This window comes from Streptomyces sp. NPDC002671, assembly GCF_053592475.1.
Genome location: NZ_JBSFVU010000006.1, coordinates 1 through 55,276, shown reverse-complemented (window position 1 = coordinate 55,276; position 55,276 = coordinate 1). Strand labels below are relative to the sequence as shown.

52 protein-coding genes and 5 pseudogenes (1 of these 57 cut by a window edge) are annotated in these 55,276 nt (G+C 71.9%); 25 read left to right on the top strand and 32 right to left on the bottom strand.

Annotation, left to right across the window (positions count from 1 at the left end):
- Positions 1-35, bottom strand: the start of a protein-coding gene (locus ACWD35_RS10985) for an NAD(P)-dependent oxidoreductase (protein WP_451350870.1). 853 nt of this gene lie to the left of the window's left edge; only the first 35 of its 888 coding nucleotides appear in the window; the start codon lies at positions 33-35; its stop codon lies beyond the left edge, outside the window.
- A complete protein-coding gene (locus ACWD35_RS10980; RefSeq protein WP_451350869.1) occupies positions 32-373 on the bottom strand; it encodes an antibiotic biosynthesis monooxygenase family protein in 342 nt (113 codons plus the stop codon). Before ACWD35_RS10980 ends, ACWD35_RS10985 begins: the two co-directional genes overlap by 4 nt.
- A gap of 267 nt (positions 374-640) precedes the next feature.
- On the opposite strand from ACWD35_RS10980, the gene ACWD35_RS10975 reads away from it, so the two are divergent.
- Positions 641-1,156 carry a MarR family winged helix-turn-helix transcriptional regulator gene (locus ACWD35_RS10975; protein WP_451350868.1) on the top strand — a complete coding sequence of 172 codons (516 nt, stop codon included), beginning with the start codon at positions 641-643 and terminating at the stop codon, positions 1,154-1,156.
- Between the two features lie 214 nt (positions 1,157-1,370).
- Positions 1,371-1,765 (top strand): annotated as a pseudogene (locus tag ACWD35_RS10970) (FAD-dependent oxidoreductase); the annotation flags it as partial.
- A gap of 247 nt (positions 1,766-2,012) precedes the next feature.
- Here the strand turns inward: ACWD35_RS10970 and ACWD35_RS10965 are convergent.
- On the bottom strand, positions 2,013-2,978 hold the full coding sequence (locus tag ACWD35_RS10965; protein WP_451350867.1) for a pirin family protein: 966 nt from the start codon (positions 2,976-2,978) through the stop codon (positions 2,013-2,015).
- Between the two features lie 95 nt (positions 2,979-3,073).
- On the opposite strand from ACWD35_RS10965, the pseudogene ACWD35_RS10960 reads away from it, so the two are divergent.
- Positions 3,074-3,231: pseudogene (locus ACWD35_RS10960) on the top strand (cupin domain-containing protein); the annotation flags it as partial.
- Between the two features lie 25 nt (positions 3,232-3,256).
- On the opposite strand, the gene ACWD35_RS10955 reads toward ACWD35_RS10960, so the two are convergent.
- On the bottom strand, positions 3,257-4,609 hold the full coding sequence (locus tag ACWD35_RS10955; RefSeq protein WP_451350866.1) for a vWA domain-containing protein: 1,353 nt from the start codon (positions 4,607-4,609) through the stop codon (positions 3,257-3,259).
- Positions 4,606-5,472: an AAA family ATPase gene (locus tag ACWD35_RS10950; RefSeq protein ID WP_451350865.1), complete on the bottom strand. Its 867-nt coding sequence runs from the start codon at positions 5,470-5,472 to the stop codon at positions 4,606-4,608. The genes ACWD35_RS10955 and ACWD35_RS10950 overlap by 4 nt, the downstream gene beginning before the upstream one ends.
- A gap of 186 nt (positions 5,473-5,658) precedes the next feature.
- Here ACWD35_RS10950 and ACWD35_RS10945 point away from each other — a divergent pair, with 186 nt between their 5' ends.
- Genes ACWD35_RS10945 through ACWD35_RS10935 form a run of 3 tightly spaced genes read left to right on the top strand, consistent with a single transcriptional unit; the run spans position 5,659 to position 7,945 of the window.
- Positions 5,659-6,339, top strand: a complete 681-nt coding sequence (locus ACWD35_RS10945) for an ABC transporter permease (protein WP_451350864.1) — start codon at positions 5,659-5,661, stop codon at positions 6,337-6,339.
- Positions 6,336-7,007, top strand: a complete 672-nt coding sequence (locus ACWD35_RS10940; RefSeq protein WP_451350863.1) for an ABC transporter permease — start codon at positions 6,336-6,338, stop codon at positions 7,005-7,007. Before ACWD35_RS10945 ends, ACWD35_RS10940 begins: the two co-directional genes overlap by 4 nt.
- A complete protein-coding gene (locus ACWD35_RS10935; protein ID WP_451350862.1) occupies positions 7,004-7,945 on the top strand; it encodes an ABC transporter substrate-binding protein in 942 nt (313 codons plus the stop codon). The genes ACWD35_RS10940 and ACWD35_RS10935 overlap by 4 nt, the downstream gene beginning before the upstream one ends.
- A 54-nt stretch (positions 7,946-7,999) precedes the next feature.
- Here ACWD35_RS10935 and ACWD35_RS10930 read toward each other — a convergent pair whose 3' ends face one another.
- The 4 genes from ACWD35_RS10930 to ACWD35_RS10915 are packed head-to-tail and all read right to left on the bottom strand — an operon-like array spanning position 8,000 to position 12,072.
- Complete coding sequence (locus ACWD35_RS10930) at positions 8,000-9,154, bottom strand: betaine/proline/choline family ABC transporter ATP-binding protein (RefSeq protein ID WP_451350861.1); 1,155 nt, start codon at positions 9,152-9,154, stop codon at positions 8,000-8,002.
- Between the two features lie 37 nt (positions 9,155-9,191).
- Positions 9,192-9,845, bottom strand: coding sequence for a LutC/YkgG family protein (locus ACWD35_RS10925; RefSeq protein ID WP_451350860.1), 654 nt, complete (start codon positions 9,843-9,845; stop codon positions 9,192-9,194).
- Entirely contained in the window at positions 9,842-11,320 is a 1,479-nt protein-coding gene (locus tag ACWD35_RS10920; RefSeq protein WP_451350859.1) for a LutB/LldF family L-lactate oxidation iron-sulfur protein, read from the bottom strand. Before ACWD35_RS10920 ends, ACWD35_RS10925 begins: the two co-directional genes overlap by 4 nt.
- Positions 11,317-12,072 carry a (Fe-S)-binding protein gene (locus ACWD35_RS10915; RefSeq protein ID WP_451350858.1) on the bottom strand — a complete coding sequence of 252 codons (756 nt, stop codon included), beginning with the start codon at positions 12,070-12,072 and terminating at the stop codon, positions 11,317-11,319. The genes ACWD35_RS10920 and ACWD35_RS10915 overlap by 4 nt, the downstream gene beginning before the upstream one ends.
- A gap of 157 nt (positions 12,073-12,229) precedes the next feature.
- Here ACWD35_RS10915 and ACWD35_RS10910 point away from each other — a divergent pair, with 157 nt between their 5' ends.
- On the top strand, positions 12,230-13,531 hold the full coding sequence (locus ACWD35_RS10910) for an alpha/beta fold hydrolase (RefSeq protein WP_451350857.1): 1,302 nt from the start codon (positions 12,230-12,232) through the stop codon (positions 13,529-13,531).
- Positions 13,532-13,653: 122 nt separating this feature from the next.
- Here ACWD35_RS10910 and ACWD35_RS10905 read toward each other — a convergent pair whose 3' ends face one another.
- Positions 13,654-15,183 (bottom strand): cytochrome P450, encoded by a 1,530-nt coding sequence (locus tag ACWD35_RS10905; protein WP_451350856.1) that lies wholly within the window; start codon positions 15,181-15,183, stop codon positions 13,654-13,656.
- 119 nt (positions 15,184-15,302) lie between these two features.
- Here ACWD35_RS10905 and ACWD35_RS10900 point away from each other — a divergent pair, with 119 nt between their 5' ends.
- Together ACWD35_RS10900 and ACWD35_RS10895 are read left to right on the top strand one after the other, a co-directional pair.
- Positions 15,303-15,908: a TetR/AcrR family transcriptional regulator gene (locus ACWD35_RS10900; protein ID WP_451350855.1), complete on the top strand. Its 606-nt coding sequence runs from the start codon at positions 15,303-15,305 to the stop codon at positions 15,906-15,908.
- A gap of 106 nt (positions 15,909-16,014) precedes the next feature.
- A complete protein-coding gene (locus tag ACWD35_RS10895) occupies positions 16,015-16,749 on the top strand; it encodes a DUF2470 domain-containing protein (protein WP_451351093.1) in 735 nt (244 codons plus the stop codon).
- Here ACWD35_RS10895 and ACWD35_RS10890 read toward each other — a convergent pair.
- The 3 genes from ACWD35_RS10890 to ACWD35_RS10880 all read right to left on the bottom strand — a co-directional run bounded on the left by ACWD35_RS10890 (position 16,717) and on the right by ACWD35_RS10880 (position 19,816).
- A complete protein-coding gene (locus ACWD35_RS10890) occupies positions 16,717-17,913 on the bottom strand; it encodes a lactonase family protein (RefSeq protein WP_451350854.1) in 1,197 nt (398 codons plus the stop codon). The two genes, ACWD35_RS10895 and ACWD35_RS10890, sit on opposite strands and share 33 nt — an antisense overlap.
- 37 nt (positions 17,914-17,950) lie before the next feature.
- On the bottom strand, positions 17,951-19,204 hold the full coding sequence (locus ACWD35_RS10885; protein WP_451350853.1) for an FUSC family protein: 1,254 nt from the start codon (positions 19,202-19,204) through the stop codon (positions 17,951-17,953).
- Positions 19,205-19,321: 117 nt separating this feature from the next.
- The gene (locus ACWD35_RS10880) at positions 19,322-19,816 is read right to left on the bottom strand and encodes an FBP domain-containing protein (RefSeq protein WP_451350852.1); all 495 of its coding nucleotides are present in this window, start codon (positions 19,814-19,816) and stop codon (positions 19,322-19,324) included.
- A 173-nt stretch (positions 19,817-19,989) separates the two neighbouring features.
- Here ACWD35_RS10880 and ACWD35_RS10875 point away from each other — a divergent pair, with 173 nt between their 5' ends.
- Positions 19,990-21,282 (top strand): ROK family protein, encoded by a 1,293-nt coding sequence (locus ACWD35_RS10875; RefSeq protein WP_451350851.1) that lies wholly within the window; start codon positions 19,990-19,992, stop codon positions 21,280-21,282.
- A gap of 113 nt (positions 21,283-21,395) precedes the next feature.
- Entirely contained in the window at positions 21,396-22,271 is an 876-nt protein-coding gene (locus ACWD35_RS10870; RefSeq protein WP_451350850.1) for an alpha/beta fold hydrolase, read from the top strand.
- A 30-nt stretch (positions 22,272-22,301) separates the two neighbouring features.
- Here ACWD35_RS10870 and ACWD35_RS10865 read toward each other — a convergent pair whose 3' ends face one another.
- Together ACWD35_RS10865 and ACWD35_RS10860 are read right to left on the bottom strand one after the other, a co-directional pair.
- Complete coding sequence (locus ACWD35_RS10865; protein ID WP_451351092.1) at positions 22,302-24,683, bottom strand: ATP-binding cassette domain-containing protein; 2,382 nt, start codon at positions 24,681-24,683, stop codon at positions 22,302-22,304.
- 157 nt (positions 24,684-24,840) lie between these two features.
- Positions 24,841-25,881, bottom strand: coding sequence for a PHP domain-containing protein (locus tag ACWD35_RS10860; protein ID WP_451351091.1), 1,041 nt, complete (start codon positions 25,879-25,881; stop codon positions 24,841-24,843).
- A gap of 89 nt (positions 25,882-25,970) precedes the next feature.
- Between ACWD35_RS10860 and ACWD35_RS10855 the strand changes: the two genes are divergently transcribed.
- From ACWD35_RS10855 to tuf, 3 genes are all read left to right on the top strand, one after another.
- Positions 25,971-26,216: a hypothetical protein gene (locus ACWD35_RS10855; protein ID WP_451350849.1), complete on the top strand. Its 246-nt coding sequence runs from the start codon at positions 25,971-25,973 to the stop codon at positions 26,214-26,216.
- Between the two features lie 139 nt (positions 26,217-26,355).
- Complete coding sequence (locus ACWD35_RS10850; protein ID WP_451350848.1) at positions 26,356-27,309, top strand: ribose-phosphate diphosphokinase; 954 nt, start codon at positions 26,356-26,358, stop codon at positions 27,307-27,309.
- Between the two features lie 54 nt (positions 27,310-27,363).
- On the top strand, positions 27,364-28,557 hold the full coding sequence (gene tuf / locus ACWD35_RS10845) for an elongation factor Tu (RefSeq protein ID WP_451350847.1): 1,194 nt from the start codon (positions 27,364-27,366) through the stop codon (positions 28,555-28,557).
- 30 nt (positions 28,558-28,587) lie between these two features.
- Here tuf and ACWD35_RS10840 read toward each other — a convergent pair whose 3' ends face one another.
- Together ACWD35_RS10840 and ACWD35_RS10835 are read right to left on the bottom strand one after the other, a co-directional pair.
- Positions 28,588-28,968 (bottom strand): anti-sigma factor antagonist, encoded by a 381-nt coding sequence (locus ACWD35_RS10840; RefSeq protein ID WP_451350846.1) that lies wholly within the window; start codon positions 28,966-28,968, stop codon positions 28,588-28,590.
- A gap of 128 nt (positions 28,969-29,096) precedes the next feature.
- Positions 29,097-29,213, bottom strand: a pseudogene (locus ACWD35_RS10835) (zinc-binding dehydrogenase); the annotation flags it as partial.
- Positions 29,214-29,299: 86 nt separating this feature from the next.
- Here ACWD35_RS10835 and ACWD35_RS10830 point away from each other — a divergent pair.
- The gene (locus ACWD35_RS10830) at positions 29,300-30,145 is read left to right on the top strand and encodes a hypothetical protein (protein ID WP_451350845.1); all 846 of its coding nucleotides are present in this window, start codon (positions 29,300-29,302) and stop codon (positions 30,143-30,145) included.
- A gap of 180 nt (positions 30,146-30,325) precedes the next feature.
- On the opposite strand, the gene ACWD35_RS10825 is transcribed toward ACWD35_RS10830, so the two are convergent.
- Entirely contained in the window at positions 30,326-30,775 is a 450-nt protein-coding gene (locus ACWD35_RS10825) for a nitroreductase family deazaflavin-dependent oxidoreductase (RefSeq protein ID WP_451350844.1), read from the bottom strand.
- Here ACWD35_RS10825 and ACWD35_RS10820 point away from each other — a divergent pair.
- Positions 30,774-30,977: a hypothetical protein gene (locus tag ACWD35_RS10820; RefSeq protein ID WP_451350843.1), complete on the top strand. Its 204-nt coding sequence runs from the start codon at positions 30,774-30,776 to the stop codon at positions 30,975-30,977. The genes ACWD35_RS10825 and ACWD35_RS10820 overlap by 2 nt on opposite strands.
- A gap of 12 nt (positions 30,978-30,989) precedes the next feature.
- Positions 30,990-31,190, top strand: a complete 201-nt coding sequence (locus ACWD35_RS10815; protein ID WP_451350842.1) for a ferredoxin — start codon at positions 30,990-30,992, stop codon at positions 31,188-31,190.
- Between the two features lie 10 nt (positions 31,191-31,200).
- Here ACWD35_RS10815 and ACWD35_RS10810 read toward each other — a convergent pair whose 3' ends face one another.
- Positions 31,201-32,055, bottom strand: coding sequence for an endo alpha-1,4 polygalactosaminidase (locus ACWD35_RS10810; protein WP_451350841.1), 855 nt, complete (start codon positions 32,053-32,055; stop codon positions 31,201-31,203).
- Positions 32,056-32,193: 138 nt separating this feature from the next.
- Between ACWD35_RS10810 and ACWD35_RS10805 the strand changes: the two genes are divergently transcribed.
- Positions 32,194-33,162: an aldo/keto reductase gene (locus tag ACWD35_RS10805; protein ID WP_451351090.1), complete on the top strand. Its 969-nt coding sequence runs from the start codon at positions 32,194-32,196 to the stop codon at positions 33,160-33,162.
- A 156-nt stretch (positions 33,163-33,318) separates the two neighbouring features.
- Here the strand turns inward: ACWD35_RS10805 and ACWD35_RS10800 are convergent, their stop codons facing one another.
- The 3 genes from ACWD35_RS10800 to ACWD35_RS10790 form a co-directional block, all read right to left on the bottom strand.
- Positions 33,319-34,560, bottom strand: coding sequence for a hypothetical protein (locus tag ACWD35_RS10800; RefSeq protein WP_451350840.1), 1,242 nt, complete (start codon positions 34,558-34,560; stop codon positions 33,319-33,321).
- 191 nt (positions 34,561-34,751) lie between these two features.
- Complete coding sequence (locus tag ACWD35_RS10795) at positions 34,752-35,462, bottom strand: DUF4232 domain-containing protein (protein ID WP_451350839.1); 711 nt, start codon at positions 35,460-35,462, stop codon at positions 34,752-34,754.
- A gap of 176 nt (positions 35,463-35,638) precedes the next feature.
- On the bottom strand, positions 35,639-37,027 hold the full coding sequence (locus ACWD35_RS10790; protein WP_451350838.1) for a serine/threonine-protein kinase: 1,389 nt from the start codon (positions 37,025-37,027) through the stop codon (positions 35,639-35,641).
- 47 nt (positions 37,028-37,074) lie between these two features.
- Between ACWD35_RS10790 and ACWD35_RS10785 the strand changes: the two genes are divergently transcribed.
- Positions 37,075-37,623, top strand: coding sequence for an RNA polymerase sigma factor (locus ACWD35_RS10785; RefSeq protein WP_451350837.1), 549 nt, complete (start codon positions 37,075-37,077; stop codon positions 37,621-37,623).
- A 41-nt stretch (positions 37,624-37,664) separates the two neighbouring features.
- Here ACWD35_RS10785 and ACWD35_RS10780 read toward each other — a convergent pair whose 3' ends face one another.
- A complete protein-coding gene (locus ACWD35_RS10780) occupies positions 37,665-40,043 on the bottom strand; it encodes a SpoIIE family protein phosphatase (RefSeq protein WP_451350836.1) in 2,379 nt (792 codons plus the stop codon).
- Positions 40,044-40,325: 282 nt separating this feature from the next.
- Complete coding sequence (locus tag ACWD35_RS10775) at positions 40,326-41,048, bottom strand: 2OG-Fe(II) oxygenase (protein ID WP_451350835.1); 723 nt, start codon at positions 41,046-41,048, stop codon at positions 40,326-40,328.
- A 172-nt stretch (positions 41,049-41,220) separates the two neighbouring features.
- On the opposite strand from ACWD35_RS10775, the gene ACWD35_RS10770 reads away from it, so the two are divergent.
- The 3 genes from ACWD35_RS10770 to ACWD35_RS10760 all read left to right on the top strand — a co-directional run bounded on the left by ACWD35_RS10770 (position 41,221) and on the right by ACWD35_RS10760 (position 43,988).
- Positions 41,221-41,460 carry a hypothetical protein gene (locus ACWD35_RS10770; RefSeq protein WP_451350834.1) on the top strand — a complete coding sequence of 80 codons (240 nt, stop codon included), beginning with the start codon at positions 41,221-41,223 and terminating at the stop codon, positions 41,458-41,460.
- Between the two features lie 3 nt (positions 41,461-41,463).
- A complete protein-coding gene (locus tag ACWD35_RS10765) occupies positions 41,464-41,841 on the top strand; it encodes a toxin Doc (protein ID WP_451350833.1) in 378 nt (125 codons plus the stop codon).
- A gap of 452 nt (positions 41,842-42,293) precedes the next feature.
- Entirely contained in the window at positions 42,294-43,988 is a 1,695-nt protein-coding gene (locus ACWD35_RS10760) for an RICIN domain-containing protein (protein ID WP_451350832.1), read from the top strand.
- Positions 43,989-44,066: 78 nt separating this feature from the next.
- Here the strand turns inward: ACWD35_RS10760 and ACWD35_RS10755 are convergent, their stop codons facing one another.
- Both ACWD35_RS10755 and ACWD35_RS10750 read right to left on the bottom strand, forming a co-directional pair.
- Complete coding sequence (locus tag ACWD35_RS10755; RefSeq protein ID WP_451350831.1) at positions 44,067-45,236, bottom strand: lactate 2-monooxygenase; 1,170 nt, start codon at positions 45,234-45,236, stop codon at positions 44,067-44,069.
- 94 nt (positions 45,237-45,330) lie between these two features.
- The gene (locus ACWD35_RS10750) at positions 45,331-45,891 is read right to left on the bottom strand and encodes a hypothetical protein (protein ID WP_451350830.1); all 561 of its coding nucleotides are present in this window, start codon (positions 45,889-45,891) and stop codon (positions 45,331-45,333) included.
- A 325-nt stretch (positions 45,892-46,216) separates the two neighbouring features.
- Here ACWD35_RS10750 and ACWD35_RS10745 point away from each other — a divergent pair, with 325 nt between their 5' ends.
- Positions 46,217-46,651, top strand: a complete 435-nt coding sequence (locus ACWD35_RS10745) for a subtilase-type protease inhibitor (RefSeq protein WP_451350829.1) — start codon at positions 46,217-46,219, stop codon at positions 46,649-46,651.
- Between the two features lie 340 nt (positions 46,652-46,991).
- Here the strand turns inward: ACWD35_RS10745 and ACWD35_RS10740 are convergent, their stop codons facing one another.
- Together ACWD35_RS10740 and ACWD35_RS10735 are read right to left on the bottom strand one after the other, a co-directional pair.
- Complete coding sequence (locus ACWD35_RS10740) at positions 46,992-47,489, bottom strand: methyltransferase family protein (RefSeq protein ID WP_451350828.1); 498 nt, start codon at positions 47,487-47,489, stop codon at positions 46,992-46,994.
- 94 nt (positions 47,490-47,583) lie between these two features.
- Positions 47,584-49,086, bottom strand: a complete 1,503-nt coding sequence (locus tag ACWD35_RS10735) for an MFS transporter (protein ID WP_451350827.1) — start codon at positions 49,084-49,086, stop codon at positions 47,584-47,586.
- Between the two features lie 251 nt (positions 49,087-49,337).
- On the opposite strand from ACWD35_RS10735, the gene ACWD35_RS10730 reads away from it, so the two are divergent.
- Entirely contained in the window at positions 49,338-52,193 is a 2,856-nt protein-coding gene (locus ACWD35_RS10730) for a phosphorylase family protein (protein ID WP_451350826.1), read from the top strand.
- 78 nt (positions 52,194-52,271) lie between these two features.
- Positions 52,272-52,601: an ArsR/SmtB family transcription factor gene (locus tag ACWD35_RS10725; RefSeq protein WP_451350825.1), complete on the top strand. Its 330-nt coding sequence runs from the start codon at positions 52,272-52,274 to the stop codon at positions 52,599-52,601.
- Positions 52,602-52,609: 8 nt separating this feature from the next.
- Here ACWD35_RS10725 and ACWD35_RS10720 read toward each other — a convergent pair.
- The 4 genes and pseudogenes from ACWD35_RS10720 to ACWD35_RS10705 all read right to left on the bottom strand — a co-directional run.
- Positions 52,610-54,278: pseudogene (locus ACWD35_RS10720) on the bottom strand (IS200/IS605 family accessory protein TnpB-related protein).
- 270 nt (positions 54,279-54,548) lie between these two features.
- Positions 54,549-54,788: a helix-turn-helix domain-containing protein gene (locus ACWD35_RS10715; protein ID WP_451350824.1), complete on the bottom strand. Its 240-nt coding sequence runs from the start codon at positions 54,786-54,788 to the stop codon at positions 54,549-54,551.
- 23 nt (positions 54,789-54,811) lie between these two features.
- Entirely contained in the window at positions 54,812-55,093 is a 282-nt protein-coding gene (locus ACWD35_RS10710; protein ID WP_451351089.1) for a recombinase family protein, read from the bottom strand.
- Positions 55,094-55,156: 63 nt separating this feature from the next.
- Positions 55,157-55,276: pseudogene (locus ACWD35_RS10705) on the bottom strand (IS5/IS1182 family transposase); the annotation flags it as partial.

Below are 55,276 nucleotides of genomic sequence, written 5' to 3'. Positions count from 1 at the left end.
AGTACGGCGACGGGGCCGTTGGCGATACGCGTCATGACGTCACCACACCTTTGGTCTCCTTGACGACTCGAAACCGCAGCGACTGCGTCGAGTCGACCCACCGGCGCAGCGGAGCCACCAGTGCGCGGTGCTCCGCGCTCTGCTGCCAGGCGAAGAAGTGCTCAGCCGTCTGCCACTCGCTGGTGATGACCCACTGCCGGGAGTCGTCCACGGGTGCTCCCAGCCTCTCGACGATGTGGCCGGGGGTCCGGGCGACGGATTTGCGGAGCTGGTCGTACAGATCCAGGAATCCCTGCTCGCCGCCCTCGATCACTCGGACGGTGAAAACGACGCTCAGATTTTCGGCCGGTTGGCCGTTGTTCCTCGTGCCCATGTCTCCTCCTGATGGTGGGATCCGGCAGGACACGACTCTCACGGCCTCATGTCCCTCGTGCGGGCGCAACTCCGAATGGGGCGCGGGCCAATGGGGACAAGGGGATAACGGTCCGTGATTGCTCTCTTCGGGTGAGTGGCGAGATGGTGCGTTTCGCTGACTACAGGGCGCCGATGGCCGCACGCGAACGGAGGTCTGCAACCCCCGATGCGTCTCGGGGAGATCAGGACCCTTTGGGATCGGCAACCGCCCGTGGGAGCTGGACGAGTGGGGCGGACACCCGGCGTACGAGCGGTTCCTTGCCTCGAAGGGCTGTTCCTTGCCCCGGAGCACGCCGGGCGCGGCAGTGCGGTGAACGGGGAGTGGGGAAGCGTTTCGCCTCGGTGCTTCACCGCGAGCGATGAAGGGCGCCCGTACGGCCTCTTCGCGGCTATCAACCGCCGCTACACCCAGGAGTCCGAGGCCGCAGCGGCCGCCCACGACGTGCGCCCGCTCCACGCCAAGGCACTGCTGGCCACTGAGGAACCGGTCCCCATGCGCCGCATCGCCGACCGCCTGCACGCGGAGCCCTCCAACGTCACCGTGATCATCGACCGGCTGGAGTCCCGCGGCCTGGTCGAGCGCAGCCCCGACCCCGGCGACCGCTGCGTAAGCGCGTCGCCGCCACCACGGCCGGCCGCACCGTCGCCGCCGACCTCCGCACCCGCATGCCCTTCGCCGCCGAACCCCTGGCCCGGCTCACCACACAGCAACGCGAGTCCTTGCACGAGCTGCTGTGGCTGATACTCGACGCCTGACTCGTGTCCTCAGTCGCCGAAGACCTGGCTGACCACTTCATTGCCGATCCCTCGCTGCTGTCCGCCCTGACCGGACTCCAGGACCGCGACGACGGCACGATCCGACGCGAACTGGTCACCCACCACGGAGAAGAACAGAAACCCGTCTGGGCCCGAATGACCACGCCGATCGAGGCGAAACTGCGATCGGCCGGCTTCGAGGCGCGGCCCTCGGCCTGCGCGCTGCCCAGCACCTCGCCACCCATGTCGACCAGATCGCCGCGGACCCCACCGGCTACCACACCTGGACAGCACAGGCCCTCCGCCCGTGGTTCGACGCCCGGGTGACAGCCGACCGCGCCAACGAGCAGCGCCTCGCCGAGAGCTCACCACCCGCAGATCGGCGGGCTGCCGCCCTGGCCGCCTGCGCCTTCGACGACCCGGTCGTCATGAGAGCCCGAGCCCAGGTACGCCATCTCCTGCGACCAGCCGACGACGCCTACGGCACCGACGAAGTGGACCGGCACGACACCGCTTGGCGGCTGCCCACCCAGACTTCTCGCCAAAGCACGACGGCCCGACCCGAGATCAGTGGGATGCACTCATCCTAGGCTGAGGGCTTGCCCGGCACCTGGCACAGAAGATCGATGCAGCCATCACCTGAGCGCTTGACTCACCCTCCGTAATCACAGCATTCGTCCGGTCAAAGCTGCCCTCAGATGCCCAGACCTTGGAAACGCGGACAGCCTCGGAGGAGTCCGTGCGGCAGCATCCAAGGGCCCGCGCCACCAGGGGTCCTCGTGGCCGGACAGGCGGAGACACTGTCTCGAACTCCCTGGACGGGAGAATCGGGTTTTCCCAGGTCAGCGCACCCTTCCGCGTGGCTTCAACGGCACCGGCGGCAGCTCGGGTGCGGGCAGCGGACCCCCGGCGTAGCCCTTCACCTCACCGAAACGTGCCCCCTTCATCCAGTCCTCGCGAGCCTGTACGATCTCCTCCTGGGAGCGGGCGACGAAGTTCCACCACATGATCAGCTCCTCGGCGAAGGGCTCGCCGCCGAGCAGCATGATCCCGGCGTCCGACTCGGCGCGCAGCGGGAGTTCGGTGCGTCCGCAGCCCAGGTACAGCATCGAGCCTGGCAGCACCGGCACCCCGTCCACGTGGACCTCGCCGGACATCGCCAGCACGCCGTACTCGAAGTCCGCGTCGAGAGGCAGGCGGACGTCGGTTCCCCGGGTGAGGGCGAGGTCGGCGCCGACGATCGGGGTGTACGTCGTGCCGGGTGAGGCGGAGCCGTCGAGGGCGCCGAGGATCACCGTGGCGGTCAGGCCGGGTGCCGTGACCGTGGGCAGCTCGGGGTGGTACTCGAACCGGGGGTCGGTGTGGCGGTGCCCGTCCGGCAGCGCGACCCACAGCTGTGCGCCGTGCAGGAACCGGGCGTGCGGACGGGGGCTCTCCTCCGAGTGGCTGATCGCGCGGCCCGAGGTCATCAGCCCGAGCTGTCTGGGCCGGATCGTCTGCAGGCTGCCCGTGGAGTCGCGGTGCAGCACCTCGCCCTCGTGCAGCCAGCTGACCGTCTGCAGCCCCATGTGGGGATGCGGCGGGACCTGCATGCCGGGCTCGTCGGCGATGTCGTCCGGGCCGTAGTGGTCGACGAAGGCCCAGGCACCGATCATGCGGCGGCCCAGGTTCGGCAGCAGCCGACGCACCTCGGTCGACTCGCCGAGCTTCACATGACGGGGGCTCAGCAGCTCGCGGACGGGCTCGGCGACGACGAATCCGCGTCCGCCGCACACACTGGGCACGGGCGCGCGGTCAAGGTTGCTCATGGCGGCCAACTTAGCGGTCGGCCGTCCCGGCTGCCGAGCAGACGCTCGGCCACGCGCCGAGGTCAGCGTACGGCTCGCCGAGGAGGCGGGGGACATCGTCGGCCGTGCCGCCGAATGGCGGTGCCACCGAGACCAGCATGATCCACCACAAGGGATGCGTGGTCCAGGGGGGATACACATCCGTTTGGACGACGGCGGCGAGTCCGAGGTCGGCCCCGGCGACGTCTTCGTCTGCCCGCCCGGTCACGACTCGTAGGGTACGAGGACGAACGCCTCGCTCACGTCACCGGCAGCAGCCGTCCCACCAGCGTGCCCAGCTGCCGGGCCGTGCGGCACTCGTGCATCTCCACCAGGTCGGCGTAGGCGGGCGCCGCCGAGTCGCCCGTGCCCCACTGGGTGCGTGACTCGGGGTTGAGCCAGTAGACGCGGCGGGCCCGCCGGGCGAGTTCGCGGACGGCGGGGAGGTTCGGGTCGCTCATGTTGGTGCGCGCGTCCCCGAGGACGAACACCGTCGTACGCGGGCCGACCGCATCGCCGTAGCGCTCCGTGAACTCGCCCAGGGCCACGCCGTAGTCGCTGCTGCCGTGCCAGCCGGTCAGCGTGGCCTCCGCGCGGATGCGGGCGCTGAGCCCGTCAGGGTCGGCCCTGCCGTGGTCGAGGAGGCCGGTCACCTCGTCCAGTCGGTTGACGAAGGCGAACACGCGGAGCTTGCTGAACTGGTCGTGCAGCGCCTGCACCAGCAGCATCGTGAAGTCCGAGAAGCCCGACACCGAGCCCGAGACATCGCAGAGCAGGACCAGTTCGGGGCGGGCCGGGCGGCGCCGGCGCAGCACCGGCCGCATCGGGACCCCGCCCGTGGACAGCGAGGAGCGCAGCGTGCGGCGCAGGTCGATGCTGCCGCGCGCGGCGCGGCGGCGGCGCGCGGCCAGCCGAGTCGCCAGTTTGCGCGCCAGCGGCTGAACCGCCCTGCGCAGCTCGGCCAGTTGGTCCCGGCCGGCGTAGAGGAAGTCCACCCGGTCGGCGGTCGGCCGGACCGCGCGCCGGGCGATCTCGTCCCGCCCGCGCCGCTCGGCGACCCGGCGCCGGGCCTCCGCCGCGACCATCCGCCGGAACTCCTCGATCCGGCGCCGGATCTCGTCGTCCAGCAGCCGGTCCGCGAACCCCGTGCCCCCGTCCCGCCCGCGTACGTCGGCCCGTACCCGGGCCAGCAGGGTCTGCGGGCGCAGCCGGTCCAGGGTCTGGTACGACGACCAGCCGTCCGACTCCGGTGAACTCCCGTACCCGCCAAGGCCGTCCACCGCCTCCGCCGCCAACTGGGCCAGCAGTGAGCGGTCGTCGGCGGCCAGCGCGTCCGCGAGCCGGTCGCGCAGCTCCTCCCGGTCCGCCGCCTCCCGGTCCGGACGGCCGACGCCGCGCGGGAAGTACAGGTCGAAGACCGGGTCGAACACCGCGCGTTGGCCCGGTCCGTGCAGCAGCGTGGCGGCCAGCCCCTCGCGCAGCAGCTCCCGGTCCGAGAGTCCCAGCGCCTCGACAGCGAGGGCTGCGTCGACGGTCTCCCCGGTGCCGATCCGCACGCCGTGCGCGCGCAGGGCACCGACCAGCCCGGTGATCCGCTCGGCGACGTCGCTCACCGCGCGTCCAGCGCGTCCAGGTCGAGCTTGGCGGCGGCCTTCTGGATGTCGTCCTGGTGCTTGAGGATCACCCCGAGACTGTCCCGTACGACGGTCTCGTCCAGCGCGTCTGCGCCCAGGGCGAGCAGGGTGCGCGCCCAGTCGACGGTCTCGGCGACGGACGGAGCCTTCCGCAGGTCCATCGCGCGCAGCGCCCCGACCACCCGCACCACCGACGCGGCCAGCGCCTCGCCGAGCCCCGGCACCTTCAGCCGTACGATCCGCCGCTCCAGCTCCTCCTCCGGGAACCCGATGTGCAGGAACAGACAGCGGCGGCGCAGCGCCTCGGACAGCTCCCGGCCGGCGTTGGAGGTGAGGACGACGAACGGGCGGCGCGTCGCCGTGACCGTACCCAGCTCCGGGACGGTGACCTGGAAGTCGCTGAGTACCTCCAGCAGCAGCCCCTCCATCTCGACGTCGGCCTTGTCGGTCTCGTCGATCAGCAGCACCGTCGGCTCGTCGCCGCGGATGGCGGTGAGCAGCGGGCGCGGGAGCAGGAACTCCTCGCTGAAGATGTCGGTGCGGGTCTCGTCCCAGGTCTCGTCACGGCCCGCGCTGATGCGCAGCAGCTGCTTGGCGTGGTTCCACTCGTACAGCGCCCGGGACTCGTCCACGCCCTCGTAGCACTGGAGCCGTACCAGCCGGGCGTCCGCCACCTGGGCGACGGCCTTGGCCAGCTCGGTCTTGCCCACGCCCGCGGGGCCCTCCACGAGCAGCGGCTTGCCCAGCCGGTCCGCGAGGAAGACGGTCGTGGCGACGGCGGGCGAGGCGAGGTATCCGGTCTCGGCGAGGCGGGCGGAGACGTCGTCGACGGACGTGAACAACGGGAGCCTCCGGCGGGTCGGGAGCGTGCGGGTCAGTCACTATCTGTGTGCTCACTATCTAAGCGCTTGTTCAGGGTCTGTGTCACGTGGAATCGGCCACGTCCGATGCCCGACGGTTGCGCCCGGTGCCGCACGAACGGGCCACCCCGGCGCGCCGACCCGCACGCCCGCCCGTGCAATGGAGAGGTGACCGCGCCCCCGCACGACTGCCTCGCGCGCAACGAGTGGATCTGCGGCGCCTATCTGAGCACCCGCCGCCAGATCGTCCTCGACTCGGTCGTCCAGCACCTCCAGCTGACCGCGCTGTCGGTGCTCATCGGCCTGGCCATCGCCCTGCCGCTGGCGGTGCTGGCCCGCCGCTGGGCCCTGGCGGCAGGGCCGGTCCTCGCCGTGACGACGATCCTGTACACCATCCCGTCGCTGGCGATGTTCTCGCTGCTCCTGCCCCTGTACGGCCTCTCGGCGACCCTGGTCGTCGCGGGTCTCGTGCTGTACTCGCTCACCGTGCTCGTCCGGAACATCCTCGCCGGGCTGCGCGCGGTCCCCGAGGAGACACGGCAGGCCGCGCGCGGCCTCGGCTACGGCCCCGTGCGCCTTCTGCTCACCGTCGAACTGCCCCTCGCCCTGCCCGCCGCGATGGCCGGGCTGCGCATCGCGACCGTCTCCGCCGTCTCCCTGGTCACGGTCGGCGCGATCGTCGGCTTCGGCGGCCTCGGCAATCTCATCTACGCGGGCATGAACACCTACTTCAAGGCCCAGGTGCTCACCGCGTCCGTGCTGTGCGTGCTGATCGCGGTCGCCGCCGACCTGCTCCTGCTCAGCGTGCAGTGGCTGATCACGCCCTGGGCGCGGGCGGCCCGCGCATGAGCACCGTCACCGCCGCCTGGGACTGGCTCAGCGACCCGGCACACTGGTCCGGCGACGACGGCGTCCGGCACCGGCTGCTCCAGCACCTGGTGCTCACCGTGGTCTGCCTGCTCGTCAGCTGTCTGATCGCCCTGCCCGTCGCCCTCGTCCTCGGCCACCTCGGCAAAGGCGGCGCGCTCGCCGTGAACATCGCCAACGCCGGCCGTGCCGTCCCCACCTTCGCCGTGCTGGTTCTGTTGCTGCTCACCCCGGTCGGGAAGTGGGGCGAGGGGCCCACGGTCGTCGCCCTGGTGCTGTTCGCCGTGCCGCCGCTGCTCACCAACGCCTACGTCGGCATGCGCGAGGTCGACCGCAGCGTCGTACGGGCGGCCCGGGGCATGGGGATGACCGGGCGGCAGCTGCTGTTCCAGGTGGAACTGCCCCTCTCGCTCCCCATGGTGCTGAACGGGGTTCGGATCGCCGCCGTCCAGCTCGTCGCCACCGCCACCATCGCCGCGCTCGCCGGCGGCGGCGGCCTGGGCCGGATCATCACGGCGGGCTTCAACCTGGCCAGCACGCCCCAGGTGGTCGCGGGTGCGTTCCTCGTCGCCGTGCTCGCGCTCGTGGTGGAGGGCGTCTTCGAGGCCGTCGAACGGCTGGCGCCCGCCTGGGCGAGGAGGGGCCGGTGAGGGGGCGTACCGCACATGCCGTGGCCGCCCTGCTCACCCTCACCGCCTGCTCCACCGGCCCCTCCCTGGAGAACCGCGGCCAGGTCACCGCCCCGCCCGGGGACAGCCACCACCTGACCATCGGCTCGGCCGGCTTCACCGAGAGCGATCTGCTCGCCCAGATGTACGCCCAGCTGCTGAACCAGGCCGGCTACAAGACGTCCATCCTCACGGTCGCCAACCGGGAGCTGTACGAACCTGCCCTGGAATCCGGCCAGATCGACGTCGTACCCGAGTACGCGGCCACCCTCGCCGACTGGCTCAACGCCAAGACCCACGGCCCCGGCGCGGAGCCGGTGGGCTCGCCAGACCTGGCCGCCACGATGAAGGCCCTGCGCGCACTGGCCGCCCCGCGCGGACTCACCGTCCTCCCGCCGGGCCGCGCCGTGGACCAGAACGCCTTCGCGGTGAGCGCCGACTACGCCCGCCGGCACCGGCTCAGCACCCTCAGCGACCTCGGCGCCTCGCGGCTGAGAGTACGGCTCGCAGCAGGCGACGAGTGTGTGCAACGGCCGTACTGCGAACCGGGATTGAAGAAGGTGTACGGCATCGACATCACCGGCGTCGACCCCAAGGGCGTCGGCACCACCCCGGCCAAGCGGGCCGTGCAGGAAGGCCGGGACCAGATGGTGCTGACCACCACCACGGACGCCACCCTCGACGCCTTCGGCCTGGTCCTGCTCGCCGACGACAAGCACCTGCAGAACGCGGACTACGTCGTCCCGGTCGTCAACCGCTCCCGCGCGGGCAGCCTGGGCGTGACGAAGGCGCTCGGCAAGCTCAACGAGGTCCTGACGACGAGGGACTTGGCGCAGCTGAACCAGCAGGTGGACAGCTGGCGGCGGCTGCCCGCCGATGTGGCCCGGACCTATCTGAAGGACAAGGGCCTGCTGAAGTGACGTACCTCCGGTGTCCGTGAGCGAGGAGATTCAGACGTCCGCGAGCGAGGCCGTTCAGGCGTCCGCCACCGAGTCGAACGACACCTGCCCCCGCGAGACCCCCCGGGCATCCGCGTCCACCGAGCGCCGCAGCGCCTCGTGCAGCTTCGCCGGGGTGAGGACGCCCAGGAAGCGCGCGCCGTCCAGCACCGCGACCCATCCGGCGTCGTACTGGAGCATCACCCCGAACGCCTGCTTCAGCGGGGCCCCGACCGGCACCCATGCGGTCATCCGATGGGCGAGGTCGCCGACCGTGCCGCCCGCCGCCAGCTCCTCGATGCCGGACCAGCCGTGCAGATCGCCCGCGCCGTCCAGTACGACCGCCCAGCGGGAGCCCTCGGCCCGCAGCCGCTCCAGGGCCCGCTCGGCGGGCTCGTCCACGCGGGCCACGGCCGGCTGCTCCAGATCGTCCGGCTCGATCGCGGTGACCGACAGCCGCTTCAGGCCCCGGTCGGCGCCCACGAACTCCGCGACGTACGGCGTGGCGGGCGCCCCCAGCACGGCCCCCGGCGTGTCGAACTGCTCGATGCGGCCCTGCCCGTACACGGCGATACGGTCGCCGAGCCGGACCGCCTCCTCGATGTCGTGCGTGACCAGCAGCACCGTCTTGCGCACGGCAGCCTGCATGCGCAGGAACTCGTCCTGCAACTGCTCGCGCACCACGGGGTCGACCGCCCCGAACGGTTCGTCCATCAGCAGCACCGGCGGATCCGCCGCCAGCGCCCGCGCCACGCCCACCCGCTGCCGCTGGCCGCCCGAGAGCTGCTCCGGATAGCGCGGCCCGTACGTGTTCGGGTCCAGGCCCACCAGATCGAGCAGTTCGGCGGCGCGGGCCCGCGCCTTCGCCCGCTTCCAGCCGAGCAGCGCCGGGACCGTGGCGGTGTTGTCCAGGACGGTGCGGTGCGGGAAGAGGCCGACCTGCTGGATGACGTAGCCGATACGGCGGCGCAGCCGCACCGGGTCGACCCGCGCGATGTCCTCGCCCGCCACGAAGATCCGGCCGGAGGTCGGCTCGATGAGCCGGTTCACCATCATCATGGTCGTCGTCTTGCCGCAGCCGGAGGGGCCGACGAGCGTGACGAGTTCGCCCTCCGCGACCTCGAAGGAGAGGCCGTCCACGGCCGTCGTGCCGTCCGGATACCGCTTGGTGACCTGCTCGAACCGGATCATTCCCCCACGCTAGCCACTGGGCGCGGCACCCGCGCGCTCAGTCGCCCGAGCCGCTGACCAGCACCACCTCCAGGGTGCGCGGGCCGTGCACGCCCTCCACGCGGTCCAGCTCGATGTCGCTGGTGGCCGACGGGCCGGAGATCCAGGTCAGCGGGCGGGTGGGGGAGAGGCGTTCGAGGGCCTGCGGGACCGAGGAGACGACCTGGCCGGGCACCCGCACCACGCAGATGTGGTGGTCGGGCACCAGACTGATCCGGCGCCGCCCCTGGTCCGGGCCGCCATCCAGCACGATCGTGCCGGTCTCGGCGATCGCCACCGCGCAGCCCGTGACCACGCTGTCCACCCGGTCCAGCTCACCGGCCGTGCTCTCGGCCCGGTCGGCGACCCGTGCGACGTCCGCCCGCGCGAGCCAGTCCTCCGCGAGCCCCGGCGGGACCAGCACCGGGCCCGACTGCCGGTCGGCGAGCAACCGGCCGATCAGGGACGGCAGTTCATCCTCCGTGCAGCGGTGTACGAGCGCCCGGTAGTCTGCCAGGTTCTCGGCCAGCAGCTCCACCGTCTCCTCGGCCGTGCGCTCCCCGTGCTCGCGCAGATAGTCCCGTGGCACCGCTTCCTCGTACGGCCGCTCGTCCGGCTGTACGTCCGCGAGGGCGCGCCGCACCCGCCCCAGGATCCGCTCCCTGCTGCTCACTTCGCCTCGCCCTTTCCGCCGCGCGTGCGCTGCCACCAGTCGCGGAACGGCTCCGCCGGCACCGCCGGCAGGTCCCGGGCGCCGCTCCACGCCCGGCCGGGACCCGGCAGGGTGCGCGGGTGCAGCCGGCGGGTGCGGGAGGCCAGCCGCTGGCCCGCGCGCAGCGCACCCGGATGCGCGAACGCCCAGCGCGCCGCCCGCATGGCCGCCCGCTCGGCCGCGTGCCCCTTGGCCGGCTTCAGGACGACCTTGTTGCCGTGCCGGACGGCCGGTCCGCCCTCCACCACCCGTTCCCGCAGATGCACCAGCACCTCGGGGATGTCGATGGCGACCGGACACACCTCGTAGCAGGCCCCGCACAGGGAGGAGGCGAACGGCAGGGAGGCGTCGATCTCGCTCGCGGTGCCCCGGAGTTGGGGGCTGAGGATGGCGCCGATCGGGCCCGGGTAGACCGAGCCGTACGCGTGCCCGCCCGCCCGCTCGTACACCGGGCACACGTTCAGGCAGGCCGAGCAGCGGATGCAGCGCAGCGCCTGCCGGCCGACCTGGTCGGCGAGGGTGTCGGTGCGGCCGTTGTCCAGCAGCACGAGATGAAAGGTCTGCGGGCCGTCCTCGTCCGTGGTGCCGGTCCACATGCTGGTGTACGGGTTCATGCGCTCGGCGGTCGAGGAGCGGGGCAGAGTCTGGAGGAAGACCTCCAGGTCCCGCCAGGTCGGTACGACCTTCTCGATGCCGACGACCGAGATCAGCGTCCTGGGCAGGGTCAGGCACATCCGGCCGTTGCCCTCGGACTCCACGACGACCAGGGTGCCGGTCTCGGCGACCATGAAGTTGGCGCCGGAGATGCCGACTTCGGCCCGCAGGAACTTCTCCCGCAGATGCAGCCGGGCCGCGTCGGCGAGTTCGGCGGGGCTGTCGGTCAGGCCCTCGGGGGCCGGGCGGCCCCACGCGCCCATCTCGGTGCGGAAGATGTCACGGATCTCGCCCCGGTTGCGGTGGATGGCCGGGACCAGGATGTGCGAGGGCCGGTCCCTGCCCAACTGCACGATCAGCTCGGCGAGATCGGTCTCATAGGCCCGGATTCCCTCGGCGAGCAGGGCCTCGTTGAGCCCGATCTCCTGCGTGGCCATCGACTTGACCTTGACGACCTCCGACTCGCCGGTCTCCTTGACAAGTTGGGCGACGATCCGGTTGGCCTCGTCGGCGTCCGCCGCCCAGTGGACGGTCCCCCCTGCCGCGGTGACCGCCTCTTCCAACTGCTCCAGATACCGGTCGAGATGGCGCAGGGTGTGGTCCTTGATGCGTCGGCCGGCCTCCCGCAGCCCGTCCCAGTCGGCCAGCTCACCCACCGCCTTGGCCCGCTTGGCGCGGATGGTGTGCGTGGCGTGGCGCAGATTGCCGCGCAGGGTGGGGTTGTTGACGGCGTCGTGCGCCGCCTGAGGGAAGGCCGGCATGCCTACGAACGTCCCGGTCATCGGGCCGGTTCCTCCTCCGTGCTCGCCAGGATCTCCGCGAGGTGCACCGGCCGCATGCCCGTTCGCAGCCGGCTCATGGTGCCGCCGATGTGCATCAGGCAGGAGTTGTCGGCCGCGCACAGCACCTCGGTGCCGGTCGCCTCGGCGTTGCGCACCTTGTCCACGCCCATCGCCGCCGAGACCTCGGAGTTCTTCAGTGCGAACGTGCCGCCGAACCCGCAGCACTCCTCGGCCCCCGGCAGCTCGACCAGCTCAAGCCCCTTGACGGCCTGAAGAAGCCGGCGCGGCCGGTCGCCGAGGCCCAGGCCGCGCAGGCCGTGGCAGGTCGGGTGGTAGGTGACGGTGTGCGGGTAGTACGCGCCCACGTCCGTCACGCCGAGCACGTCGACCAGGAACTCGGTCAGCTCGTACGTCTTCGGCACCACCGGGGCCAGGGTCCGGGCGAGCGAGTCCCCGCGTCCCTCGGCGCGTGCCCGCTCGCCGAGGCGCGGATACAGCTCCCGCACCATCGCCGCGCACGAACCGGACGGGGTCACGATCGCCTCGTACTCGCCGAAGACATCGGAGAAGTGCCGGGCCATCGGTTCCGTCTCGTGCCGGTAGCCGGTGTTGTAGTGCGCCTGCCCGCAGCACGTCTGAGCCATCGGGAAGTCGACCTCGACGCCCAGCCTGGTCAGCAGTTTCACCACGGCACGGCCGGTGTCCGGATAGAGGGTGTCGTTGACACAGGTCAGGAACAGAGCGACACGCATCGCGGCTCCTCGGGGTCGGCCATCGGACGGGTGCTGAGGGCACCTCCCACAGGCGTTCAGCGTAGTGGGAGCGACATTCCATGATCCCAGGGCTCGGCCGGCGGCCGGCCGTGTGCTGAACTGGGACTCGTCCGTCCCATCCGTCCCGGGAGCCCCGTTGAGCCTCAGCTACCGCCAGCCCGGCGTCGTCCTCACCGACCGCCACTTCACCGTGCCCCTCGACCACGCCGACCCGGGCGGCGAGACCATCGAGCTGTACGCACGCGAGGTGGTCGCGAGCGACAAGGCCGGGCAGAACCTGCCCTGGCTGCTGTACCTCCAGGGCGGACCGGGCTTCGGGGCGAATCGTTTCGTCGGGCGGCAGGCCTGGCTCGACCGCGCCCTGAAGGACTACCGCGTCCTGCTGCTCGACCAGCGCGGCACCGGCCGTTCCACGCCCGCCACCCGGCAGACGCTCCCGCTGCGCGGCGGCCCCGCCGAACAGGCCGACTACCTCGCCCGGTTCCGCGCCGACTCGATCGTCCGCGACTGCGAGGCCATTCGCCCCGAGGTCACCGGCGGCGCCCCCTGGACCGTACTCGGCCAGAGCTTCGGCGGCTTCTGCACGGTGTCGTACCTCTCCCACGCCCCCGAGGGCCTCGACACCGCGATCGTCACCGGTGGGCTGCCCTCCCTGGACGCCCACGCCGTCGACGTCTACCGGGCCGCCTACCCGCGCATCGAACGCAAGGTCACCGCGCACTACGCCCGTTACCCGCAGGACGTCGAGCGGGCCCGCCGTATCGTCGAACACCTCCTCACCCACGACGTCGTCCTGCCGAACGGCCACCACCTCACTGTCGAGGCCTTCCAGGCCCTCGGCCTGATCCTCGGCGCGAGCGACGGCAGCCACCGGCTGCACTACCTGCTGGAGGACGCCTTCGTCCGCACGCCGGGCGGCGCGCAGCTGTCCGACGCCTTCCAGGAGCAGGTGCAGCCCCTGCTGTCGTACGCGGGCCACCCGCTGTACGCCCTCGTCCACGAGGCGATCTACGGCCAGGACGCCCGGCCCACCGCCTGGGCCGCCGAGCGCGTCCGCGCCGAGTTCCCGCAGTTCGACGCCGCCAAGGCGCTGGCGGGCGACGCCCCTGTGCTGTTCACCGGCGAGACGGTCCACCCCTGGATGTTCGACACCGACCCGGCCCTGCGCCCGCTGCGCGAGACGGCCGAACTGCTCGCCGCCCGCACCGACTGGGCGCCCCTGTACGACGCCGAGCGGCTTGCCGCCAACGAGGTGCCGGTCGCCGCGGCCGTCTACCACGACGACATGTACGTCGACACCGCCCACTCCCTGGAGACCGCGAGTGCCATCCGCGGCCTGCGCACCTGGGTCACGGACGAGTTCGAGCACGACGGGCTGCGCGCGGGCGCGCCCCGGGTGCTGGACCGGCTGCTGGCGCTCGCCCGCGGCGAGGCGTGAACCACCACCTGTGACGAACCGGCGCGGCGGCACCGTCTGCGCCCCATGACCGACGCCAAGACCCGCCGTGGCCTTCGAGGTGTTCAGCCGACAGCCGAGGTGTTCAGTCGGCAGTCCGACCGTCAGCCGCCCGTGCGGTGCACGGGACTGCCGGCTGCCGACGCCGAGCCGTCGTCCGGGACCGTGACCGGCTCGGCGGAAGCACGTACGGCGGCGGGGCGCCGCTCCAGGCCGAGCCGCAGCCCCTCCGGCATCACCGTCAGGCGTTCGGTGACCCGGAGCCGGTAGTCCGGGTCGGCCCGCAGCTCGTAGCGGCGCAGCAGCAGGCCGAGGACCAGGGTCGCCTCGTGCAGCGCGAACTGGCGGCCGATGCAGGCCCGCGCGCCGGTCCCGAACGGCTTGAAGGTGTGCGCGGGACGGGACCGTACGGCCTTGGCGTCGAACCGGTCCGGGTCGAACCGCTCGGCGTCCTCGCCCCACACCTCGGGGTCGCGGTGCAGCAGCGGCAGCAGCACCAGCGCCCACGCGCCGCGCCGCATCGGATGGTCCCCGGCGAGCACCGTGTCCTGCAGGGCCTCCCGGGCGTAGGCGGGCGCGGTCGGCCACAGCCGCAGCGACTCGTCCAGCACCCGGCGGACGTAGCGCAGCTTGGCGACCTGGTCGTAGCCGGGCTGCGGGGTGTCGCCCCAGACGCGGTCCACCTCGGCGCGGGCCTTCGCGGCGATCTCCGGGTGCCGGGCGAGGTAGTACAGCGCGAAGGAGAGCGCGCCCGAGGTGGTCTCGTGGCCCGCCACCAGGAACGTGATCACCTGCTTGCGGACGTTCTCGGCCGACAGCCGCTCCCCGGTCTCGGGGTGGGCCGTCTCCAGCATGCGGTCCAGCAGGTCCCCGTCCCCGCTGCCGGAGAGGCGCCGGGCCGCCACGACCCCGTCGACCGTGTCGTTCAGGAAGGCGATGTCGGCATCGTTGCGCCGGGAGCGGTCGCGCAGCAGCAGCGGCGCCAGCGGCCGGGGCACGCTGTTCAGGCGCTGGGCGTAGGTGAGCGTGCCCACCATCGCCGTCACGAAGGGGTGCGGCCGGTCGCGCTCGAAGGACCCGAAGTCGTGCCCGAACCCGGTGCGCGCGATCGTCTCCAGGGTCAGCTTGGTCATGTCGCCGGGCACGTCCACCGTGCGGCCGGCCGCCAGCTCCCGGTCCCAGTGGCCGGTCAGCCGCTCGGCGACGTCCAGCATCATCCCGTGGTAGCCCTCCATGGCCTCCCGGCTGAAACCGGGCGCCAGGACGTCGTGCGCAAGCTGCCAGTTCGGCTCGTGGTTGTACGCCGTGAACAGGCCGTCCCCGGCGAGCGGACGGAGGTTGGCGACCCCGAGGCCCACATGCTTGGCGAACCGGGACTCGTCGGCGAAATCGGAGACCAGGCGGGAGCCCCACACGAACACGAACTCGTTCCCGAAGGCGCGGCGCCGGAAGATCGGCCCCAGTTCGCGGCCGAAGCGCATGGAGTCCTGCACGGGCCGGCGCCGGTCGACGCCGAGGACATCGCCGAGCAGCGGCAGCCGGCGCGGCGGATGCGGGATGCGGTCCAGCTCGGGCCAGCCCTGCTCGGCACCCCGGAACCCCTTCGGCAGCCCGGTCTCCCTCGTCTCCGCCATGGCGTGATCTCCCTTGATCCAGCGGGGCGTTGTCCCTGTGCGCATGCGTGTTGTACGTGGGTTCAATAAGGCTTCCAGTGTGGTCCGCTTGTTGAACCGGCGTCAAGTAAAGTGGCGGCATGCCCGCGAACCAGGGGGAGCGTGCCCGGCGCAGACTCAGTACCGAGGAGCGCCGCGAACAGCTGCTGTCCGTCGGGGCCAGCCTGTTCTCGGAGAGCCCGTACGACGACGTGTGGATCGAGCAGGTCGCCGAGATCGCCGGAGTCTCGCGGGGGCTGCTCTACCACTACTTCCCGACCAAGCGGGACTTCTTCGCGGCGGTGGTGGAGCGCGAGAGCGAGCGGATGCTGCGCATGACGGCGGCGGTGCCCGGAGTGCCGGTGCGCGAGCAGCTCACCGCCGGTCTCGACACCTACCTCGGCTATGTCCAGGCCCACGCCCACGGCTTCCGTGCCTTCCACCGTGCCGACGCGGCCGGGGACCAGGCCGTGCGGCGCGTCTACCAGCATGCGCTGGCCGCGCAGGAACGGCAGATCCTCGCCGCGCTCGCCGCCGACCCGGAGTTCGGGCCCGTCTTCGAGCGCAGCCGCGAGGTCGGCCTGGCCGTGCGCGGCTGGCTCGCGTTCACCACGGCCGTCTGTCTGGAGTGGCTGCGCGACGGCTCGCTGACCCGGGAGCAGGTCCGGGACCTGTGCGCACGGGCGCTGCTGGGTGTCATCGGATGACTCCCCCGGTCGGGTGGGTCATGGTTGGCGCCCGCCCCGAACTCCGATAGGTTAGGCAAGGCTTACCTAAGGAGGTCCGGGGATGGGTGACGGCGTGGGTGACGGGATGGGTGACACGCAAGGCTGGGTGGCCGGGCCCGGCGCGGCGGAACGGGCGCGTTCGGTGCTGGCCGCCGCCTGGTCCTGCACGGTGACCGCGGACGGCGCCCGCGAGGAGTACGTCGCCGTTCACTCCGTCACCGAGGAGGGCGAGGTGCGGCTGGCGGTGCCCGACGACGGTGCCGACAGCACGCTGCTCACGGCAGCCCTGTGCGCCCCGCGCGGGACGCCGTCGGCCGTGCTGGAGTTCGCCGACGTGGCTCCCGTCCCGGTGCGGGCCCGGATCCGGGCCCGGCTCTGGCTCGCCGGCTGGTTCGCCCCCGCCGACGGCCACCTGTACTTCAGGCCCACCCGGGTGGTGCTGCGGCAGCCCTCCGGCCCTGTCCTCGTCGACCTCGACGAGTTCGCCACCGCCCGGCCCGACCCGCTGACGGACGCCGAGGCCCGGCTGCTGACCCATCTCGCCGATGCCCACCCGGACGCCGTCGAACGGCTCACCCGGCTCGTCAGCCCGGAGAGCCTGCACGCCGCGACCCGCGTCCAGCCCCTCGCCGTCGACCGGCACGGACTGACCCTGCGCATCGAACGCACCCGCGCCCACGGCGACGTACGGCTGCCCTTCCACGCGCCCGCCGACGACGTCGCGCAGCTCACCGAGCGCATGCACGCCCTGCTGTCGCAGGCGAGCACCGCCGCCTGCGCCCGGGCGCTACAGTGGCAGCGCGCAGACGGCGACGGGTGAGGCGAACGGCTCGCCCGCCAGGCTCAGTTCACCGTTCTCCGTGTCCACGTGGAAGACGCTGACGGTGCTCGACCGCTGGTTCGCGGCGAACAGCAGCCGCCCGTCCGGCGAGAAGGCGAGCTGCCGCGGCCAGTTTCCGGACACCGGCACCGTGCCGAGCAGCCGCAGCCTCGCTCCGTCCGCCTCGACGGCGTACCGGGCGAGGGTGTTGGCGCCGCGGTTGGCCAGGAAGGCGTAGCCGCCGTTCGCCGTCACCAGAGGCTGTGACGGGTAGTTCTTCACGCCGCCCGACCCCGTCGGCTGCGGCTCCCCGATGGTCAGCCGGCCGGAGTCCGGGTCGTAGCCGCAGACCGCGACCGTGTCGTCCTGCTCGTCGGCGAGGTACGCGTACCGGCCGCCCGGATGGAAGGCCAGATGGCGCGGGCCCGCGCCCGGCCGGGTGTGCGCCTGGGCCACGTCCGTGAGCGTGCCCTTCTCGGGGTCGAGGCTGTACGTGTAGACGGTGTCGTTCCCGAGGTCGACGGCGAGCACGTGACCGCCGTCCGGGCTGGTGATGACCTGATGGGCATGCGGGCCCTGTCGACCCGGACCGGGCGCCGGAGCCGGGTGGATGACCCGGTCGGTACGCTCCCCGAGAGCGCCCGAGGCGTCGATCGGGTGCACGGTGACGCTGCCCGACTGGTAGTCGGCGCTCAGCAGCCAGCGCCCACTCGGATGCACCGACAGATGGCAGGTCCCGGCGCCGCCCGTGCTCCGGGTGGCGAGGATCTGCCGGTCCGCGAGGCGCACGGCGGTCACCGCCCCGTCCTTGCGCTCGTTCACCGCGTAGAGCGTGCGGCCGTCCGGGTGGAGGGCGAGGTACGAGGGGTCGGGGACGCCCGCGAGCGTTCCCGAGCCGGTGATCCGGCCCGTCACCGGGTCGTACGAGGCCAGTCCGATGCCGGTGCCGCCGCCCTCGACCGAGGTGTAGGTGCCCAGGTACAGCGGGCGGGGTGTGGGCGGATTCCGGGGCGTTTCGGTGGCCGTCCGCTCCTCGGGTGCGGGTGCGGGTGCGGGTGCGGGTGCGCCTTGCGCCGGTGGTGCCGCGGGCGACGGGACCGCCACCACGGCCGCCGCGCCCGCCACGGCCCCCACGAAGCGGCGCCTGCTCCAGCCTCGCCTCACCGCTCGCTCCTCCTCGTCCACTACGCACCCCACCTCTTCACCAGGAACGTCCGCCGAGCCCGGCACGGTTCCGCCACAGACGGTCCTGCACCCCGAGCCGCTCCCGCAACCGGGACATCCCCGGCAGCTTCGCCCGCTGTGCCCGGGACACGCGGTCCAGCTCCTCCAACAGGCGGCGGGTGCGGTGCTCGGTGTTGAGTTCGTCGATGATCCGGTTCACCTCGGTCAGCACGGCGCCCATCAGCTGCCAGTTCTCCCCGCCCTGGCGGACCTCCTCCTCCAGCAGCTGGGCGAGCCGGTCCCGGGTGCCGGCCGCCGTGTGCAGCTCGGCCGTCAGCCGCGCCTCCGCCGACTCGGCGTTCTCGCTCAGGTGCGTGGTCACAAGCACCGCGAAGCTGACCACGGCGTCGCCGAGCTCCGACAGCAGCTGCTCCACCGTCGCCCCGATCCGGGGCGGGAACAGCTCCACCGAGCCACGGGCCTTCGCCAGGTCCGTGAACGAGCGGGCCAGCACCCGCAGCACCACCGTGCAGATCTCCAGCGTGTCCAGGCCGGTGCGCAGCACCACCCGGTGCAGCAGTCCCTCCTTGACGCGCGGATTGAGCCGCAGACTGTCCTCGGCCTGCCGCAGGGACGCGTCCACCCGGACGATGTCGTGGTCCAGCCGGCGTGCCTCGTGCAGCCGCTCGGCCGCCCGCTGCCAGGGGATGCCGCCCGCGGCCTCCTCACCCATGCGCAGCATCAGCCGGCGCACCCGGCGTGCCAGGTCCTCGATCGACCGGCCGGCCTCGTCGACCCACACCGGGGGCGGCAGCAGCAGGTTGCAGGCCATCCCGACGACCGCGCCGATCAGCGTCTCCACGATCCGCGCCCAGGCCGTGAACCCGACCGTCGTCACCCCGAGCACCAGCATGGCGCTGATCGCCACCTCGGCCACGTACTCGTCGACGCGCACCAGGTGCCCCACGGCCAGCGAGGCCACGATCAGCAGCGCCAGGCTCCACCAGGTCAGCCCCACCAGCAGGCTGAAGGCGATGGCGACCAGGACACCGGCCACCACCGAGTTCACCCGGCGGATGCCGTTGGTGAGCGTGGCGTAGAAGGTGACCTGGACGACCAGCAAGGCGGTCAGGGGGGCGGTCAGCGGGGCCGGCTCGGGGCTCAGCCGGAGCGCGATGACGTAGGCGATCGTCGCCGCCGCGGCGGACCGCAGCGTCTGGACGACCACCGGCTCCCGGCGGCGCCCCACCAGGCGCCTGAGTTCCGCGGTCCACTTCCGTACCTCGAGCATCCCTTCGCGTGTTCCCGTTCCTCGGGCACGTCGAACGTGGCCGCCCCCGCCCGGGGGCAACCCCCGCAGGCCAACACCGGCTATCTGCGGCTCGTGGACCGGGCAGCATCGGCACTCTCAGGCGTACAACTTGTCGAGGAAGGCGGACAGATTGCCCGTCAGACGGGCGATCTGTTCCTCCAGCGTCAGGCTCTCCTCGAGCCGCGTCCCGGACTCGGGCACCTTCTTCCCGCGCACGTACAGCGAACACGCCAGGTCCGTGCACATGTACAGGCCGACCGAGTTGCCCTCGCGGCCCGCCGGGCCCGCCTTGCGCGCAGTCATCAGCGACACCCCGCCGCCGGGGTGGACCGTCAGGCACACCGAGCACATGCTGCGGTGCAGGAAGCCGCGCCGCGAGGCGGGGAAGCGCAGCGCGACCCCGACCGGCTCGCCCGCCCGCTCGGCGACCAGATAGCTGCGGTCGGGCGCCCCCGGATCACGCCAGCCGAGAAAGTCGAGGTCGTCCCACGGGCGTTCGCCGAGGTCGCGCGGGACCGTCAGCCGCTTGGCCTCGCCCTTGGAGCAGTTGACGAAAGAATTGCGGAGGTCCTGCTCGGCGAGCGGTCTCATGGGGCAGTCCTTCGGATGCGATCGGGGAACCTAGGGGGTCTAGGTTCCCGGCTAGCGTAGATAGCCAAGGGTGGGGCGGGCGAATGGTTTTCCGGCATGTGGCGGTCCGCTTAGCTCACAGTTTGAAATAAGGGTTGGTGTAAAGTGGGCCGGACAGGTTCGAAGGGAGCCACATGGCGGGGCGGAACGGGCGCACGGTACGCGACCTCAGACGGGGCAACCGCACGGCCGTACTGCAACGGCTGTACTTCGACGGCCCGTTGAGCCGCTACGAACTGGGCCCGGCGACCGGACTGAGCTCCGGCTCGGTCAGCAACGTGGTCGCGGACCTCGTGGCCGACGGCCTGGTGGAGGAGGCCGGCAGCGTCGACTCCGACGGAGGCCGTCCCCGCACCCTGCTGCGCGTCGCCCCGCGCAGCGGACAGATGATCGGCGTCGACGTCGGCGAAACCCGGGTCCGCGTCGAGCTGTTCGACCTGGCTCTCACCGAACTCGCCCGCATCGAGCGCCCGTTGACACCTCTGGGTTACGACGCCGAGGTCATCGCCGGTCACATCCGCGACGGCATCGCCGAGGTCCTCGCGGCCGAGGAGGCCTCGTCCGAGCGGCTGCTCGGCGTCGGTGTCGGCGTCCCCGGCATCGTCGAACACTCGGCGGACCGGGGCGCGGTGGTGCACGGGCAGACCATCGGCTGGGACGCCGTACCGCTGGAGCAGCTGCTCCGCTCCACCTCCCAACTCCCAGACACCGTGCCGTACTTCATCGACAACGGCGCCAAGACCCTGGGCCAGGCCGAGATGTGGTTCGGCGCGGGACGCGGCGCCCGCAACGCGGTGGTCGTGCTCTTCGGCTCCGGCGTCGGCGCCTGTCTGGTCACCCCGGAGGTGGAGCACGGGCGGGCCGTCGAGTGGGGCCATCTGACGGTACGGGTCCGCGGGCGCCGCTGCCGCTGTGGCGCCCCGGGCTGCCTGGAGGCCTACGCGGGCGCCGAGTCGCTGCTCGCCCGCTGGCGCGAGGCGGGCGGACGGCCGCCCGAGAACACCGACGAGGAGACCGCGCTCACCGCCATGCTCGCCGCCGCCTACCCGGCCGACGGCGGCGACCCCGACCCGGTCGCGCTGGCCGTGCTGGAGGAGACCGCCGAGTACCTGGGCGCGGGGCTGTCCGACCTGATCAACCTCTTCCAGCCCGAGCGGATCCTGATCGGCGGCTGGGCCGGCCTTCAGCTGGGCACCCGGTTCCTGCCAGCCGTACGCCGCCACGCGACGACGTACGCCCTGCGCCACCCCGCCGACAAGGTCACCATCGACCTCGGCCGGCTCGGCCCCGACGCGGTCACCGTCGGCGCCGCGATCCTGCCCCTTGCCGACTTCTTCGCCCGCGGGGGCCGCCGCGCCGAACCGGCCACCGAGGACCGGCTGCCGCCCTGGCGGGCGGCCCTGGAGGAGCGCGCGCCGCGGGCATGACCTGACAGGTAATCGACCCGCGTACGGGATCAGGGAACCATCGAGGTCGTCGGGCACGAAGCCCGTACCGCCGGATCGGCCGGAGACCGGCCGAAGACCCCGAGGAGGCCCTCATGCCGTACTTCGCGAGCCCCGTCGACGGCACCCGTCTGCACTACGTCGACCACGGTCCCGCCTCCGGGCCCGTCGCCGTCTTCGTCGCCAGCGCCTACATGGGGCACGAGATGTGGGAGTACCAGATGCTCCCGCTCGCCGAGGCCGGATACCGCTGCGTCGGCCTGGACCGGCGGGGCCACGGCCGTTCCGAGGACACCTGGAACGGCTACGACCTCGACACCCTCGCCGACGACGTCCACGGCCTGCTGGACCACCTCGACCTCGGTGACGTCACCCTGATCGCCCACTCCGTGGGCACCGGCGAGGCCGTGCGCTGCCTGACCCGGCACGGCACCGGCCGCGTGGCCCGGCTCGCCCTGGTCGCCGGTGTCGCCCCCGGTGTCGTCCGCTCGCCGGGCACCCCGGACGGACTGGACCCGGCGCTCGTCGAGGCCGACAACCAACTGTTCCGGCGCGACCGGGCGGCGTACTTCACGGCCCTGGCGGACGACTTCTTCGCCGTGCACCGGCCCGGCAACGACGTGTCCCCGGCCTACGTCCGTTACATGATCGACCGCTGCCTGGCCTCCACGCCCCGCGCCGCGAACGGCGTACGGGACGTGGTCGCCGCCCTGGACCTGGCCGCGGAACTGCCGGCCCTGGACCTTCCGGTGCTCGTGGTGCACGGCACCCACGACACCTCGGCGCCCCTGGAGCTCACCGGCGCCCGCTGTGCGCGGCTCGCGCCGCACAGCGCCCTGAAGGTGTACGAGAACGGCGGCCACGGCCTGTTCGCGACCCACGCGGAGCTGCTCACCGCCGATCTGCGGGAGTTCATCGAGGCCGGGCGGGCTCACGCCGAGGCGCCCGCCGGAGCGGGCGCCGAGGTCTAGGTCCTGTCGTCAAATTCCCGCCTGCCCCTGTCAGGCGCCGACGTACGCCGCCAGGTGCTCGCCCGTGACGGTGGAGCGGGCGGCGACGAGGTCGGCGGGGGTGCCCTCGAAGACGATCCGGCCGCCGTCGTGGCCGGCGCCGGGGCCGAGGTCGATGATCCAGTCCGCGTGCGCCATGACCGCCTGGTGGTGCTCGATGACGATCACCGACTTCCCGGAGTCCACGAGCCGGTCCAGCAGGCCGAGCAGCTGTTCGACATCGGCGAGGTGCAGGCCCGTGGTCGGCTCGTCCAGGACGTAGACGCCGCCCTTCTCGGCCATGTGCGTGGCCAGCTTGAGCCGCTGCCGTTCTCCGCCGGACAGCGTGGTGAGCGGCTGGCCGAGGCTGAGGTAGCCGAGCCCGACGTCGGCGAGCCGCCCGAGGATGCGGTGCGCGGCCGGCGTGCGCGCCTCACCGGCGCCGAAGAACTCCTCGGCCTCGGTCACCGGCATCGCCAGTACCTCGCTGATGTCCCGGCCGCCGAGCCGGTACTCCAGCACCGAGGCCTCGAACCGCTTGCCCTCGCAGTCCTCGCAGGTCGTGGCGACGCCGGCCATCATCGCCAGGTCGGTGTAGATGACGCCGGCGCCGTTGCAGGTGGGGCAGGCGCCCTCGGAGTTGGCGCTGAACAGGGCCGGCTTGACGCCGTTGGCCTTGGCGAACGCCTTGCGGATCGGGTCCAGCAGCCCGGTGTACGTCGCCGGATTGCTGCGTCGCGAGCCGCGGATCGCGCCCTGGTCGACCGAGACCACACCCTCGGCGACCGGGATCGAGCCGTGCACGAGCGAGCTCTTGCCGGAGCCCGCTACGCCGGTGACCACGGCCAGCACCCCGAGTGGAATGTCGACGTCGACGCCCCGGAGGTTGTTCGTCCTCGCGCCGCGGATCTCCAGCGTGCCGGCCGGCTTGCGCACCGTCTTCTTCAGCGAGGCCCGGTCGTCGAAGTGGCGGCCGGTGAGTGTGCCGCCCGCCCGCAGCCCCTCGACGGTGCCCTCGAAGCAGACGGTGCCGCCCGCCGTACCGGCGCCGGGACCGAGGTCCACGACGTGGTCGGCGATCGCGATCACCTCCGGCTTGTGCTCCACGACGAGCACCGTGTTGCCCTTGTCCCGCAGCCGCAGCAGCAGGCCGTTCATGCGCTGGATGTCATGGGGGTGCAGGCCCGCGGTCGGCTCGTCGAAGACGTAGGTGGTGTCGGTGAGCGAGGAACCGAGGTGGCGGATCATCTTGACGCGCTGCGCCTCGCCGCCCGACAGCGTGCCCGCCGGCCGGTCCAGCGAGAGATAGCCGAGGCCGATCTCCACGAACGAGTCGAGGCTGTGCCCCAGCTTCTCCAGCAGCGGCGCCACGGACGGCTCGTCCAGGCCGCGGACCCAGGCGGCCAGGTCGCTGATCTGCATCGCGCAGGCGTCGGCGATGCTGATCCCCGCGACCTTCGAGGCCCGGGCGCCCTCGGCTAGCCGGGTGCCCTCGCACTCGGGGCAGGTGGTGAACGTCGTCGCCCGCTCCACGAAGGCGCGGACGTGCGGCTGCAGGGCGTCGATGTCCTTGGCCAGCATCGACTTCTGGATCTTCGGGATCAGCCCCTCGTAGGTGAGGTTGATGCCTTCGACCTTGATCTTGGTCGGCTCCTTGTGGAGGAGGTCGTGCAGCTCCCTCTTCGTGTACTTGCGGATCGGCTTGTCCGGGTCGAAGAAGCCGCAGCCCTTGAAGATGCGGCCGTACCAGCCGTCCATGCTGTAGCCGGGGATGGTGAGCGCGCCCTCGTTGAGCGACTTGGAGTCGTCGTAGAGCTGGGTGAGGTCGATGTCGGAGACCGAGCCGCGGCCCTCGCAGCGCGGGCACATGCCGCCGGTGCGGGTGAAGGTCGCCTTCTCGGCCTTGCGGGCACCGCGCTCGACGGTGATCGCGCCGCTCGCCCGGACCGAGGGCACGTTGAAGGCGTACGCGCTGGGCGGGCCGATGTGCGGCTGCCCGAGCCGGCTGAAGAGGATGCGCAGCATCGCGTTGGCGTCGGTGGCGGTGCCGACGGTGGAGCGCGGGTCGGCGCCCATGCGCTGCTGGTCGACGATGATCGCGGTGGTCAGCCCTTCCAGGACGTCGACGTCGGGCCGCGCCAGGGTCGGCATGAAGCCCTGCACGAACGTGCTGTAGGTCTCGTTGATCAGCCGCTGCGACTCCGCGGCGATCGTGTCGAACACCAGGGAGCTCTTGCCCGAGCCGGAGACACCGGTGAACACCGTCAGCCGGCGCTTCGGTATCCCGATGGTGACGTCCTTGAGATTGTTCTCGCGGGCGCCGTGCACGCGGATCAGGTCGTGGCTGTCGGCGGCGTGCGGCGCGGGGGACTGCGGGTCCGCGCTCGGGGCCATGCTCATCGTCTCTCCATCTGTCGGCCGGGGCCGCCTGCGCGGACTCCGGCAGACACGCTACGTGGCGGGCGGGGGCCGGCGCTTCTCGAATTCTGACCGGCTTCCGATCGGCCTCCGACGGGCTCCTGATCGGCCCGGCCCGGTCCCCGGCAGCGTCTCAGCCGCCCGTCACGCGGGCCGGCGTACGGCCCTCGCGGGTCCAGGCGAGCAGTTCCTCGGCCGGCCACGTGGTGACCACCCGCTCCGCGGGCACCCCGCACTCCTCGGCGCGGGCGCAGCCGAGGATCTGCCAGTCCAGCTGGCCGGGCGCGTGCGCGTCGGTGTCGATGGCGAACAGCACCCCCGCCGCCACGGCCTCGCGCAGCAGCCGCCGGGGCGGGTCGAGCCGTTCCGGACGGCTGTTGATCTCCACGGCCGTACCGGACTCGGCGCAGGCGGCGAACACCTCGGCCGCGTCGAACCGCGACTCCGGCCGCTCCTCGCCCATGATCCGGCGTCCGGTGCAGTGCCCGAGGATGTCGGCGTGCGGGTCGCGTACGGCGGCCACCATCCGCCGGGTCATCGCGCGGGCGTCCATCCGCAGTTTGGAGTGCACGGAGACGACGACCACGTCGAGGCGTTCCAGCAGCTCGGGCTCCTGGTCCAGCGAGCCGTCGTCCAGGATGTCGCACTCGATGCCGGTCAGCAGCCGGAACGGTGCCCAGCGCGTGTTCAGCTCCGCCACCACGTCCAGCTGCTCGCGCAGCCGCTCGGGCGACAGGCCGCGGGCCACGGTCAGGCGCGGGGAGTGGTCGGTCAGGGCCGTCCACTCGTGCCCGAGGCGGGCCGCCGCTCGCCCCATCTCCTCGACCGGGCTGCCGCCGTCGGACCAGTCGGAGTGGGTGTGGCAGTCCCCGCGCAGCAGGGCCCGCAGCTCCTCGCCGCCGTCGGCGCGGAACGGTCCGTCCGTCTCCTCCTCCAGGTCGCGCAGATAGCCGGGCACCTCCCCTGCCAGGGCCTCCCGCACCACCTGCGCGGTCTTCGGGCCGACCCCCCTCAGTGACTCCAGCGTCCCGGCCGCCGCCCGCTCGGCCGTCTCGCCCTCGGGCAGGGCGGCCAGCACCCGCGCCGCGGTACGGAAGGCCTGCACCCGGTACGTGGGCGCGAGCGAGCGCTCCAGCAGGAAGGCGATCCGGTCCAGGGCCGCGACGGGATCCATGGCCACCTCCAGCTCGGCACGCACGTCCAGAGTAGGGGCGGCTGCGTTGGACGACCCGTCGCGGCGGGTTCCGGCCTACGCTCTATTGCATGACCGAACAAGGAGCCCCGTACATCTCCAAGCCGCGGATCCTGGTGCTCGGGGTCTGTCCGGGCAAGCCGGGCAGCCCGCCCTTCCGGATCATGGAGATCGACGGTCAGGTGGTCGGTGAGGCCAGGCATCTCACCGACGTGCTGGAGACCGCCGCGGCGTACGGCATCGTCATCCACGACATGAACGACACCGACGTGGTCCGTTGGGTGGGCGGCGACCAGTACCACTGGACACTGCACTGAGCCGGGCGCGGCACGGCCGGCCGTCCACCCCCGATCGGCGCCGCCGGCGCGCGGCCGGATCCCGTGCGCTCCGGTGACGGCAGGGGGCGGTCCGTAGCATGATCGACGCAGGCCGTGCTGATCATGCGAGGAGCGGATCGTGCGAGACATCGCCGTCTTCAGTGGCAGTGCCCATCCCGAACTGGCCCAGGAGGTCTGCGCCCACCTCGGTGTGCCGCTCAGTCCGATCCGGGTGAGCCGGTTCGCCAACGACTGCCTGGAGGTGCAGCTTCAGGCCAACTGCCGGGAACGGGACGTGTTCCTGGTTCAGCCGCTGGTCCGGCCGGTGCAGGAGCACCTGGTGGAGCTGCTGCTGATGTGCGACGCGGCCCGGGGCGCCTCGGCCGCCCGGATCACCGTCGTCATGCCGCACTACTCCTACGCCCGTTCCGACAAGAAGGACGCCCCGCGCATCTCCCTCGGCGGGCGGCTGGTCGCCGACCTGCTGGTGGCGGCGGGCGCGCGCCGGGTCCTCGCCATGACCCTGCACGCCCCGCAGGTGCACGGCTTCTTCTCGGTCCCCGTGGACCATCTGCACGCCCTGCGCGAACTCGCCGCGCACTTCCGGCAGTACGACCTCTCGCGCACCACCGTCGTCTCCCCGGACCTCGGCAACGCCAAGGAGGCCGCCGCCTTCGCCCGGCTCATCGGCGCGCAGGTGGCGGCCGGTGCCAAACAGCGGTTCGCGGACGACCGGGTCAGCATCAGCTCCGTCATCGGCGAGGTCACCGGCCGGGACGTCATCGTGCTGGACGACGAGATCGCGAAGGGCAGCACCGTGCTCGAACTCCTGGACAGGTTGCGGGAGTCGAACCCGCGCTCGATCCGACTTGCGTGCACGCACGGGCTGTTCGCCGCGGGAGCCCTGAAGCGGCTGAGCGAGCAGCCCGACGTACTGGAGATCGTCTGTACCAACACCGTGCCCGTGCCCGCCGACGAGCACAGCGACAAGCTCCGCGTCCTGTCCATCGCCCCCGCCCTCGCCGAGGCCGTACGCCGTATTCACAACGGAGAGTCCGTAAGCGCCCTGTTCGACGAGCCACGCAACGCCTAGACCGGAAGGAGTGGCGCGCAACCGGCGCCACCCGTCCGAGCAGGAGGGCCGGCAGTGGCGAAGGCGAAGTTCGAGCGGACCAAACCGCACGTGAACATCGGCACCATCGGTCATATCGACCACGGCAAGACCACCCTGACCGCCGCGATCACCAAGGTGCTGCACGACAAGTTCCCGCAGCTGAACCCGTTCACGCCCTTCGACCAGATCGACAAGGCCCCGGAGGAGCGGCAGCGCGGCATCACCATCTCGATCGCCCATGTCGAGTACCAGACCGAGCACCGGCACTACGCGCACGTGGACTGCCCCGGCCACGCCGACTACATCAAGAACATGATCACAGGCGCCGCGCAGATGGACGGCGCCATCCTGGTCGTCGCCGCCACCGACGGGCCGATGCCGCAGACCAAGGAACATGTGCTGCTGGCCCGTCAGGTGGGCGTGCCCTACATCGTCGTCGCCCTCAACAAGACGGACATGGTGGACGACGAGGAGATCCTGGAACTGGTCGAGCTGGAGGTGCGCGAGCTGCTCACCGAGTACGAGTTCCCCGGCGACGACGTCCCCGTGGTCAGGGTGTCCGCGCTGCGGGCCCTCGAAGGGGACCCGGAGTGGGCCGCCTCGGTGCTCGAACTCCTCGACGCCGTCGACCGGTTCGTGCCCGAGCCGGAGCGGGACGTGGACCGGCCGTTCCTGATGCCCGTCGAGGACGTCTTCACCATCACCGGTCGCGGCACCGTCGTCACCGGCCGGATCGAGCGCGGCACGCTGCGGGTCAACAGCGAGGTCGAGATCATCGGCATCCACGAGAAGAAGACGAGGACCACCGTCACCGGCATCGAGATGTTCCGCAAGCTGCTCGACGAGGGCCGGGCGGGGGAGAACGTCGGGCTGCTGCTGCGCGGGGTCAGGCGGGACGACGTCGAGCGCGGCCAGGTCGTCATCAAGGCCGGATCGGTCACCCCGCACACGGAGTTCGAGGCGCGGGCGTACATCCTCGCCAAGGACGAGGGCGGCCGGCACACCCCGTTCTTCGAGAACTACCGCCCCCAGTTCTACTTCCGCACCACGGACGTGACCGGCGTGGTGACCCTGCCCCGGGGCACGGAGATGGTGATGCCCGGCGACAACACCACCCTGCACGTCACGCTGATCCAGCCGATCGCCATGGAGGAGGGCCTGAAGTTCGCCATCCGGGAGGGCGGGCGGACGGTGGGCGCCGGCCAGGTCGTCAGGATCATCAAGTAAGACGTCAAACGGCCGTAATTCAACGGCTGTTCACCAGGAGCCGGACGTGGCCCCGGACTGTTCCAGGGCCGCGTCCGGTGTCGGGTGCGCGGGCAGCAGCCGGGACAGGCCGGTGACCTTGAAGACGCGGAGGGTCAGCGGGTGGGTGCAGACCAGGTGCAGTTGCCCGCCGCGTTCCAGCACCCGGGCGCGGGCGCGGTAGAGCAGCCGCAGCCCGGAGCAGTCGAAGAACTCGACCGGCCGCAGGTCGATGACGATACGGGCGTCGGCGTGCTCGGTGACCCGGTCGAGGTACGGCATGATCTCCGCCGCCGCGGCGATGTCGATCTCGCCGCGGAACTCCAGGACCGTGTGCCCGCGGTACGTGTGCACGCGCAGATGCCGGATGAACGGAGCGGACTCGTGTCGCACGACCGCCTCACCTCCCGCCCGCGCCCGGAAATCAGTGCCCCCGACCGTCAAGTTACCCTCGATGGAAGGAATTTGAGCATGTTCGATTGACATATGTCTTCGAGTTTTCAGACGTTCGCCATCGAACTTCAGTCGGACACGAGCACCAGCTTCCCCGTGGTCCGGCCGGTGTCACCCAGTTCGTGTGCCTTGGCGGCTTCTGCCAGCGGGAACGTCCCGGCGATCGCGGGGCGCAGTTGCCCGGACCACCGGCATCCGAACGTTCCGGCCCGCTCCCGCGTCGAAGGACCGACAACAGCGCCAAGGATCAGGCGAGCAACGGGGGGCGGGCATGCGCAGAGGACTGGCGGCGGTGGCGGTACTGGCGGCCGTGACGGCGGTGGGCTGCGACGGCGGCACAGGGGTGCGGACGGTGGTCGAGGGCACCCCTCCCGCCACCCCGTACAAAGGGCCGCTGTACGTCCCCACCAAGAGCGCGGCCGGTGACAGCCCCCGCTCCCTGCTGCTCGCCTCGGGAGCCGCGAGCCGGGCGCTGGAGTGCGACGGGGAGGTCTTCGACGGCTCCGGACCCGACGCCTGGCCCGAGTCCGAGGGAGGCGACACCCCCGAGGAGGGCCTGAAGCTCTACTTCGACTCGGTCCAGCCCGACCTCCCGGACCACGGCTACCGCGTGGAGCGCCGGGAGACCGACCGGGTGCTGTACTCCTTCGACGTCGGCGGCCGTACCAAGGTGGCCGTCGTCGTGGCCAGGAACCAGAAGGACCGGCCCGGTTGGGGCCCGGAGACGAACGCCTCCTGCGACCCCGCCGAACTCCCCGCGTCGTTCGCCGCCGCCCAGGGCTGGGAGGTCTGGACGGACGGCGCCGGCCGGCGGGTACCGGTGCGCAGGCTCACCAGTTCGCCGGGCGCGGAACACTGCGACTGGCAGTCGGCCCACTACCTCAACCTGGACGGCCGGACGTACGCCCGCGACCCCGAGGGCGTACTCCGCCGCGACGGCGTCCTCGCGGTGCCGTACCGCAAGGACGTCCGCATGCCGACCGGTGCGCACGACACCGGATTCCACTACCGCGACTGGCGGTTGTGGCTGACCGACGACAAGTCGACCGCGTACGTGCGCACTTCGCACGGCGTGGAAGCCTGGCCCCGGCTGGGGAGCCACGCCGGCTGCGCCTGAGCGGGGCACCGGTCGCGCTGCGTCCGTCGCGGCGGGCACGGGAAGGCCCCGCCGCGACGGGGGAACGCGGCGGGGCCTGACGCACGGGTGCCCGCCCCGAAGCCGGTTCATGCGTCCCGGGCGCAGATTTTTCTAAAAAAGGTCGCTCCCCGGCCGGAACCAACCCCCGCGGAGGCCCGCTCAGGCGCCGTCGAACGGCTCCAGCACGAAGACCGGGATCTCCCGCGAGGTCTTCTCCTGGTACTCGGCGTACGGCGGGTACGCGGCCACGGCCCGCTCCCACCACTCGGCCTTCTCCGCGCCGCTGACCTCGCGAGCCCGCATGTCCTGCTTGACCGGCCCGTCCTGCAGCTCGACATGCGGCTGCGACTTGACGTTGAAGTACCAGACGGGGTGCTTGGGCGCGCCGCCGAGCGAGGCGACGGCCGCGTACCTGCCATCGTGCTCCACCCGCATCAGCGGCGTCTTGCGGATCTTCCCGCTCTGGGCTCCCCGGGTCGTCAGCAGGATCACCGGCAGCCCGGTGTCGAGCAGGGTCGTCCCCTTCGTCCCCCCGGAACTCTCGTACAGCTCGACCTGCTCGCGCACCCACTGCGTCGGGCTGGGCTCGTATTCGCCCTCAAGAGGCATGGCTTCCGTCCCCTTCGTCGGTCCCACGGCTGTCTCGCACCCGGCTTCAACGCCGGTGGCGCTCCGGGTCATCCGTACCACGGATCCCCGCGGCCGGGGGGTCATTGACTCGCGCTACGACGACCCCGACACCACCGAGAAGATCCCGGTCAAGCCCGGCGACACGACCCAGGGGATGCTGGAACTCCCCGTGAGCTGGTAAGAGGCTCTGGTCATGCGTATCGACATCGACAAGGACGTCTGTATCGGAGCGGGCCTGTGCGCGCTGACCGCCCCGGGCGTCTTCACCCAGGACGACGACGGCTACAGCATGCTGCTCCCGGGCCGCGAGGACGGCGCGGGCGACCCGATGGTCAAGGAGGCCGAGCGCGGCTGCCCGGTGAGCGCCATCACCGTGGCGGAGGAGGGCGCATGAGGCGTGGGCGTCAGGGCGCCTTGCGGACGTAGCCCGAGCTGCCCGGTGTGGACACCTCGACGTCCCGGCGGACGATGCTCAGCCGCTCGCCCCAGCCGGCGACGGCCTTGCGCAGTCCGCTGTCGGTGTACTCGATGTCCACGACCCGGTCGTCGAAGGCGTTCGCGTACACCTCGCACTCGTCGTACTGCCCGCACTCCTCCGCCACGGCGAAGTCCAGACCCGTCCGCGCGCGCTGCCCGGCCAGTTCCGTGGCGTTCTTCTGCGCGATGGCCAGATGCCGGGCGTGCGCGTGCCGGGACAACAAGGTGATGAACGCGGTGGCGTCGGCCGCGGTCAGCAGGTGCCGGGAGCGGGTGTAGCTGTCGTAGTTGTCGGGCTCGACGGCGTCGAAGCCCTTGGCCGCGCAGCCGTCGATCCACCCGTCCACCCGCTCGGCCACCCGCTCCCGCTTGGCCGCTGTGCCGATGTCGAGGAGCGGCTCGTCCCAGTCCTCGTCGATCACGACCTTGCCGTGCGCGTCGCGCAGCAGCAGGTCGGCGGGCCACGCGTCGCGCTCGGCCGGCTGTGCCTGGAAGGCGTTGACGTAGCAGATGTTGTACAGGCCGGGCGCGGGGGAGTCGGACCGGTCGCGGCTGACGATGCGGACGCCGGCGGGCGGGGGATAGGCCCCGCCGATCTGGTAGTCGAACCCGGCGTGGCGCGGGGGCAGCCGCACCGCGCCGGACTTCGGCGAAGCCGGCTGCTCCCGCTGCTTCTCCGCATCGCAGCCGGCGAGCGTCGACACGGCGAGGACCACGGCGAGCACGGCTGCGCCGACGGCCGCTGCGGGGCCTCGTGCACGGGTAACTCCCTTGGGGGGCACGTCCGCTCCCTCCTGCGCGCGCCGGGCGGCGCGGCACGGGCAGGATCAAATCGCCGCCGCACGGTCGCGGTCAAATCGGCCGCGGCTCACGTCGTAGGCTCGGTGACGACCATCGTCCTGAAGGCGGGAGCAGCAACGATGCAGTACGTGAAGCTCGGTTCGACAGGCCTGGACGTGTCGCGGATCTGTCTGGGCTGCATGACCTACGGCCTGCCCGACCGGGGCGTGCACGAGTGGACGCTGGACGAGGAGGCGTCCCGCCCGCTCATCCGGCAGGCGCTGGAGGCGGGCATCAACTTCTTCGACACCGCCAACAGTTACTCCGACGGCACCAGCGAGGAGATCGTCGGCAAGGTCCTGCGCGAGTACGCCGACCGCGACGAGATCGTGTTGGCGACCAAGGTGTACAGCCGGGTGCGGCCGGGCGCCAACGGCGCCGGGCTGTCCCGCAAGGCGATCATGACCGAGATCGACCACAGCCTGCGCCGCCTCGGCACCGACTACGTCGACCTCTACCAGATCCACCGCTACGACCACGCCACTCCCGTCGAGGAGACGATGGAGGCGCTGCACGACCTGGTCAAGGCGGGCAAGGTGCGCTACATCGGGGCGAGTTCGATGTACGCCTGGGAGTTCTCCAAGGCGCAGTACACGGCGGAGCTGCACGGCTGGACCAAGTTCGTGACCATGCAGAACCACTACAACCTCCTCTACCGCGAGGAGGAGCGGGAGATGCTGCCGCTCTGCGCCGACCAAGGCGTCGGCGTGCTGCCGTGGAGCCCCCTCGCCCGCGGGCGCCTGACCCGCGACTGGGGCACGGTCACCGAGCGCAGCGCGGGCGACAACTTCGGCAGCCACCTGTACCTGGACAGCGACCGTTCCATCGTCGAGGCCGTGACCCGCATCGCCGGCGACCGCGGCGTCCCGCGCGCTCAGGTCGCCCTCGCCTGGCTGCTGCACCAGGACACCGTGACCGCACCCATCGTCGGCGCGGCCAGGCCGCAGCACATCGAGGACGCGGTGGCCGCGGTCGAACTGGAGCTGAGCGACAAGGAGATCGAGGAACTGGAGCAGCCCTACACCCCGCGCGCGATCAGCGGCCACTGAGCGGCCGTCGGGCGTTCAGTGGGGCCCGTGCGGTACGAACTCCGTGCCGCACGGGCCGGTGCCCTCGCTCTCCGGCAGTGGCCACTGGCCTTTCACGCCAGGCGGGTTGCCCCCCGTCCGTCACGACGACGGAGTGCCCGGGGTGCCCCCCGTCCGTCACGACGACGGAGTGCCCGGGGTGCCCAGGAACTCCGCCCAGCCGCCCGTCGGCGCCTGGCCCGGGGCCAGGGTGCGCAGCTTGCGCAGGGCCGCCGGGTCCTGTGCCTCCAGCCAGGCCACCAGCTGCTTGAAGGACACGAAGCGCACGTCGTCGTGGGCGGCCATCTGTCCGATCGCCTCCTCGACGGCGTCCATGTAGATGCCGCCGTTCCAGCGTTCGAAGTGGTTGCCGATGAAGAAGGGGGCGCGATTGGTCTCGTACGCGCGCCGGAATCCGGCCAGATAGGTGTCGCGGGCCTGGGCGCGCCAGGCGTCGTACTGGGAGCGGTTGCCCAGGGGGTTCCCGGCGGACTGGTTGAACATCATGTTGTAGTCCATCGACAGGACTTGGAAGGAGTGCCCGGAGAACGGTATGGACTGCAGCGGGAAGTCCCAGATCCGGCCGCCCTGGACCTTGCCCGGCCAGATCTGCAGGCCGCCGGGGGAGCTGGCGTCGTACTTCCAGCCGAGCGCGGCGGCCGTGGGCAGCAGGTTGGACTGGCCCTCCAGACAGGGGGTGCGTCCGCCGATCAGTTCCTTGCGGTAGTCGAAGGGCAGCGGTTCGAGGTCGGTGAAGCCGGTGTTCGTCTTCCACTTCGTCACGAAGTCCACGGCCTGTTCGATCTCGCTGCGCCACTCGGCCGGGGACCAGTTGCGCACCCCGGTCGCGCCGCAGAAGTGCCCGTTGAAGTGGGTGCCGATCTCGTGGCCCTCCAGCCAGGCCGCCCGCACCTGCTGGAGCGTGGCGTGGATGTGCCGGTCGGCGAGATAACCGATCGCGGAGGCGCCGACCGGGTGCTGCGGCGGGCGGTACAGGTTCTTCTTGGCCTCCGGGAGCGTGTAGATGCCGCTGAGGAAGAAGGTCATCTTCGCGCCGTGGTCCGCGGCCACCTTGCGGAACCGGGAGAACAGCTGGTTGCTCACCTCGCCCGCGCCGTCCCAGGAGAACACCACGAACTGCGGGGGCCGCTGCCCCGGCTTCAGCCGGTCCGGCACCGGCTGGTGCGGCTGCGCGCCGGTGTCGGCGGTGGAGCCGTCGCCGATCAGCCGGACCGGCCGGGCCTGCGCGGTGCCCGTGCCGCCCGCGGCGGCGGGCCCGCCGACCCGCAGTCCGCCGCCGGAGGAGCAGGCGGACAGCGCGCCGAGGGCGCCCGCCGCCGCTCCGGCCGTCAGCACACGCCTGCGTGAGAAGCCGTTCATCGTTGTCCCCGATTTCCTCGTCACGACCCCGTGCGGGGCCTTCTTGCTGTGCGGTCGACGGGGTTCGATGAACGGGAGCGGCGGAAAGATCGCGGCCGGCGGTGCCTGTTGCCTTCCTGTGACAGTTGTGGCGCGGTCATGACGGACCCCGCTGCCGGAGTCCGACAGCGGGGTCCAGGAGGCGGGGTGGCTCAGGGGCCGGTGCCGGGGCTGAACACCGTCAGGGAGACGGAGGACGAGTTGCCGGAGACCGGGACCGGTCCGGCCGGCCATGCCACCTTCAGCTGGTCCCGCTCGTCCGGCGGGGTGACCAGCAGGGCGGCCGGGGTGGCCGTCTTCGCGCCGCTGATCCCGGGGTTGGAGAAGGTGAGCCCCGCCCAGGCGCTCTGGCCGGGCCTGAGCGTGACGGTCACCGGCGAGCCCGACTCACGCCTGGGGTCGGGGCCGAGCTGGGTGCCGGAGGCGCTGACGAAGGCCGCGCCCGGGTAGCCGCGCACGGTGCAGGTCCGGCCGGAGGCGTTGGTCAGCACGACGGGGAAGTTCTCCTGGCCGGCGCCCGGGTCGTTACGGCCCACGGAGGCGCGCAGCTCGGAGGTGTGGCAGCGGGTGCCCGTGCCCGTCGCCGGGGTGGTCGTGGTCGAACGGCCGCCCGAGGGCGTGCTGGCCTTCCCGGCGGGGGCGGAGGAGGCGGCCGGGGTCGTACCGCCCGGAGTGGCGGCGGGGCCGGACGTGCCGGAGGAGGGGCTCTTGGCGTCTTCGGTGGCGGGTGCCGCCGTACCCGCCGCCGTGTGCATGGGGTTGTGGTGGCCGGAGACGCCGCCGCAGGCGGTCAGGAGGCCCAGCACGGCGACCGCGCTCACCAGCAGGGTCCCGCGCCGTACGGACGGGGGTGTGTACACCATGTCGCTCAACACTCCTGGATCTTCACGGCACACGCGGTCCGCGTGCCTGCGGCGCCGAGTGCGCCGTCATGACACTCCGATGCGCGAGCCGACGGAAAAGTTCGCCACACGCAGGGTTCTTTCCCCCGCCTTGACCTGCGGACGCCACCCTTGCGCGTGACGTCACCCCTGGCGTGTCAGCTCACCCGCAGCGAACGGAGTACGGCTTCGGTCGCGTCGCCCGCACCCTGCTGGCGCACCTGCACGTACACCTGCGGCTGCTTGGCGCCGCTCGCCGGATTCAGGGCGGACTCCGTCACCGAGCCGCCGTCGGGGCAGCCGCTCCAGGCGCGGACCAGGCCGTGCCAGTGGGCGTCGGCGAAGGTGCGGCTGCCGGAGTAGCGGCAGCCGGAGTGGGCGAGGGCCTTGACCCGGGCGGTGAGGTCGCCGTGTTCGCTGACTCCGATGAACACCCCGTCGACCGCGGCCTTCAGGTCCGGCCATCGCGCGAGGTCGTCGGCGACCACCAGACCCGGCTCGTGCCCGGCCCGCAGCCCGAGCGTGCCCGGGTCCCAGCCGGAGGCGCGCAGGGTGCGGCCCCAGTCGGCCGGGACCTCGGCGACCACCCGGCCGGTGGAGTCCGACACCCGTGTCCCGTCCGCCGTGCCGGGCCGGTTGGCCAGCATGGTCACCGTGACCGCGGCGGCCCCCGCGGCCAGCACCGCGGCGAGGGCCAGGGTCACGGTGTTGAGCCTGCCCCGGACGGCGTCCAGCCGCCTCCGGCTCCGCGCGACCGGGCCCGCCGCCAGCCGGTCCAGCTCGTCCGCGAACACCTGAGCACCGGGCCAGCGGCGCGCCCGGTCCGGCTCCAGCGCGCGCAGCAGCGCCCGCTCCACGTCCTCGCCGAGCTCCGGCCGCAGCCGCGTGGGCGGTACGACCCTCCCGGGCGGGCCCGGCACGGCGCCGGTGACCAGCTCGTAGCCGACCGCGCCCAGGCTGTAGACGTCGGCCCGCTCGTCGATGCCCGCCCCGGGCTCGGCCTGCTCCGGCGGCCGGTACCCCGCCGAGCCCGCCGCCAGCGTGAGCACCGAGGCCTGCGCGAGGCTCTTGGCCAGCCCCAGGTCGGCCAGCAGCACCCGCCGCCCGCCGTCGGGCGCGGTGTGCAGCAGCACGTTGGTCGGCTTGATGTCCCGGTGCACGATGCCCGCCTCGTGCAGCGCGGCGGCACTGCGCGCGGCCAGCGCCGTCAGCCGCAGCGCCTCCGGGACCGGCAGCGGACCGGCCGCCAGCAGATCGGCGAGGGTCCCGCCGTCGGCGTATTCCATTACGAAGTACGGCCTGCCGTCGGGGAGTTCACCGATGTCGTAGACCTGCACCACCCGGCTGGAGCCCGCCCTGCGCAGCAGCCGCGCCTCGGACAGGAAGCGCTCCCGGATGTCGAGCCGGTGCGCCCAGTTCTCGGCGAGGACCTTCACGGCCACCGGGGCGTCGAGTTCGTCGTCGTGGGCGAGCCAGACCGTGGCGAAGGCGCCGGAGCCCAGGCGCCGTTCGAGACGATAGCGGCCGATCCGCTCCAGGGGGTGCATACGACTATCATGCCTGCCCTGAGATCGACTTCGAGGAGGACCCTTCCGTGCAGGACCCGGCGCCGTTGGAAGACCTCGCCCGGCGGGCCGCCGCGGGCGACAGCGCTGCTCTGGACCGGCTGCTGACCGACATCCGGCCCGAGGTCGTACGCCGCTGCGGACGCTTCCTGCCGTGCCGCGAGGACGCGGAGGAGGCCGCCCAGGACGTGCTGTTGCAGGTGGCCCGGCACATCACCGCCTTCGAGGGCCGCAGCCGCTTCGGCACCTGGCTGTACACCGTGGCCGCCAACTGCTGCCGGCAGAAGTACCGCGAGCTGAAACGGCGGGCCGCCGAGCAGCCCGCCGCCATCGAGCCGGCCGCACACGTCGACCCGCGCACCACCAGCGTCATCGCGGGCTCCCGCGTCGACCTGCTGGAGGCGCTGGACCGGCTGGAGCGGGAACACCCGCAGCTGGTCGCGCCGCTGGTCTACCGGGACATCTGCCAGCTGGAGTACGCCGAGGTCGCCGAGCGCCTCGGCATCCCGCTCGGCACCCTCAAGTCCCGGCTGCACGAGGCCCGCAAGCAGGTCCGGCCCTGGCTCACGGCCGGCTGACCCACCGGTCCTGACGCAGGACTCCTCGCAACGGGTGCGGCCTACGCCTCCTCGAACAGGGCGATCTCCGCCCAGATCGTCTTGCCCTCCGCGGTGTGCCGGCTGCCCCAGCGCTGGGTGAGCTGGGCGACCAGCAGCAGGCCCCGGCCGCCCTCGTCGAAGGTCTTGGCCCGGCGCAGGTGCGGGGCGGTGTGGCTGGTGTCGGACACCTCGCAGATCAGCGTGTCCGCGTCGTGGATCAGCCGCAGCCGGATCGGGCGGGCGCCGTACCGGATCGCATTGGTGACCAGCTCGCTGACCACCAGCTCCGTCGTGAACCCGGCCTCGCTCAGCCCCCAGGTGTCCAGCTGCCCTACGACCTGTTTGCGGATCGGCGCGACCAGCGCCGGGTCGCCGGGGATGTCCCAGGTCGTCACCTGGGAGGCCGGCAGGCCGTGGGTGCGGGCCAGCAGCAGGGCCACGTCGTCGGGGGCGCCGCCCGACGGCAGCAGGGCGTGCAGGATGCCGTCGCAGGTCTCGTCCAGGGCGCCCACGTGTCCCCCGAGCGCCCGGCACAGCAGCTCACGGCCGGCGTCCCCGTCCCGGTCCCGGGACACCACCAGGCCGTCCGTGTACAGGGCGAGCACGGTGCCCTCGGGCAGGTCCACCTCGGCCGACTCGAAGGGGAGTCCGCCGAGGCCCAGCGGGGGACCGGCGGGCACGTCGAGCCGCTGGGGCCGGCCGCCCGGCCGCAGGAGCACCGGCGGCGGATGCCCGGCCCGGGCCAGGGTGCAGCGCCGGGACACCGGGTCGTAGACCGCGTACAGGCAGGTCGCGCCGACCTCGCCGGTGCTGGCGTCGTGGCCTGACTCCTCCGACAGCCGGACCACCAGGTCGTCGAGGTGCGTGAGCAGCTCGTCCGGGGCGAGGTCGATGTCGGCGAGGGTGCGTACGGCAGTGCGCAGCCGGCCCATGGTGGCCGAGGCCTGGATACCGTGCCCGACGACGTCCCCGACGACCATGGCGACCCGCATCCCGGACAGCGGGATCACGTCGAACCAGTCGCCGCCCACTCCGGCCCGGGCCGCGGGCAGATAGCGGGAGGCGGCCTCCAGGGCCGCGGTGCGGGGGAGTGAACGGGGCAGCAGGCTGCGCTGGAGCGCGAGGGCGGTCTCCCGCTCGCGCGAGTAGCGGCGGGCGTTGTCGATGCAGACGGCGGCCCGCGCGGTGATCTCCTCGGCGAGCATGGCGTCGTCCGCGGTGAACCCGTCCGGGCGCCGGTGCCGGGTGAGCACCGCGACGCCGAGGGTCAGCCCGCGCGCCTGGATCGGCACCGACATCGAGGAGTGGACGCCGAACTGCCGTACCTTCTCGGCGCGCGGGGCGTTCCAGTCCAGCCACTGGTCCATGTCGCCCGCGGCCACCGAGGCGGTGATCGTCCGGCCCGTGGTGACCGAGTGCGCCTGCGGGGAGAAGTCGGGGTAGATCTCGATCCGGCCCGGCTCGGTCACCGCCTCGGGCACGCCCGGCAGGACCGACCGGTGGGCGTGCCGCCGCAGCCGGACCGGTGCCGTGAGACGGGCCGGGGGCTCGCTGCCGTTCTCCTCCGGGTCGAGCAGGTCGATGGTGACGAAGTCGGCGAGCGCGGGCACGCACACGTCCGCCAGTTCCTCCGCCGTGCGGGTGACGTCCAGGGTGGAGCCGATGCGGATGCTCGCCTCGTTCACCAGCTGCAGGCGTTGCCGGGCCCGGTAGATGTCGGTGACGTCGTGCGCGGCCAGACACACGCCCCGCACCCGGCCCTCGGCGTCCCTGACCGGTGCGATCCGGGCGAGCCAGGCGTCCGCCGGGTCCTGGCCGCAGGTGTGCGTGAAGGTCTGGGCGTCCAGCGGAAGCCCGGTGTTCAGCACCCGGAGCATGCTCCGCTCCAGCTCCTCGCTCTGCGGCCGGCCGCCGATCTCCGCGAGCCTGAGGCCCCGCACCCGTTCCTCGGGCAGGCCATAGACCTCGGCCATCGCGGCGTTCATCCGGCGCAGCCGCAGCTCGGCGTCGTACACGGCGACGGCACACGGCGACTGGGTCAGGCCTGCCGCGGTCAGCGGGTCGTCCGGCCCCGCCGGTTCGGTGCCGGTCAGCGGGGTGACCACCAGCCAGTCGCCGGGCCGGCCGTCGTGCGCCGGGCGGTGGTGCGCGAGCAGCCACACCGAGACCGTACGGCCGTCCCGGTGGCGCAATCCGACCGTTCCGGCCCAGCGGGCGCCGCCGGGCATGGGCGGGGTGCCGTCATCGGCGAGGAGTTCGGTGGCGGGGCGGCCCAGGACGGTCTCGGGCGCGTGACCGAGCAGGCGCCGAGCTCCCTCGTTCCACTCCACCAGGGTGCCGTCGTCGTCAATGACAGCCCGGGCCGTAGCCGCATCGTCGAACGGATAGACCCGGCTCATCGTCGCCGCTCCCAAGCGCACACTCACAGTGAACAGGCTGTACCACTCGTGCTTCCAGCGTAGTGCGTCGGACGCCGGCGTGACGGCGACCCCCGATGACATGACTGGTACGTCGATCATGGTCAAGGGGGAATTGCGGCCGGTCTTCCGCCGGAGCTGGGCGGACACTTCCGGACGCTTGACGATCGTGTGTGGCGGGTCGTCAGAATCTGTTCGGTCACGATCAGTTGTGAGTGCTTCTGGGTCCTGATGGGCGGCAGGGTCGCCGAGTGCCCGGCGCGATCACGTGGCGTCGTGGAAGACCAGCCCCAGGGTGCGCCGTCGCCCGGACCGTACCGTGCTCACCCCGTGCCGCACCGCCCCGGCAGACCAGCCCCGTCGGGTGCGTACGGGGCGGTCCCGGGTGGTGAACACCAGACCGTGGCCCTGGCGCAGGACGCTCGCCGTGCCCCGGGACTGGGCGCGTGGGCGCTGCTCCACCAGCAGGAACTCGCCGCCGGTGTAGTCGGTGCCGTACGCGTCCAGGGCGATCACCACCTGGAGCGGGAAGACCAGCTCGCCGAACACGTCCCGGTGCAGGGCGTTCCAGTCGCCCGGGCCGTAGGAGAGCAGGATCTGCGCCGAGCGGTCCTGCCCGGCGGCATGGCAGCGCTCCAGCCACTCCTCCAGCGTGTCCGGCCAGGGGGCCGGGCGGTCCAGGCGGGCCGCCCAGTCGCGGGCGACCGGCAGCAGGTGCGGGTAGAGCGCGGCGCGCAGCGCGGCCACCGGGGCGGGCAGGTCGTGCGTGAAGTAGCGGTACTCGCCCGAGCCGAACCGGTGCCGGGCCAGATCGACCGTCGTACGGAACAGCTCGGGTGCGTCGTAGAGGGCGGCCAGGCCGGCGCATTCGGCCGGCGTCAGCAGCGGGCCCGTGGGCGCGCAGCCGTGCTCGTCCAGCTCGGCCGCGAGCGCGGTCCAGTCGGTGCGGGCGGCGCGGCGGCGGGCTTCGTCCGGAGTGAGCGTCATGCCGTCTCCATCAGCTTGTCCATGAGGTCGAGTCTGCTGCGCCGGGGCAACGGTCACCGGCGGGAACCGGACATGACGCTCGACTCGCCGCCCACTCTGGCAGGTACCGGTAAAAGTAGCGCTTGACCTGGTGATATTTACGGCCAAGTACCTGCGCGGTACCGTGAGGGGCATGCCAGCTCTCAACGTGGAGTTCAGCGAACGCGAGCTAGAGGACCTGCGGCAGATCGCCAAGGAGCGCGGTACGTCGATGAAGGCCCTCGTGCGCGAGGCGGCAGCCGCCGACATCGCCCGGCACCGGGCGCTGCAGGAGGGCGCCGAGGCGTTCCGCAGCTTCTTCACCGCCCACGCCGAGGAGTTCGCCGCCGCGTTCCCGGACGACGAGTCCCCCGCCGACGGCGAGGCCGCCTGAGCGATGCCCTCCATCATCCATATCGATGTCCCGTGGCTGCTCCAGCGCCACGAGGAAGTCCTGCCCGACCAGCCCACGGTCGACGACTTCTCCGCGCTGGTCGCCGCCGTCGCCCGGCACCGTGTCGACCCGCCCCGGCTCGGCGTGGACTCCGACCCCGCCTGGCGGGCCGCCGCGCTGCTGCACACCCTCGCCGTGCTCAAGCCGCTGCCCGCGGCCAACGCCCGCTTCGCCTGCGCGACCGCCGTGGCCTACATGTTCGTCAGCGGCGTCGGCATCGACCCGCCCTACGGCGCCCTCGTCGACCTCGCCCGCGACCTGATGTCCGGCAAGGCCGACGTCTATGGCGCGGCCGACCGGCTCCGCTCCTGGCAGATCTGACAGGAAATCACAGGTCCGGCAGAGACGGATCCTACAGTTGTGACACCACCCGGCCGGCGGGGGAAGCCGCCTGGGCCGCCGGCCGGGGGCGGTCCGGGACGGCACCCAGTCCACTACCGGGGCGGCCGGTCCGGGAGCGTGCGTGGCCGGGCGGTGTGTGCGCTGTCTTCGCACGGGGCACGGGAGAAACAGAAAGCCGACCGCTCCGACCAGCCCGCCCCCGTCGCATTCTGACTTTCTTTCAATAAGACCGATGTCGTACGGCTCTCTTGTTGCTCGTGTGGAAGTTGTGCAAGGGTTGCCACGCCCGTGCGGGGGGTAAAGTCCGGGCTTCTTTCGGCAGTTGACCAATCGGGCCGGCCGTACGCCCGTGAATTCCCGCTCCCCGTACGCACCCAAAGGTATGTGCCAACGTACCGACGCACGTCACACGCACCAAAGGAATCCGCTCAGTGTCCACCCCCCACCCCCCTCGTCCCCCCTATCCGCCGCCCGGCGGAGAAGGCGGGGAATCCGATGAATCCCTCGCCGGCCCGCTGCGCGCCGGCTCCGACGCGGAGGCCTCCCGGTCCGCCGCCCTCCTGATGGCCCGTCACTGGCAGTCCGCGCAGGACTACGCGATGATCTGCCTGGCCACGCCCGGCCCTCTGGCCCACATGGTCACGGCCGCCGCCTTCCACCAGGTCCTCGGCCGCCTCGCACTCGGCGAACCCGCCGAGGCGCTCCGGCCCCGCCTGCTGGTGACCGTCCGGGACACGGTCGTCAACTGGTCCGGAACGGAACGAATAGCCTTCGTTCTGCCCGGACTTCAGAAACCCGCCGGGGGACGCGGTATGCGCGCGGCCAAGTCCCTGATTCCGGAAAACCGCTCCCTGTCCGAACACTCATTTCACGCTCTTCCCCGGCTGGAGCAGACACTGCTGTGGCACACCGAGGTGGATGCCGAGCCGATAAACGTCCCCGCCGGGCTGCTCGGCATGGACACCGACACCGCGGCGGCCACACTCGAACAGGCCCGGGACGCATTCCGGGAAGGCCTCGTCCGCGCCCACCGGGAACTCGCGCCGACCAAGGACTGCCGCTACTACAACCGCCTTCTCGACGTCCCGATCCGGCGCGGCGGCGGCCTGCTGCCCGACGTCCGGCAGCACCTCGCCGCCTGCCCGTACTGCCGGCACGCCGCCGAGCAGCTCGGCCAGGCCGAGGCCGGTCCGGGCGTGCTCCTCGCCGAAGCAGTCCTCGGCTGGGGAGCACGCCGCTATCTCGACTCGCGCCCCGGCCGCCGCGGCCCGGAGCCCGTCGGCGCCCGCAGCGGCACCCGTCGCTCCGGCGGACGCCGGCGCGGCGGCGGAAGACCCGGGCTGCTCGCCCGTACGGCCCTGTCCCGTACCGCCCTGCGCGGAGCCCGCCGGCACGGCGGCCCGGACCGCGGGCCGCTCGCGCTGATCCCAGCGCTCGTGCGCCGCGCACCCGGTGCCGCCCGGTCGTCACCGGTGCTGCTCGCCGCGGTCGGCGTCGCCTCGGTCGCGCTGCTCGCGACGGTCGTGGCGATCAGCGTGTGGCCGGACGGCGGTCACGGCACCGGCCCTGTCGCCTCCACGAGCGCCGTGCCCGGCAACGCCTCCTCGCCTCCGCCCGCCTCCGCGACCACGGGACTGCCCGTCGTCGGCCGCCCGACCCGGCTGCGCAACGCCGACTCGGGTCTCTGCCTGGACATCAAGGGCACGCACGCAGCCGGCGCGGGCGCGTTCCTCGCCGCCTGCTCCTCGGCCGGGACGCAGCTGTGGACGTACGAGGCCGACGGGCTGCTGCGCAGTGCCGCCGACTCCCGGCTGTGCCTGGACTCGCACGCCGACGCCGGGGTGGTGATCCTCGGCAGCTGCGCAGCCGCGGGCAGCAAACGGAGCGACGACGTGCGCTACGACCTCACCGTGCACGGCGAGTTGCTGCCCCGCTGGGACGAGAGGCTCGCTCTGGCCCCGGCGGGAAAGGACCCCGGCACCGACCTGGTCGTCAAGGTCCGCGACCGCTCGGCCGCGCAGCGCTGGCTGACCGACGGGCCCTCGGCCGCCCCCGGCTCACTGTCGATCGCGGGCAGCACCGGGCCGTCCGCCGAGCCGGCGCGGTTGTCCGGGCAGGGCACGTAGGCCGGTTACGGCACCTGGCGGTACCTACTGCGTCTTGCCGGGCCCTCGCGGCACGGCCCGGCAGGACGCGGGCGGGGCTCAGGCCGGCTCGACGACGAGGTCGTCCGCGGTGATGCCGGCCGGCGTGGCGTGTCCGGACAGGGCGAGGGTCAGGTCGAACTCGGCGAGCAGGCACCGGATGACGTGTTCGACGCCCGCCTGCCCGTCCAGGCCGAGCCCGTACACGTACGGCCGCCCCAGCAGCACCGCCCGCGCGCCAAGGGCGAGCGCCTTGAACACGTCGTCGCCGGTGCGTACGCCGCTGTCGAACAGCACGGTGAGACGGTCGCCGACCGCGTCCGCGACCCGGGGCAGCGCGTCGGCCGCCGCGACGGAACCCGCCACCTGCCTGCCGCCGTGGTTGGAGACGACCACGCCGTCGACCCCGGCGTCCGCGGCGAGCCGGGCGTCGTCCGGGTGCAGGACGCCCTTGAGGACGATCGGGCCGTCCCAGTGCTCCCGCAGGAAGGCCAGGTCCGGCCAGGTGTGGCTCGCGTCCCCGAACAGACCGAGGAAGTACCGTACCGCCGCTGCCGGATCCTCGTGCACGGGCTTGGCGAGGCCCGCCTGGAACGCCGGGTCGGTGAAGTAGTTGGCGGTGCCCACCCCGTGCAGGAACGGCAGGTACGCCTGGTCGAGGTCGCGGGGCCGCCAGGCCAGCATCGGGGTGTCCAGGGTGACGACCAGCACCGTGTACCCGGCGGCCTTCGCCCGGGCGAGGAAACTCCGGGTCACCTCTCGGTCCCTGCCCCAGTACAGCTGGAACCAGCGCTCGCCGTCCCCCATCGCCTCCGCCACCTGCTCCATCGGTGTGCTGGAGGCGGACGACAGGATGTACGGCACGCCCTGCGCGGCGGCGGCCCGGGCGACGGCCGGCTCGGCGTCCGGATGCATGATCGAGATCGTGCCCACCGGAGCGAGCGCCAGCGGAGCCGGCAGAGCCCGCCCGAGCACCTCGGTGGACAGGTCCCGCTCGGCCACGTCGCGCAGCATGCGCGGCACGATCCGGCGCCGGGCCAGGGCCGCCCGGTTGGCGCGGGCCGTGCTGCCGTCGCCCGCGCTGCCCGCCACATATCCCACCGGGCCGGGCTGGAGCCGGTGTGCGGCCAGTTCCTCCAGCCGGGTGAGGTCGGTGGGCAGCCGGGGCACGGCGCCTGTCATCCCGTTCAGATAGATCTCGTACTGGAAGTCGCCCCAGTGCTTCGCCATCCGTGCCTCCCACCGCTCATCGCCGCATCGCGCTGCCGCCCGACGATCCTGATGGGTAGGCACGGGGCTGTCCACGGGGCTTCCGCGCTTTTCCTCACTCCTCGTCCGCCGGTGCCTCCTGTTCCTGGGCGCCGGGTGCGTCGGGTCCCTGTGCCCGGACCCGCTGGACGTGTTCGAGCGACTCGCGCAACTCGGCGAGCCAGTCGTCCGCGTGACGCTGCACCAGCCGTACGCACCAGGCCAGCGCGTCGCTGCGGCTGCGCGCGACGCCCCCGGCGACGAGGGTGTCCAGGACCTGCCGCTCGGGCTGCCGCAGCCGGGTCATCACCGGCGCCGCCAGATGCGTGAACAGAGCCCGCTCGGTGCCGCACACCACGCCCCACGACACCTTCCGGCGGAACTGGTGCTCGGCCTCGCGGGCCACCTCCATCCGGGCCTCCCGGGTGCGTTCCCGGAACTCCTGGATCCGGGCCCCCACGGCGGCCTCCCGCTCGGCGTCCGAGACGCCCTCGGCGAGCCGCGGCTCGGCGATGCGCCCGATCACGGTGATCTCCTCGCGGTCCACCGCCACCTCGACCAGCTCCGTGAACAGGTCGTCCGGGAGCCGACCGGAGAACCAGCCGCGCAGCTTCTCTTGCTGCTCAGTCGTAATCATGTAATCACGATTACTCCGACCGCAGCATGAACACAAGCGGTCACCGAGGGGTTCGCCGAGGGCGGAGCCGGAATGTTTCAGGACGATTAACGAAGAGGTGTTTTTCGGCCAACCGGCCGCATCCTTCGATCAAGAACCGCTCAACTGTGCGGAGTTGGCGTTCGATTTCCGTAACTTCACGCCACTGCTTCAATACGCAAGGTTACTGAAATCGATGGGTTCGATGTGTGTTTCGGCGGCGGACTCGGCAGAGTGGCGCACGCCGCTCCGGCGCCGACCGGGCTGGAGCCGGCACCCCGATGTTTCGAGCGGAAGGATGCATACAATGCGGACCACCGCGCGCTGGGCAGCGAGCCTCGGCCTGACAGCCGCCGCCGTCTGCGGACCCCTGACCGGGGCCGCCGTCGCTGCACCGGACGCCGTCCCGGCCTCGCTCTACGCCCCCTCGGCGCTGGTGCTCACCACCGGCCACGGCGTCAGTGCGGCCACGGCCACCCCCGAGCGCGCCGTCACCCTCAACTGCGCCCCCACAGCCTCCGGCACCCACCCGGCCGCGACCCAGGCCTGCGCTGAACTGCGCGGCGTGGGCGGCGACTTCAACGCCCTGAAGCCGGCCCCCGACGTGTGGTGCACGAAGCTGTACAACCCCGTGGTCGTCACGGTCCAGGGCGTGTGGCAGGGACAGCGCGTCAACTTCGAGCGCGTCTTCGGCAACTCCTGCATGCGGGACGCGGCCGGCGGCAGCGTCTTCGCGTTCTGAGAGCCCGGGATCGCATGGTCCTCCGTTGCACCGGATCAGGCCCGCGAATGGGGAGTGCGGCCCCCTGGAAGCGGGGAACCTGCGATCTCGCACCGGGACTGGCGGGCGGAGTGGGGCCTCCCGTCGGTATCCGGTAAACAGCCGCTCCCCGGGCAGGCCCGTGGGGGGCCGACCCGGGGAGCGGCGAAAAACAGACCGTTTGCGCGGCGTATGCCATTGACTCGTGTCGCATGACAGCGGCAGCGATGGCTGCACAGAGCGACAGCCGGAGCGATAGCCGGAGCGACAGCCAGGGCGAGGAGCCACCGTCGCGGCCGGCTGGGAGTCCGGCGCGATCGGCTCACGCACCGCGCCAGGGCGTGCGCCGGGGCAGCCAGCCCGGTACGGCCCGCCGGTAGTGCGCGTAGTCCGCGCCGAACCGGCGCAGCAGCCGCGGCTCCTCGTCCCAGCGCACGAAGACCCAGGTGAGCACCAAGAGGCCGACGGCGTAGGCGAACAGCACCGGGCGGGCGAGCAGCAGGCCCTGGCCGCAGAGCACGGCGGCCACGGCGAGGTAGACCGGGTTGCGCACGAACCGGTACGGCCCGCTCACCACCAGCCGCTCGGGCGGCGCCACCGGCGACGGGGTGCCGAGGCCCTCCAGCGCGAACCGGGCGAAGGAATCCAGGATCACCGCCGCCCCGGCGGCCAGGGGCAGCAGCCCGAGCAGCCGCAGTGGCAGCCACCAGTGCCCGGCCTGCCAGCCGCCCGTCAGCCAGTAGGGCACCAGCACGGACACGCTGCCCGAGACCAGGACGAGGAACAGGGCGCTGCCGAGGACCGCGGTCGCCTTGCGCATACCCTCACCATGACACCAGGAGGGGCCGCCGTCTCCCTGCGGACGGCGGCCCCTCGGTCTGGTGGGGACAAGGACGGTCACATGGACCGGGCTGTCACATGTGGACGACGGGGGTGCCCGCGTCCTGCTGCGGCACACCGCGCCGGTAGAGCAGGAAGGCGATCACCGCGCCCGCGGCGAAGAAGCCCGCCGACCACCAGAAGGCGGTGGTGTAGCTCTCGATCGTCGCCTGGGCCTGTACCAGCTTGCTCGTGGCGTCGTGGCCCGACAGATAGTCCGTGGCGGCGCTCGAGGCGAGCGTGCTCAGCAGCGCCGTACCGACCGAACCGCCCACCTGCTGCATGGCGTTGACGGTCGCGGAGGCGACGCCGGCGTCCTCGGCGGCGACCCCGCCGGTGGCCAGCTGCATGGAGGGCGGCATGACCAGGCCGAGGCCCACGCCGATCACGATCAGCTGCGGCAGCACCGCGCTGACGTAGTGCGAGCCGAGGCCGATGCCGGTGAGCCAGGCCATGCCGGCCAAGGCGATCGCGAAGCCCAGCGGGATGACGGCCTTCGGGCCGATGCGGGGCAGCAGGACCGTGGTCCCGAGCTGCGCGGTCACCATCACCGCGCCGACCATCGGCATGATCGCCGCACCGGTCTTCGTCGGGCTGAAGCCGAGGTTGAGCTGGAGGTAGTAGGTCAGGAAGAGGAAGACGCCGAACATGCCCGCGCCGGTGATCAGCACCGCGAGGAAGGAGGCCGCGCGGTCCCGGTCGAGCAGGATGCGCAGCGGCAGCAGCGGGTGCGCGGCCCGGGTCTGCCACCAGGCGAAGGCCGCCAGCAGCAGACCGCCCGCGATCAGGAAGCCCCAGGTCAGCGGGGAGCCCCAGTCATGGGTCTCGGCGTTGGAGAAGCCGTACACGACGGAGAACAGACCGCCGGCGACCAGGACCGTGCCCGGCACGTCCAGCTTGGCGTTCGCCGCGTCGCGGTGGCTGCCCAGCAGCACCCAGCCGCCCGCGAAGGCGACGACCGCGATGGCCACGTTGACGTACAGGGTCGAGCGCCAGTCGAACGCGTCGGTCAGCACACCGCCGAGCAGCAGGCCCACCGCACCGCCGGCTCCGGCGATGGCGCCGTACACGCTGAACGCGCGGGCCCGCTCGCGGGCATTGGTGAACGTGGTGTTGAGCAGCGACAGCGCGGCGGGCGCGAGCAGCGCGCCGAACGCACCCTGCAGGGCGCGCGCGGTCACCAGCATGGTGAAGCCGTTCGCGGCACCGCCCAGGGCGGAGGCCCCGGCGAAGCCGACGACGCCGATGAGGAAGGCGGGCTTGCGGCCGAACAGGTCGGCGATGCGCCCGCCGAGCAGCAGCAGCGAGGCGAAGGCCAGCGCGTACGCGGTCACGACCCACTGCCGGCTGCCGTCGGAGAAGCCGAGGTCGGCCTGGGCGGAAGGCAGGGCGATGTTCACGATCGTGGCGTCGAGGATCACCATCAGCTGGGCGACGGCGATGACCCCGAGGATCCACCACCGCTTGGCCGAGGCCTCGACGGAGACCGGTGCCACCGCTTCCGCGCGGGAGCCTTCGGCCAGGGTCTTCTGGGACATGGGGAACCACTCCAGGGAAGTCGTTCTGGGAACACGCGAGGGGCGCATGCGAACGGAAGCGTCGTAAACGAAACCGTTTCGTACACATCGAGCGTAAAACAGTTTCAGCGAAACGGCAACGTTTCGTTGGGTGGGGTCGTCCGACCAGGTCCCCTGGCGGGACCGAGTGGGTTACGGTGACGCCGTCGGTATGGGGGCTCTGAGTCGAGAATCGGTTACAGGTGGTAAACACTTCTTCTGGTCCCGTTGCGGTGATCCTCACCGCGCTGCAAGTGGAGTACGAGGCGGTACGCGACCGGCTCGCGGACCTGACCCGGACCAACGAGGGCGGCACGATCTTCGAGCGGGGGCGGTTACCCGGCACGCGCTGGAGCGTCGTCCTCGCCCTGACCGGGCAGGGCAACGACAACGCGTCCGCGGTCACCACGCTCGCGTACAGCCTCTACAGGCCCAGCGTGCTGTTCTTCGTCGGCGTCGCGGGCGGGCTGAAGGACGACCTCCAGATTGGCGACGTCGTCATCGGCGAACGCATCTACGACTACCGCGAGAGGCAGGGTCCCGACGGCGACCACTACCGCCCGCGCGGCTGGGAGGCGCCCTGGTGGCTCATCCGGCACGTGCAGCTGATGAAGTTCGGCCGGGATGTCCCCGGCCGGGTGCTCATCAAGCCGATCGCCTCGGGCAACGTCGTTCTCGACAGGGGAACTTCTGAGCTGGCCCGGCGTCTGCGCGGCAACTACGACGACGCCGTCGCGATCGAGATGGAGAGCGCCGGTGTGTGCCAGGCCGCTCATCAGGCCGGCAAGCTGGACACGTTGACGATCCGTGGGATCTCCGACAAGGCGGACGGCGCCAAACGCCAGGCGGATGCGGGCGGTTCCCAGGAGCGTGCGGCGTGGAGCGCCGCCAAGACGGCGGTGGCGATCCTTGTCTCCCTCGCCCGGGACGGCTACGCCGAGGGCGTGGCCCGGCGCAGCGTGACTTCCCCGCCCGAGGGCGCCGATCCCGGTGCCGACGCTGGCGCGGGCGGCTCGACTCGTCGGAAAGGAAGCCAGGTTGGCGCGCCCCCTGTATCCGGAGTCGCCGCGGACGTGCCGTCGTCCGGCGCCACCCGGCCTGCGCCCGAGCACCCCACGCCCTCACCGGCCCCGCGCCCCCGCCTGCACGCCTCCCTGCTGTCCGCTGCCCGGCGCCTCCGCTCGCCGAACAAGAAGACCGACGGGACCTCCAAGCGCCGGCGCGTGCTCACCGCGTGTGTCGCGCTGGGCCTGGTCGGCGCCCTGATCACGGTGCTGCTGTCGTCGCAGTCCCACCGTCGCGGAGGCGGCAAGGACTCGGGGCTGGCCGCGTGTCCGGCGTCCCCGGCGAACGTCCAGCTGCGTGTCGCTGCTTCCATCGATCTCTCCGCGTCGCTGGCCGAGGCGGCCCGCCACTATGGCGCACGGAGCGCCCCGGACGGCAGTTGCGTAAGTGTCAAGGTGTACGACCTGAACTCCGGTACGGCGATGCGCGCGTTGGCCAGGGGCTGGCGGGAGGAAGACGGCGACCGGCCCGACGTGTGGTCGCCCGCCGGCAGCGCCTGGCTCACCCTCGCCCGGACCCGGGCCACCGGAAGCGCGAAGACCCTGCTGCCCGAGACCGCGCAGCCGATTGTCACCAGCCCCCTGACGATCGCGATGCCCAAGCCGATGGCCACGGCCCTGGGCTGGCCGGAGTACACCCTCGGCTGGAGCAAGCTCGCGGAGTGGGCCGCCGACCCGGCGAAGTTCTGGAAGAAGGTCGGGCACAAGGAGTGGGGCGTGTTCAAACTCGGCAAGACCAACCCCCTGTACTCCACCTCCGGCCTGAACGCCACGATCGGCGCCTACTACGCCAAGACCAGGACCAGCGCCGAACTGTCCACCCGGGACATCGACCTGCCGAAGAACCAGGACTTCGTCCGCTCCATCGAGAAGTCCGTGGTCCACTACGGCGACACCACGCTCACCTTCCTGGCCAACCTGCGCGCCGCCGACGACCAGGGCGGCGCCGACGAGGCGCTGAAGTACATCTCGGCCGTCACCGTCGAGGAGGACGCGGTCGTCGCCTACAACGAGGGCTATCCTTGCGGTGCTTACAGCACGGACAAGGCCTGCAAGAAGCGGCCCACCCGCCCGCACACCCCGCTCGTCGCCTTCTACCCGACCGACAGCCGCCCGAGCAGCGACCATCCCTATGTGCAGCTGCGCGGCATCGGCAAGCCCAAGGAGGCGGTGTCGGCTGACTTCCTGAGCTACCTGCACCACACGGACATCTACGCGAAGTACTTCGCGCCGTACGGCTTCCGCACCTACAAGGGTTCGGCCGACTCCGACGACGCGCCGCTGATCTCCCCGCGTGACGGCGCGCTGCCCAAGACTCCCGTTGCGGACTACACGGCACCCGACGGCAAGGTCCTGGACGAGGTGCAGAACGTCTGGCCGGGCCTGCGCCGCCGGGCCAACGTCCTCGTGCTGATCGACACGTCGAAGTCGATGGACGAGAAGGTGCCCGGTAACGGCGCCACCAAGATGCAGCTGCTGCGGGCCGCCGAACCGGCCCTCTTCAACGGCTTCGCCGACACCGACCAGGTGGGCCTGTGGAAATTCTCGAACGCGGCCAGCCTCGACGGCAAGCACCATTACGTCCCGCTGGTGGACATCGGCCCGATGGGGGAAAGACTCGCCGACCACCACGGCGTCACCCGGGGCAAGGAACTCGTGGACGAGGTCGAGGGATTGGTACCCAACGGCGCCACCGGCCTCTACGGCACGATCGAGGCGGCTGTGGACACCATGCGCGAGAACTACGACCCGGGCGCCATCAACGCGATCGTCCTGCTCACCGACGGGCGCAACGAGGGCGTGCCGCCGAATCCGACCCTCCAGGACGTCCTGGCCAAGATCGGCAACCCGGACAAGCGGATCCGCGTGTTCACCGTGGCCTACGGCTCAGAGGCCGACCAGCAGGACGTGAACGGCAAGAGTGTCCTGGAGGAGATCTCCGCCGCGACGGGGGCACGCGCGTACTCGGCCAAGAACCCGAAGATCATCAGCGACGTGCTGACCAGCGTGATCTCCAACTTCTGAGCCCTTCCGGGTCAGGGGTTCCGGGGCGCGGGCTTACATTCCTTGACGAGAATATAACTGGAGGGGCATATTGGTCTCATGTCCGACGCCGCGCTCTGGACCGCTCTCGCCGACCCCCACCGGCGGGCCATCGTCGCTCTGCTCCTGGAGCGGCCCCGGCCCGTCGGGGAGCTCGTGGAGGCATGCGGGCTGAGCCAGCCGAGCACGTCCAAGCATCTGAAGGTGCTGCGGGAGGCGGGTCTGGTGCGGGTCAGGCAGGACGCACAGCGCCGCGTCTACGCCCTCGACCCGGCCCCGATCGCCGCCCTGGACGCCTGGCTGGCGCCGTACCGGGCGCTGTGGAACAGCGGCCTGGACGCCCTGGGTCGCCGCCTCGACGAGACGGGCGAGACGTCGGACGCCACCTGAGACCGTTCCTAAAGACTGAGCGGGAGTGGGTCCTGTTGCCAGGACTCGTGCTCAGCCGCGTGCTCCGAACGGTGTTGGGCACTCCCCCACTGCCTTAAGGGCGTGGGAGGTACCCCCAGGTCGCCCGCTTTCGCTCCGCGTCCGGGCGGCGCGCATCTGGTGCGTGGTCCGGGAATGCGGGGGCGGGGTCCCTCACGCCCTGGGGCGCCTGGTCCGGCCTGGGCGGTCCGATGCCCGTAACGATCACTCCGGTCGTTGCGGGGCGGTGCCGTCCGTCGCCGGATCGGGTGCCCGAGGGCGCGTCGTCCGATCGCCACGGCTGCTGCGTCGTGGCGTGTGGTGTTACGGGTCTTGGTGGTGAGGGGTTTTTGCCAGTGCTGGGCGCCCCAGCGGCTGGTGTAGGCGGGGTCGACCGCGACGACGGCGATGTCCTGTTCGGTGGCCATCGCCACCAGTCGTGCCTTCAGCCTGGCCGTGGGGAAGCGGGAGATCAGGCGGCGGAAGCGCTTGTTGCGGCCGTGCTTCTCCCGGGACGTGCCGTCGGTGAAGTCGAGATCCTCGACCGCGACCGCCACGGCCCCACTGTGGCGGGTGCGGTGCAGCAGCCGGGTCAGCGCGTGCCGGATCTGGGCGTCCCGGTGCGCGGTGCTGCCGGACAGGTCGTAAGAGAAGCGGCGGGGTTCGCCGACCGGGTTGCCGTGCACGTCCAGGTGCCAGGCGGCGACGGGGGTGATCGTTCATGTCCACCGCCACCACACCCCGCGCGAGGGCCGCCTCCAGCGGCAGCAGGGGGACGGGGGCGCGCTGCCAGGAGGCGGTCACATACCAGCGGCCTCGTACGGTGTCGTGGTGGATGCGGTAGGCCACCGCCCGGTCGGCGGCGATCCGGTCCAGCCACTCCCCGGCCCGGTGCTTGAACTCCACGACCGCGTCCAGCACATACCGGCCGTGCGGGGCGTTGGCCAGATGGGCCAGGGCGGCGGGGAGCCTGATCGAGACGTGCCCGGTGGCGGTGATACGGATGGTCTCGTTGCCCAGGCGTTTGCCGGACTCCCCATCAGCGGCCAGGAACATCCGCGCCGCCTGCCACCGCTGCCGCCACGCCTCCTGGTACAGCCCCGAGTCAGCGAGGTGGTGACGCAGGCGGGCAAGGGCTTTGCCGCCGCGCACCACGTGCACCCGGCCTGCCGCCCAGTCCGCCTCCAGCGTGGCCAGCCGGTCCTTGAGCGCGTGCAGGCGGCGGGACCTGGCATGCCACTGCGCCCGCGAACCGTAACCGCGCGGCAGCCCCGCCCGCTTGTCGGACTTGGCGCCCAGCGGCCGTGCCAGGCGGGCCCCGATCGACGCAATCTGCCCGTGCAGCCACACCATCTCCGCCACCTCCCCGCGCCGCGCGAGCGCCCACTGGTCGTGGGTGGCCTTGGTGATACTGCCCGCCCAACGGGCCGACGAGACCCCCGTCAGTCGCCGCTTCCGCGCCGCCCACGCGCCCGCGTCGTGGCCCAGGCCCTGCCTGGTGCGCACCGCGAGATCCGCGGCGGCCAGGGAACCGAGGAACGCTCCGACCTCGGCCAGCACCGCAGCATCCGTCTCCGAGACACGCAGCCGGGTCCGGACGGCCACCCCCGCCGGGCCGGGCACCACGAACGACGCAGCCAGCTCACGCAGCCCGCCCACCCGTCACCCCCGCACCGGCGCCGAAGATCCTTTCATCACCTCCAACGACCACCACCTGGAAAGGTCACACATTCGATGCAGGAACCTCTGTCCCCTTCGGGACACTCACGCGCCGCAACACGGGACCACCGACACTCATGCATGCCAGAACTCACTCGGACTCAGCCAAACCCCAGCAGCTCCCAACCCCCCGGAGAGCGCGCTCGCCTGGCTGGAGCGGGACCGCTAGGCCCCGGAGTCCTAGCTCAGACACCAGCCGCAAGGTAGCGGTCAGGACTTCGTGACCTTGGTCTTCTTCGGCTGACGGGGGACGGTCTTGGCTCTGTCGAGGTGCCCGTACACCGTCGACCTCGGCACGCTGAACATGTCGGCGATCTGCTGGACGGTCTTCCTCCGCTCGTCGTAGAGCCGTTGGGCAAGCGCGGCCTGGTCCTCGGTGAGCTTCGGCCGGCGCCCGCCCACCCGGCCGCGGGCCCGAGCGGAGGCAAGCCCGTCGTTCGTGTTCGCCACGATCAGCTCCTGCTGGAGCTCTGTCAGTACGAATATCCGAACATCGCCCGCCCCTCCATCGTGGCGGTGTCAATGCCCTGCTCGATGACGTGCAGCCCGATACTCCGCTCGCGCAGCTCGGCGCCGAGGGTCACCAGGTGCAGCACCGAGCGGGAGAGCCGGTCGAGCCGGGTCACCTTCAACGTGTCGCCCTCACGCAGCAACTGCATGACGAGATCGAGCTTCGGGCGCGACGCCTGCGCGCCGCTGGCGACGTCGACGTGGATGTTGTCGCGGTCGACGCCGTGGCGGAGAAGTGCGTCGATCTGGTGATCGGGGTTCTGGTCGGCCGTCGATGTGCGGCAGTAGCCAATGAGCCTTTTCCAACCTCACCCTGAGCTGGTCAGATGCAGAGTGAGTATCGCTTGGACGAGGTTGGTGATCCGGGCGGTTGAGCATCGGAGTTTGCGTAGCAGTCTCCAGGCTTTGAGGGTGGCGACGGCCTGCTC

Bases quoted from the DNA above. Each gene is read 5' to 3' on its own strand.
- ACWD35_RS10880 (WP_451350852.1), bottom strand. From the start codon at position 19,816: ATGAGACCGCTCGCCGAGCAGGACCTCCGCAATTCTTTCGTCAACTGC.
- ACWD35_RS10815 (WP_451350842.1), top strand. From the start codon at position 30,990: ATGCGTATCGACATCGACAAGGACGTCTGTATCGGAGCGGGCCTGTGC.
- ACWD35_RS10825 (WP_451350844.1), bottom strand. From the start codon at position 30,775: ATGCCTCTTGAGGGCGAATACGAGCCCAGCCCGACGCAGTGGGTGCGC.
- ACWD35_RS10860 (WP_451351091.1), bottom strand. From the start codon at position 25,881: ATGGATCCCGTCGCGGCCCTGGACCGGATCGCCTTCCTGCTGGAGCGC.
- ACWD35_RS10735 (WP_451350827.1), bottom strand. From the start codon at position 49,086: ATGTCCCAGAAGACCCTGGCCGAAGGCTCCCGCGCGGAAGCGGTGGCA.
- ACWD35_RS10795 (WP_451350839.1), bottom strand. From the start codon at position 35,462: ATGGTGTACACACCCCCGTCCGTACGGCGCGGGACCCTGCTGGTGAGC.
- ACWD35_RS10875 (WP_451350851.1), top strand. From the start codon at position 19,990: ATGGCGGGGCGGAACGGGCGCACGGTACGCGACCTCAGACGGGGCAAC.
- ACWD35_RS10865 (WP_451351092.1), bottom strand. From the start codon at position 24,683: ATGGCCCCGAGCGCGGACCCGCAGTCCCCCGCGCCGCACGCCGCCGAC.
- ACWD35_RS10790 (WP_451350838.1), bottom strand. From the start codon at position 37,027: ATGCACCCCCTGGAGCGGATCGGCCGCTATCGTCTCGAACGGCGCCTG.
- ACWD35_RS10855 (WP_451350849.1), top strand. From the start codon at position 25,971: ATGACCGAACAAGGAGCCCCGTACATCTCCAAGCCGCGGATCCTGGTG.
- ACWD35_RS10805 (WP_451351090.1), top strand. From the start codon at position 32,194: ATGCAGTACGTGAAGCTCGGTTCGACAGGCCTGGACGTGTCGCGGATC.
- ACWD35_RS10965 (WP_451350867.1), bottom strand. From the start codon at position 2,978: ATGAGCAACCTTGACCGCGCGCCCGTGCCCAGTGTGTGCGGCGGACGC.
- ACWD35_RS10755 (WP_451350831.1), bottom strand. From the start codon at position 45,236: ATGGCGAAGCACTGGGGCGACTTCCAGTACGAGATCTATCTGAACGGG.
- ACWD35_RS10740 (WP_451350828.1), bottom strand. From the start codon at position 47,489: ATGCGCAAGGCGACCGCGGTCCTCGGCAGCGCCCTGTTCCTCGTCCTG.
- ACWD35_RS10770 (WP_451350834.1), top strand. From the start codon at position 41,221: ATGCCAGCTCTCAACGTGGAGTTCAGCGAACGCGAGCTAGAGGACCTG.
- ACWD35_RS10885 (WP_451350853.1), bottom strand. From the start codon at position 19,204: ATGCTCGAGGTACGGAAGTGGACCGCGGAACTCAGGCGCCTGGTGGGG.
- ACWD35_RS10940 (WP_451350863.1), top strand. From the start codon at position 6,336: ATGAGCACCGTCACCGCCGCCTGGGACTGGCTCAGCGACCCGGCACAC.
- ACWD35_RS10745 (WP_451350829.1), top strand. From the start codon at position 46,217: ATGCGGACCACCGCGCGCTGGGCAGCGAGCCTCGGCCTGACAGCCGCC.
- ACWD35_RS10915 (WP_451350858.1), bottom strand. From the start codon at position 12,072: ATGCGTGTCGCTCTGTTCCTGACCTGTGTCAACGACACCCTCTATCCG.
- ACWD35_RS10765 (WP_451350833.1), top strand. From the start codon at position 41,464: ATGCCCTCCATCATCCATATCGATGTCCCGTGGCTGCTCCAGCGCCAC.
- ACWD35_RS10800 (WP_451350840.1), bottom strand. From the start codon at position 34,560: ATGAACGGCTTCTCACGCAGGCGTGTGCTGACGGCCGGAGCGGCGGCG.
- ACWD35_RS10900 (WP_451350855.1), top strand. From the start codon at position 15,303: ATGCCCGCGAACCAGGGGGAGCGTGCCCGGCGCAGACTCAGTACCGAG.
- ACWD35_RS10725 (WP_451350825.1), top strand. From the start codon at position 52,272: ATGTCCGACGCCGCGCTCTGGACCGCTCTCGCCGACCCCCACCGGCGG.
- ACWD35_RS10830 (WP_451350845.1), top strand. From the start codon at position 29,300: ATGCGCAGAGGACTGGCGGCGGTGGCGGTACTGGCGGCCGTGACGGCG.
- ACWD35_RS10780 (WP_451350836.1), bottom strand. From the start codon at position 40,043: ATGAGCCGGGTCTATCCGTTCGACGATGCGGCTACGGCCCGGGCTGTC.
- ACWD35_RS10905 (WP_451350856.1), bottom strand. From the start codon at position 15,183: ATGGCGGAGACGAGGGAGACCGGGCTGCCGAAGGGGTTCCGGGGTGCC.
- ACWD35_RS10820 (WP_451350843.1), top strand. From the start codon at position 30,774: ATGGCTTCCGTCCCCTTCGTCGGTCCCACGGCTGTCTCGCACCCGGCT.
- ACWD35_RS10775 (WP_451350835.1), bottom strand. From the start codon at position 41,048: ATGACGCTCACTCCGGACGAAGCCCGCCGCCGCGCCGCCCGCACCGAC.
- ACWD35_RS10870 (WP_451350850.1), top strand. From the start codon at position 21,396: ATGCCGTACTTCGCGAGCCCCGTCGACGGCACCCGTCTGCACTACGTC.
- ACWD35_RS10750 (WP_451350830.1), bottom strand. From the start codon at position 45,891: ATGATTACGACTGAGCAGCAAGAGAAGCTGCGCGGCTGGTTCTCCGGT.
- ACWD35_RS10920 (WP_451350859.1), bottom strand. From the start codon at position 11,320: ATGACCGGGACGTTCGTAGGCATGCCGGCCTTCCCTCAGGCGGCGCAC.
- ACWD35_RS10895 (WP_451351093.1), top strand. From the start codon at position 16,015: ATGGGTGACACGCAAGGCTGGGTGGCCGGGCCCGGCGCGGCGGAACGG.
- ACWD35_RS10930 (WP_451350861.1), bottom strand. From the start codon at position 9,154: ATGATCCGGTTCGAGCAGGTCACCAAGCGGTATCCGGACGGCACGACG.
- ACWD35_RS10980 (WP_451350869.1), bottom strand. From the start codon at position 373: ATGGGCACGAGGAACAACGGCCAACCGGCCGAAAATCTGAGCGTCGTT.